The organism is Ancylobacter tetraedralis, from assembly GCF_014195655.1.
Lineage (GTDB): Bacteria > Pseudomonadota > Alphaproteobacteria > Rhizobiales > Xanthobacteraceae > Ancylobacter > Ancylobacter tetraedralis.
In genome coordinates this window covers 898,592-954,376 of sequence record NZ_JACICD010000001.1, presented here as the reverse complement: position 1 = coordinate 954,376, position 55,785 = coordinate 898,592, and the positions used below count along the sequence as shown (strand labels likewise).

The 55,785-nt window shown below is 67.0% G+C and carries 55 protein-coding genes (1 of these 55 running past the window's edge); 26 read left to right on the top strand and 29 right to left on the bottom strand.

The genetic code is table 11. From position 1 onward, the window contains the following. Positions 1-66: 66 nt before the first annotated feature. Together purM and purN are read left to right on the top strand one after the other, a co-directional pair. Positions 67-1,149 carry a phosphoribosylformylglycinamidine cyclo-ligase gene (purM, locus tag FHS55_RS04405; RefSeq protein ID WP_425485772.1) on the top strand — a complete coding sequence of 361 codons (1,083 nt, stop codon included), beginning with the start codon at positions 67-69 and terminating at the stop codon, positions 1,147-1,149. Positions 1,150-1,161: 12 nt separating this feature from the next. After that, entirely contained in the window at positions 1,162-1,815 is a 654-nt protein-coding gene (gene purN / locus FHS55_RS04400; RefSeq protein WP_183188408.1) for a phosphoribosylglycinamide formyltransferase, read from the top strand. 2 nt (positions 1,816-1,817) lie between these two features. Here the strand turns inward: purN and FHS55_RS04395 are convergent, their stop codons facing one another. The 5 genes from FHS55_RS04395 to ndk form a co-directional block, all read right to left on the bottom strand. Continuing rightward, the gene (locus FHS55_RS04395; RefSeq protein ID WP_183188407.1) at positions 1,818-2,645 is read right to left on the bottom strand and encodes a transglutaminase-like domain-containing protein; all 828 of its coding nucleotides are present in this window, start codon (positions 2,643-2,645) and stop codon (positions 1,818-1,820) included. A gap of 121 nt (positions 2,646-2,766) precedes the next feature. Then, positions 2,767-4,902 (bottom strand): molybdopterin-containing oxidoreductase family protein, encoded by a 2,136-nt coding sequence (locus tag FHS55_RS04390; protein WP_183188406.1) that lies wholly within the window; start codon positions 4,900-4,902, stop codon positions 2,767-2,769. Between the two features lie 69 nt (positions 4,903-4,971). After that, entirely contained in the window at positions 4,972-5,721 is a 750-nt protein-coding gene (locus FHS55_RS04385) for a TerC family protein (protein WP_183188650.1), read from the bottom strand. A gap of 286 nt (positions 5,722-6,007) precedes the next feature. After that, entirely contained in the window at positions 6,008-6,703 is a 696-nt protein-coding gene (locus FHS55_RS04380) for a TerC family protein (protein WP_183188405.1), read from the bottom strand. A gap of 392 nt (positions 6,704-7,095) precedes the next feature. Beyond that, a complete protein-coding gene (gene ndk, locus FHS55_RS04375) occupies positions 7,096-7,518 on the bottom strand; it encodes a nucleoside-diphosphate kinase (RefSeq protein WP_183188404.1) in 423 nt (140 codons plus the stop codon). Between the two features lie 240 nt (positions 7,519-7,758). On the opposite strand from ndk, the gene FHS55_RS04370 reads away from it, so the two are divergent. Together FHS55_RS04370 and FHS55_RS04365 are read left to right on the top strand one after the other, a co-directional pair. Next, a complete protein-coding gene (locus FHS55_RS04370) occupies positions 7,759-7,974 on the top strand; it encodes a hypothetical protein (protein ID WP_183188403.1) in 216 nt (71 codons plus the stop codon). A gap of 236 nt (positions 7,975-8,210) precedes the next feature. Further along, positions 8,211-8,429, top strand: coding sequence for a hypothetical protein (locus FHS55_RS04365; protein ID WP_183188402.1), 219 nt, complete (start codon positions 8,211-8,213; stop codon positions 8,427-8,429). 452 nt (positions 8,430-8,881) lie between these two features. Here FHS55_RS04365 and aqpZ read toward each other — a convergent pair whose 3' ends face one another. Then, the gene (aqpZ, locus tag FHS55_RS04360; RefSeq protein WP_183188401.1) at positions 8,882-9,574 is read right to left on the bottom strand and encodes an aquaporin Z; all 693 of its coding nucleotides are present in this window, start codon (positions 9,572-9,574) and stop codon (positions 8,882-8,884) included. Between the two features lie 233 nt (positions 9,575-9,807). Here aqpZ and FHS55_RS04355 point away from each other — a divergent pair, with 233 nt between their 5' ends. After that, positions 9,808-10,353, top strand: a complete 546-nt coding sequence (locus tag FHS55_RS04355) for a DinB family protein (protein WP_183188400.1) — start codon at positions 9,808-9,810, stop codon at positions 10,351-10,353. Positions 10,354-10,374: 21 nt separating this feature from the next. Here FHS55_RS04355 and FHS55_RS04350 read toward each other — a convergent pair whose 3' ends face one another. Then, positions 10,375-11,193 (bottom strand): cyclase family protein, encoded by an 819-nt coding sequence (locus FHS55_RS04350; RefSeq protein ID WP_183188399.1) that lies wholly within the window; start codon positions 11,191-11,193, stop codon positions 10,375-10,377. A 250-nt stretch (positions 11,194-11,443) separates the two neighbouring features. Here FHS55_RS04350 and FHS55_RS04345 point away from each other — a divergent pair, with 250 nt between their 5' ends. Next, the gene (locus FHS55_RS04345; RefSeq protein ID WP_183188398.1) at positions 11,444-13,315 is read left to right on the top strand and encodes an ABC-F family ATP-binding cassette domain-containing protein; all 1,872 of its coding nucleotides are present in this window, start codon (positions 11,444-11,446) and stop codon (positions 13,313-13,315) included. Between the two features lie 649 nt (positions 13,316-13,964). Here FHS55_RS04345 and FHS55_RS04340 read toward each other — a convergent pair. From FHS55_RS04340 to FHS55_RS04330, 3 genes are all read right to left on the bottom strand, one after another. Then, positions 13,965-15,218, bottom strand: coding sequence for a porin (locus FHS55_RS04340; RefSeq protein ID WP_183188397.1), 1,254 nt, complete (start codon positions 15,216-15,218; stop codon positions 13,965-13,967). A 302-nt stretch (positions 15,219-15,520) separates the two neighbouring features. Next, positions 15,521-15,967, bottom strand: coding sequence for a DNA polymerase III subunit chi (locus FHS55_RS04335; protein ID WP_183188649.1), 447 nt, complete (start codon positions 15,965-15,967; stop codon positions 15,521-15,523). Positions 15,968-15,990: 23 nt separating this feature from the next. Continuing rightward, positions 15,991-17,496 carry a leucyl aminopeptidase gene (locus tag FHS55_RS04330; protein ID WP_183188396.1) on the bottom strand — a complete coding sequence of 502 codons (1,506 nt, stop codon included), beginning with the start codon at positions 17,494-17,496 and terminating at the stop codon, positions 15,991-15,993. 232 nt (positions 17,497-17,728) lie between these two features. Between FHS55_RS04330 and lptF the strand changes: the two genes are divergently transcribed. The 6 genes from lptF (at position 17,729) to rsmA (ending at position 25,638) form a co-directional block, all read left to right on the top strand. Beyond that, on the top strand, positions 17,729-18,886 hold the full coding sequence (gene lptF, locus FHS55_RS04325) for an LPS export ABC transporter permease LptF (protein WP_183188395.1): 1,158 nt from the start codon (positions 17,729-17,731) through the stop codon (positions 18,884-18,886). A gap of 40 nt (positions 18,887-18,926) precedes the next feature. Beyond that, positions 18,927-20,012, top strand: a complete 1,086-nt coding sequence (gene lptG, locus FHS55_RS04320; protein WP_183188394.1) for an LPS export ABC transporter permease LptG — start codon at positions 18,927-18,929, stop codon at positions 20,010-20,012. Beyond that, the gene (locus FHS55_RS04315; RefSeq protein ID WP_183188393.1) at positions 20,009-22,474 is read left to right on the top strand and encodes an LPS-assembly protein LptD; all 2,466 of its coding nucleotides are present in this window, start codon (positions 20,009-20,011) and stop codon (positions 22,472-22,474) included. The genes lptG and FHS55_RS04315 overlap by 4 nt, the downstream gene beginning before the upstream one ends. A gap of 99 nt (positions 22,475-22,573) precedes the next feature. Next, complete coding sequence (locus tag FHS55_RS04310; protein WP_246339807.1) at positions 22,574-23,614, top strand: SurA N-terminal domain-containing protein; 1,041 nt, start codon at positions 22,574-22,576, stop codon at positions 23,612-23,614. A gap of 46 nt (positions 23,615-23,660) precedes the next feature. After that, on the top strand, positions 23,661-24,749 hold the full coding sequence (pdxA, locus tag FHS55_RS04305; protein ID WP_183188392.1) for a 4-hydroxythreonine-4-phosphate dehydrogenase PdxA: 1,089 nt from the start codon (positions 23,661-23,663) through the stop codon (positions 24,747-24,749). Between the two features lie 10 nt (positions 24,750-24,759). After that, positions 24,760-25,638 carry a 16S rRNA (adenine(1518)-N(6)/adenine(1519)-N(6))-dimethyltransferase RsmA gene (rsmA, locus tag FHS55_RS04300; protein WP_183188391.1) on the top strand — a complete coding sequence of 293 codons (879 nt, stop codon included), beginning with the start codon at positions 24,760-24,762 and terminating at the stop codon, positions 25,636-25,638. 108 nt (positions 25,639-25,746) lie between these two features. On the opposite strand, the gene gmk is transcribed toward rsmA, so the two are convergent. From gmk to fabD, 7 genes are all read right to left on the bottom strand, one after another. After that, positions 25,747-26,400, bottom strand: coding sequence for a guanylate kinase (gene gmk, locus FHS55_RS04295; RefSeq protein ID WP_183188390.1), 654 nt, complete (start codon positions 26,398-26,400; stop codon positions 25,747-25,749). 5 nt (positions 26,401-26,405) lie between these two features. Beyond that, entirely contained in the window at positions 26,406-27,293 is an 888-nt protein-coding gene (locus FHS55_RS04290; protein ID WP_183188389.1) for a YicC/YloC family endoribonuclease, read from the bottom strand. Positions 27,294-27,391: 98 nt separating this feature from the next. After that, complete coding sequence (mltG, locus tag FHS55_RS04285) at positions 27,392-28,603, bottom strand: endolytic transglycosylase MltG (protein WP_246339806.1); 1,212 nt, start codon at positions 28,601-28,603, stop codon at positions 27,392-27,394. A 112-nt stretch (positions 28,604-28,715) separates the two neighbouring features. Beyond that, entirely contained in the window at positions 28,716-29,978 is a 1,263-nt protein-coding gene (gene fabF / locus FHS55_RS04280; RefSeq protein WP_183188388.1) for a beta-ketoacyl-ACP synthase II, read from the bottom strand. Positions 29,979-30,051: 73 nt separating this feature from the next. Further along, positions 30,052-30,288: an acyl carrier protein gene (locus tag FHS55_RS04275; RefSeq protein ID WP_183188387.1), complete on the bottom strand. Its 237-nt coding sequence runs from the start codon at positions 30,286-30,288 to the stop codon at positions 30,052-30,054. 261 nt (positions 30,289-30,549) lie between these two features. Next, complete coding sequence (fabG, locus tag FHS55_RS04270) at positions 30,550-31,287, bottom strand: 3-oxoacyl-[acyl-carrier-protein] reductase (protein ID WP_183188386.1); 738 nt, start codon at positions 31,285-31,287, stop codon at positions 30,550-30,552. A 25-nt stretch (positions 31,288-31,312) separates the two neighbouring features. After that, positions 31,313-32,272: an ACP S-malonyltransferase gene (fabD, locus tag FHS55_RS04265; protein WP_183188385.1), complete on the bottom strand. Its 960-nt coding sequence runs from the start codon at positions 32,270-32,272 to the stop codon at positions 31,313-31,315. Between the two features lie 505 nt (positions 32,273-32,777). Here fabD and rpsF point away from each other — a divergent pair. The 7 genes from rpsF (at position 32,778) to alr (ending at position 39,514) form a co-directional block, all read left to right on the top strand. Next, positions 32,778-33,272 carry a 30S ribosomal protein S6 gene (gene rpsF, locus FHS55_RS04260; RefSeq protein WP_183188384.1) on the top strand — a complete coding sequence of 165 codons (495 nt, stop codon included), beginning with the start codon at positions 32,778-32,780 and terminating at the stop codon, positions 33,270-33,272. Further along, the gene (gene rpsR / locus FHS55_RS04255) at positions 33,272-33,541 is read left to right on the top strand and encodes a 30S ribosomal protein S18 (RefSeq protein WP_183188383.1); all 270 of its coding nucleotides are present in this window, start codon (positions 33,272-33,274) and stop codon (positions 33,539-33,541) included. The genes rpsF and rpsR overlap by 1 nt, the downstream gene beginning before the upstream one ends. Before the next feature lie 176 nt (positions 33,542-33,717). After that, entirely contained in the window at positions 33,718-34,665 is a 948-nt protein-coding gene (locus tag FHS55_RS04250; protein WP_183188382.1) for a DUF2232 domain-containing protein, read from the top strand. Between the two features lie 51 nt (positions 34,666-34,716). Beyond that, positions 34,717-35,283, top strand: coding sequence for a 50S ribosomal protein L9 (rplI, locus tag FHS55_RS04245; protein WP_183188381.1), 567 nt, complete (start codon positions 34,717-34,719; stop codon positions 35,281-35,283). A 199-nt stretch (positions 35,284-35,482) separates the two neighbouring features. Further along, positions 35,483-36,742, top strand: coding sequence for a cyclopropane fatty acid synthase (locus FHS55_RS04240; protein WP_183188380.1), 1,260 nt, complete (start codon positions 35,483-35,485; stop codon positions 36,740-36,742). Positions 36,743-36,903: 161 nt separating this feature from the next. Further along, a complete protein-coding gene (locus FHS55_RS04235) occupies positions 36,904-38,388 on the top strand; it encodes a replicative DNA helicase (RefSeq protein ID WP_183188379.1) in 1,485 nt (494 codons plus the stop codon). A 7-nt stretch (positions 38,389-38,395) separates the two neighbouring features. Continuing rightward, the gene (gene alr / locus FHS55_RS04230) at positions 38,396-39,514 is read left to right on the top strand and encodes an alanine racemase (protein ID WP_183188378.1); all 1,119 of its coding nucleotides are present in this window, start codon (positions 38,396-38,398) and stop codon (positions 39,512-39,514) included. Between the two features lie 83 nt (positions 39,515-39,597). On the opposite strand, the gene FHS55_RS04225 is transcribed toward alr, so the two are convergent. Next, positions 39,598-39,996: a hypothetical protein gene (locus tag FHS55_RS04225; protein ID WP_183188377.1), complete on the bottom strand. Its 399-nt coding sequence runs from the start codon at positions 39,994-39,996 to the stop codon at positions 39,598-39,600. Positions 39,997-40,164: 168 nt separating this feature from the next. Between FHS55_RS04225 and radA the strand changes: the two genes are divergently transcribed. The 5 genes from radA (at position 40,165) to FHS55_RS04200 (ending at position 45,282) form a co-directional block, all read left to right on the top strand. Then, positions 40,165-41,619 carry a DNA repair protein RadA gene (radA, locus tag FHS55_RS04220; protein WP_183188376.1) on the top strand — a complete coding sequence of 485 codons (1,455 nt, stop codon included), beginning with the start codon at positions 40,165-40,167 and terminating at the stop codon, positions 41,617-41,619. 145 nt (positions 41,620-41,764) lie between these two features. Continuing rightward, positions 41,765-42,349: a CvpA family protein gene (locus FHS55_RS04215; RefSeq protein ID WP_306888992.1), complete on the top strand. Its 585-nt coding sequence runs from the start codon at positions 41,765-41,767 to the stop codon at positions 42,347-42,349. A gap of 101 nt (positions 42,350-42,450) precedes the next feature. Beyond that, positions 42,451-43,950: an amidophosphoribosyltransferase gene (purF, locus tag FHS55_RS04210; RefSeq protein WP_425485771.1), complete on the top strand. Its 1,500-nt coding sequence runs from the start codon at positions 42,451-42,453 to the stop codon at positions 43,948-43,950. An 18-nt stretch (positions 43,951-43,968) separates the two neighbouring features. After that, the gene (locus tag FHS55_RS04205) at positions 43,969-44,385 is read left to right on the top strand and encodes a VOC family protein (RefSeq protein ID WP_183188374.1); all 417 of its coding nucleotides are present in this window, start codon (positions 43,969-43,971) and stop codon (positions 44,383-44,385) included. Positions 44,386-44,511: 126 nt separating this feature from the next. Further along, the gene (locus FHS55_RS04200) at positions 44,512-45,282 is read left to right on the top strand and encodes an SDR family NAD(P)-dependent oxidoreductase (RefSeq protein ID WP_183188373.1); all 771 of its coding nucleotides are present in this window, start codon (positions 44,512-44,514) and stop codon (positions 45,280-45,282) included. Here the strand turns inward: FHS55_RS04200 and FHS55_RS04195 are convergent. The 6 genes from FHS55_RS04195 to FHS55_RS04170 form a co-directional block, all read right to left on the bottom strand. Beyond that, on the bottom strand, positions 45,257-46,192 hold the full coding sequence (locus tag FHS55_RS04195) for a DMT family transporter (protein WP_183188372.1): 936 nt from the start codon (positions 46,190-46,192) through the stop codon (positions 45,257-45,259). The genes FHS55_RS04200 and FHS55_RS04195 overlap by 26 nt on opposite strands. Before the next feature lie 105 nt (positions 46,193-46,297). Continuing rightward, on the bottom strand, positions 46,298-47,641 hold the full coding sequence (der, locus tag FHS55_RS04190; protein WP_183188371.1) for a ribosome biogenesis GTPase Der: 1,344 nt from the start codon (positions 47,639-47,641) through the stop codon (positions 46,298-46,300). Between the two features lie 22 nt (positions 47,642-47,663). Further along, on the bottom strand, positions 47,664-47,987 hold the full coding sequence (locus tag FHS55_RS04185; protein ID WP_246339804.1) for a hypothetical protein: 324 nt from the start codon (positions 47,985-47,987) through the stop codon (positions 47,664-47,666). An 11-nt stretch (positions 47,988-47,998) separates the two neighbouring features. Continuing rightward, a complete protein-coding gene (locus FHS55_RS04180; RefSeq protein ID WP_246339803.1) occupies positions 47,999-48,748 on the bottom strand; it encodes a tetratricopeptide repeat protein in 750 nt (249 codons plus the stop codon). Positions 48,749-48,972: 224 nt separating this feature from the next. Next, positions 48,973-49,794 carry a 3-methyl-2-oxobutanoate hydroxymethyltransferase gene (panB, locus tag FHS55_RS04175; protein WP_183188370.1) on the bottom strand — a complete coding sequence of 274 codons (822 nt, stop codon included), beginning with the start codon at positions 49,792-49,794 and terminating at the stop codon, positions 48,973-48,975. Between the two features lie 36 nt (positions 49,795-49,830). Beyond that, on the bottom strand, positions 49,831-50,400 hold the full coding sequence (locus FHS55_RS04170; RefSeq protein ID WP_183188369.1) for an NnrU family protein: 570 nt from the start codon (positions 50,398-50,400) through the stop codon (positions 49,831-49,833). A 217-nt stretch (positions 50,401-50,617) separates the two neighbouring features. Here FHS55_RS04170 and FHS55_RS04165 point away from each other — a divergent pair, with 217 nt between their 5' ends. Further along, positions 50,618-51,049: a L,D-transpeptidase gene (locus tag FHS55_RS04165; protein ID WP_183188368.1), complete on the top strand. Its 432-nt coding sequence runs from the start codon at positions 50,618-50,620 to the stop codon at positions 51,047-51,049. 47 nt (positions 51,050-51,096) lie between these two features. On the opposite strand, the gene FHS55_RS04160 is transcribed toward FHS55_RS04165, so the two are convergent. The 5 genes from FHS55_RS04160 to FHS55_RS04140 form a co-directional block, all read right to left on the bottom strand. Then, positions 51,097-52,704 carry a peptide chain release factor 3 gene (locus FHS55_RS04160; protein WP_183188367.1) on the bottom strand — a complete coding sequence of 536 codons (1,608 nt, stop codon included), beginning with the start codon at positions 52,702-52,704 and terminating at the stop codon, positions 51,097-51,099. 68 nt (positions 52,705-52,772) lie between these two features. Then, the gene (locus tag FHS55_RS04155; protein WP_183188366.1) at positions 52,773-53,120 is read right to left on the bottom strand and encodes an ArsC family reductase; all 348 of its coding nucleotides are present in this window, start codon (positions 53,118-53,120) and stop codon (positions 52,773-52,775) included. Beyond that, positions 53,117-53,929 carry an FAD binding domain-containing protein gene (locus FHS55_RS04150; protein ID WP_183188365.1) on the bottom strand — a complete coding sequence of 271 codons (813 nt, stop codon included), beginning with the start codon at positions 53,927-53,929 and terminating at the stop codon, positions 53,117-53,119. Before FHS55_RS04150 ends, FHS55_RS04155 begins: the two co-directional genes overlap by 4 nt. A 13-nt stretch (positions 53,930-53,942) precedes the next feature. Beyond that, a complete protein-coding gene (locus FHS55_RS04145) occupies positions 53,943-54,434 on the bottom strand; it encodes a (2Fe-2S)-binding protein (RefSeq protein ID WP_183188364.1) in 492 nt (163 codons plus the stop codon). A gap of 47 nt (positions 54,435-54,481) precedes the next feature. Next, entirely contained in the window at positions 54,482-54,952 is a 471-nt protein-coding gene (locus FHS55_RS04140; protein ID WP_183188363.1) for an SRPBCC family protein, read from the bottom strand. Positions 54,953-55,261: 309 nt separating this feature from the next. Here FHS55_RS04140 and FHS55_RS04135 point away from each other — a divergent pair, with 309 nt between their 5' ends. Then, positions 55,262-55,785: the beginning of a pyridoxal-phosphate dependent enzyme gene (locus tag FHS55_RS04135; protein WP_183188362.1), read on the top strand. The gene runs 970 nt beyond the window's last position; only the first 524 of its 1,494 coding nucleotides appear in the window; it begins with the start codon at positions 55,262-55,264; its stop codon lies beyond the right edge, outside the window.

Below are 55,785 nucleotides of genomic sequence, written 5' to 3'. Positions count from 1 at the left end.
CCCACCCCGCTTCGGCTTGCGGGGGCGCCCATTAGCGGTTAATCCGCGAGCATTGTTCGAGGATGCATGATGACCGGGACGGAAAAAGGCCTCAGCTATCGCGACGCGGGTGTCGACATCGACGCCGGCAACCGGCTGGTCGATCTCATCAAGCCGCTGGTCAAGGCGACCCGCCGGCCCGGCGCGGACGCGGATATTGGCGGTTTCGGCGGGGTGTTCGACCCCAGGGCCGCCGGCTTCAAGGATCCGCTCATCGTCGCCACCACGGACGGCGTCGGCACCAAGCTGAAAATCGCCATCGAAACCGGCCGGCACGAGACCATCGGCATCGACCTTGTCGCCATGTGCGTCAACGACCTCGTGGTGCAGGGCGCCGAGCCGCTGTTCTTCCTCGATTATTTCGCCACCGGCAAGCTGGCCCCCGAGGTCGGCGCGACCATCGTCGCCGGCATCGCCCGGGGCTGCAAGGAATCGGGCTGCGCGCTGATCGGCGGCGAGACGGCCGAGATGCCTGGCATGTATGCGGAGGGCGATTACGACCTCGCCGGCTTCTCGGTCGGCGCGGTGGAGCGCGGCGAACTGCTGCCCTCGCCGAATGTGCGCCCGGGCGACGTTCTGCTCGGCCTCGCCTCCTCCGGCGTCCATTCCAATGGCTATTCGCTGGTGCGCCGCATCGTCGAGGTCTCCGGCCTCGGCTGGGACGCCCCCGCCCCCTTCGCCCGCGGCCATGCGCTGGGCGAAGCTCTGCTCACGCCCACCCGGCTCTATGTGAAATCGGCGCTGGCGGTGATCCGCGCGACGGGCAAGGTGAAGGCGCTCGCCCATATTACCGGCGGCGGCCTCACCGAGAACCTGCCGCGCGTGCTGCCCAAGCACACGATCGGCCGCATCGACCTCGATGGGCTGCCCGTGCCGCCGGTGTTCCGCTGGCTGGCGCAGGTCGGCAAGGTGGCGCCGGACGAGATGCTGCGCGCCTTCAACTGCGGCATCGGCATGGTGGTGGTCGTGGCCGCGGAAGATGCCGAGACGGTGGCCGATGCCTTCGCCGAAGCGGGCGAGGAAGTGGTGCATCTGGGCGCCATCGAGCCGGGCGAAGGCCAGGCCCATGTCGTCTATGACGGCACGCTCGGCCTCGACACCCCGCTCTGAGGGCCTGACAGCATGACACGGCCGCGCGTCGCCATTCTCATCTCCGGTCGCGGCTCCAACATGATGTCGCTGATCGAGGCGGCGGCCGCGCCGGATTTCCCGGCGGAGATCGCCGTGGTGATCTCCAACCGCCCCGACGCCCACGGCCTTGCCCGCGCGCAGGCGGCCAACATCCCCACGCGCATGATCGATCACAAGGCCCATGCCGACCGCGCGGGCTTCGACGCGGCGCTCCACGCCGTGCTGGTGGAGGAGCAGGTCGACCTCGTCTGCCTTGCCGGCTTCATGCGGCTGCTCATGGCCGATTTCACGCAGAAATGGTACGGCCGGATGATCAACATTCACCCGGCGCTGCTGCCGAGCTTCAAGGGCCTGCACACGCATGAGCGGGCCCTCGCGGAAGGCGTGCGCATCCACGGCTGCACCGTGCATTTCGTGACGCCGGAAATGGATGTCGGCCCCATCCTCATGCAGGCCGCCGTGCCGGTGCTCGACGCCGACACGCCCGACACGCTGGGTGCCCGCGTGCTGGCGCAGGAGCATGTGATCTATCCCGCCGCGCTGCGCCTTGTGGTGGAGCGCCGCGCCACGCTGCGCGAGGGCCGGGTGGTGATCGACGAATTCATGCTGGCGCCCCCCGCGCTGGTGGTGCCGCCCGCCGGCTGATTTCAGGCGATGCCCACCGCGCGCACGGTGGGCTCTTCCTCCTCCACCTCGTCGAGCGGGGCGATCGATACCGCCATAGAGGTCATCTCGGCATTGCCGTAGATCGTCGCGAAAGCCGCGTCCGCCGCGTCGCGGCCCACGCCGATGCGCACCAGCCCCTGCAGCGCGGCCTTGCGGGTGGGATCGAACAGATACCAGGCGCCATCGAGATAGCATTCGAAGACAGCGTGGAAATCGGGCGGATCGAGCTGCCACGCATAGGCGCTGGCAAAGCGCGAGGGAATGGCCAGCGCCCGGCAGAAGGCGATTCCCAGATGCGCGAAGTCGCGGCAGACGCCGGCGCGCTGCACCATCGTGTCATAGGCCGAGGTCTCGGAGGTCGAGCTGCCGCTGAGATAATCGACGTGATCGTGGATCCAGTTGCAGATCGCGGTCACGCGCTGGTGGCCGGGCGGCAGGGCGCCGAACTCGCGATAGGCGAAGCGCGCCAGCCGGTCGGACTGGCAGTAGCGGCTGGGGTTCAGGAAGGGCACGACATCGAGCGGCAACTGCGCCACCGGCGTCTCGCCGACGCTGGAAGGATCGGCATCGTGCATGGCGAGTTCGACTTCGGCGTCATAGGCCACCTCGAACGTGCCGGGCTCGACCACCACGCGCACCAGCCGCGTGCCGCCCTCGAGTTCATAGCGGTCCACCGCGACGGCGGGGGTGAGGTCGAGCGTCTCGGAGAGGATCTTCTGGTTGCGCAGAGCCGCCGCCTCGATGTTGAGGATGAAGACGGTGGTCTCGCGCACCTCATAGGCGAGCCGGGCGGCGACGGAGAATTTCATGGCAAGGGGATCCGGTTGATGGGCGGCGTCGCCGATATGACGCGCCGGCCGCCGATCGGTTCCCTCCGATACCGCAGGGGCGCGCGCTTTCGCGCGAACGCCGGCCGAAAGGGGATGCCGCTCAGCCCTGCCGCGCGATGCGCACCCGGTTGTCATGCAGCGCCGCGCCGCCGAACGGCGCCACCGGATCGGCCCCGGTGAGGCTGTTAATGCCGCGCCCGCCCGCATGCGCGCGGTTCGGCCAGATCGATTCCGCGACGACCACGCCCCGGCGCATCCCGTCGAACAGCCGGGCATGCAACAGCACCGCCCCGCGCGGGCTCTCCACGCGCAGGAGATCGTCGGCGACGATGCCGAGCGCGGCCGCATCCTCCGGGTGGATCATCAGTTCCGGCCGCTTCTCGCGCTTTGTGGAACTGGGCGTCTCGGTGAAGCTGGAATTAAGGAAGGAACGCGCCGGCGACGTCACCAGCCGGAAGGGGAAGTCGTCAGTCGCCTCCTCGATCACGTCCCAATGATCCGGCCACTCCGGCATCGGGGGATGGGCGCCAGGCGGGTGGGCGGAGGGCGGGTGGGCGGAGGGCGGGTGGGCGGAGGGCTTGTCGGGGCGGGAGAACGGCACGCTGGCCCAGTCCGGCTTCAGGTGGAACCGGCCATCGGGCCAGTTGAAGCCCTTGAGGTAATGCGCGGTCTCGAAATCGGGCTGCACGTCGAGGAAGCGCGCGGCCTCCAGTTCGTCCACCGTGCCGCGCCCGGTCGCCTGCAGGGTCCAGTCGACGATCGCGCGCGATGACTTGTGAAAGCCCGCATGCTCGGCGCCGAGCCGCGCGGCCAGCGCGCACACCACGTCATGGTTCGAGCGGCATTCACCCGGCGGCTCCACCAGCTTCGGGCCGAGGATCACATATTGATTGCCGCCGCCCTGGTAGAGGTCATCATGCTCGGTGAACATGGTCGCCGGCAGCACGATGTCGGCCATGCGCGCGGTCTCGGTCATGAACTGCTCGTGCACGGCGACGAACAGGTCCTCCCGCGCGAAGCCGGCCCGCACCTTTTCCTGATCGGGCGCCACCGACACCGGATTGGTGCTCTGGATCAGCATGGCGGTGACCGGCGGCCCGCCGAGCAGCGCGTCGGCATCGCCGGTGAGGATGTCGCCGATGCGCGACTGGTCGAGCCGGCGGGTGGCGATGCCGGGAATGTCCAGCCCCTCGATCATCTGCTTGTTCCAGCGGAAAATCGCGCCATTGGTGTGGAAGGCGCCCCCGCCCTCGTGCTGCCAGAGGCCGGCGACAGTGGCGATCGAACTCACCGCGTGCATGTTCACCGCGCCGTTGCGCGAGCGGGTGAAGCCGTAGCCGGCGCGGATGAAGGTCTTCGGCGTGCGGCCGATGGCGTCGGCGAAGGCCTCGATTTCCGCCGCCGGTAGTCCGGTGATCGCCGCCGCCCATTCCGGCGTGCGCGTGGCCAGATGCACCTCCAGCCCGGCCGGATCGTCGGCATAGCGGGCGAGATAGGCGCGATCGGCGAGATCGTCGCGGAACAGAACATGCATGATGGCGCAGGCCAGCGCGCCATCCGTGCCGGGGCGAATCAGCACGGGGATATCGGCCAGTTCCATGGTGGGCGAGCGATAGACGTCGATGACCGCGATCTTCGCGCCGCGTTCCTTGCGGGCGCGGATGGCGTGGGTCATCACGTTGACCTGCGTGGCCACCGGATTGGTGCCCCAGATCACCACGAGATCGGCCTTGCCGATTTCGCGCGGGTCCGGCCCGGCGAGCTTGCCGGTGCCGGCCATGAAGCCGCCCCAGGCCGGGTTGACGCAGATCGAGGAGAAGAAGCGCGAATAGCCCTTGGCGTGGGTCAGCCGGTTGATGCCGTCGCGCATCACCAGCCCCATCGTGCCGGCATAGTAATAGGGCCACACGCTCTCGGCGCCATGGCGGCTCTCGGCCTCCCTGAAGCGCCCGGCGATCTCGTCCAGCGCCTCGTCCCAGGAAATGGGGGCGAAAGCGCCCTCGCCCTTCGGGCCGATGCGGCGCAGCGGCTGGGTCAGCCGGTCCGGATGATTGGCCCGCTCGCCATAGCGCGCCACCTTGGCGCAGATGACGCCGGCCGTGTAGCTGTTGCCGCTCGATCCGCGCACCCGGCCGATGCGCCCGCCGGAGATGTCGATCTCCAGCGCGCAGGTCGAGGGGCAATCATGCGGGCAGGCGGAATAGCCGGTGCCGGTCGGGGAAATGTGCTGATTCATGAAAAAGGCGCTCCGCCAGCATTCTAGCGGAGCGCCCCTTCATTTGACAGTCGTCGGCGCGTCGAGCGCTCAGTGCGAACCGACCGTGGCGGTCGAGCGGCGGCTCTTCACGATCCAGCCGAACCCGACCACGAACACCGCACCCAGCACCGCCATGAGGTAGTGCGGCAGCGAGGCCGGCTTCAGCCCGATCGGATCGTTGGGATCCTCGACCTTTTCGACCATTCCCGGCGCGAAGCCCTGCAGCGTCTCCAGCACCACCTTGTCGCCCACCAGCATCTCGCCGGCGATCCAGCCGAGCAGCGCCGCGCCGAACCAGATGAGGATCGGGAAGCGCGAGATCAGCTTCAGGATCAGCTGCGAGCCGAAGATGATCAGCGGAATGGTCAGCAGCAGGCCGAAGATGAACAGCTCGGCATGGCCGCGCGCCGCGGCGGCAATGGCCACCACATTGTCGAGGCTCATCACCGCATCGGCGATGGCGATGGTGCGAACGGCCTTCCACAGGCTGTCCGCGCCCTCGATGTGATGCGCCTCGCCACCCTCGTCCAGCACCAGCTTGACGGCGATCCAGAACAGCAGCAGCGCGCCGACCACCTTCAGCAGCGGCACGCCCAGCAGATAGGAGACCGCCAGCGCGAAGACGATGCGCAGGCATACCGCCGCGCCGGCGCCGAGCAGGATGCCCCATTTACGCTGCTTCTCCGGCAACGAACGGCAGGCAAGGGCGATGACGACGGCATTGTCGCCGGAGAGCAGCAGATCGATCCAGATGATCTGCAGCAGCGCCACCCAGAAAATCGGGCTGGTGAAATCCATCATGTCCTCTCAGATCGTCAAAATGACAGCAGCGCAGGGGTGCTTTCGCGCGAGGCGGGCACAGGCCGGCACGAAAACGCACATGAACATCAGGCGAGCGCCCGGCGGGCGAGCGGGGACGCGGGACAGGATACGGCACACGCCGTCCCGCCTCCCCGCGCGCGCGGGTGGAGGCATTTTTCTGGAATACTTTATAATGTACTCCAGATGAGTGCCGCCAAACTGAAAGCGCCCGCGCCTCCATGAGGTCGCGGGCGCCGACAGGCGAGGGAAACGCCTCACGCGATCAGGCGTGCGGGTGGGCCGGGCGCCGCAGCCGCGTCATCGTCCAGCCGATGAGCAGCACCAGCGCCGCACCGGCGGCCGCTGCCACATATTCCAGACTGTGCACCGAGGCCTCGCCGAGAAACTCGACCACCTTGATGTCCGACAGGAACATTTCGCCGGCCACCCAGCCGAGCAGGCCCGCGCCGGCCCAGACCAGGAAGGGGAAGCGCGAGAGCAGGTTCATGATGAGGGCCGCGCCGGCAATGATCATCGGGATGGAGATGACCAGGCCGATGATGATCAGCACCCAGTTGCCGTCCGCCACCGCCGCGATGGCGACGACGTTGTCGAGGCTCATGACGAGATCGGCCACCGCAATGGTGCCGACGGCACGCCACAGGCTGTCATGGGCGGTGACGCCGCCCTCCTCGCCTTCCGCCTCGGGGACGACGAGGTCGACGGCGATATACATGAGCGCAAGCGCCCCGATGACCCGCAGCCACGGCAGGCCCAGCAGCACGGCGATGATGGCCGTGAATACGATGCGCATGCCGACGGCGACAGCGGCGCCCAGCACCATGCCGGTGCGGCGCATACGGTCGGGCAGCGAGCGGCAGGCCATGGCGATCACCACGGCATTGTCGCCCGACAGCAGGACGTTGATCCAAATGATTTTCAGCAGCGCTAGCCAGAATAGCGGCTCAAGGTAGCTCATCGGCTTGATTTTCCCTCACCCCGCCCGCGCGTGCGGGCGAGCTCCAGATATGGCTCGTTCGGCGTTGGCGCGCCGTGAAACGGTGAGGCAAGAGGAGGTGGCTCCGGCGGGCCCACTCCCGGGCGCTCTTGGCGCGCCATAACGGCATCCCCGCTGCGGGCCACTTCTCCGTGGCCGGACCCCCGCAGCGCCCAAGGCAACAACATACATAATAATCCATGAGGTGGCCAACCCCATGGCTCGCATTTTGTTGAATTGACCGTGCTGCGCTGCGTAAGCTTACGCCGCTGCGCAAAAACAGAACACCCCACCTGGCTACCCAGATGGGGTGTGAACTCAACGGAAGCCTCGCCGCAAGACTGCGGCGGCGGCGTGCCGAAGCCCTTCGGCGATCAGCCGACGATCTCGTTGCCCGCGAAGAACTGGGCAATCTCGATCTGCGCGTTCTCGAGGCTGTCCGAGCCATGCGCCGAGTTTTCGCCGACCGACAGGGCGAAATCCTTGCGGATGGTGCCTTCGGCCGCATTGGCCGGGTTGGTGGCGCCCATCACTTCACGATGCTTGGCGACAGCGTTCTCGCCCTCGAGCACCTGCACGACGATCGGGCCGGAGATCATGAACTCGACCAACTCGCCGAAGAAGGGGCGCTCCTTGTGCACGGCGTAGAAGGTCTCGGCCTGGCCGCGGGTCAGCTGGATGCGCTTCTGAGCGACGATCCGCAGGCCGGCCTTCTCGATGTAGCTGTTGATGGCGCCCGTCAGGTTGCGCTGGGTCGCGTCGGGCTTGAGGATCGAAAAGGTACGCTCGAGCGCCATGGCGTTCGTTCCTTGAAGTTGAGAGGGGGCGAATTCGCTGCGGCTTATAACGGGGGCGCCCCATCACGACAAGATGAAGCCCGCCAGGTTTTCCCCGCCCGCGGGCGGGCGCGACCCGATCACGTCAGCGTGCTCCTGCGCAAGGAGCGTTCGAACCACACTTGTGGCGGAACCGCGGCAGGCGCATCTGGTTGATGGCAAGGGGCCGTGACGCTCGGCCGGGCCGCAACGGGGTGGAACATGTCCAAGCTGATTTTTCCGGCCGTCGCAGCCACGTTCGTTCTGGCGGGGGCCATGTTGTCTGCGCAGTTCGCGCTGTCCGACACCGTCGCTGTCGCGGCGGGCGCGAATGCTGCGATGCCACAAGGTTACCGTACCTGCTTCATGGAGCGGCGTCTGGTGTCGACTGGCCAGCCGCGGATCGAGATGGCCCGCCGCTGCGTATTCGATGAATAGCTATCTTCACGACTTCATGAGTGGCGCTTGGAACTTTATCAGCACTACATACGTTAAGACCACGTTAACGGATCGCATGAGGCTCCCACGGATGCAGGAACGCGTTTTGGAACGTTCTGCAAGGTTGTCCCGACAGCGGGATGACAGGTGGCGTCGTGTATCCAGAGTAGAGAATGGAATGATGACGGTCTAACTGTCCGGTGACTTTTCACCGGAAGGTGGAAAGGGGATCGGATATGTCGAAGACAATCGCTCTCAGCATGATCGCCGCCTTGATGGCTTTCGGCGCATTGTTCGGCGGCGCGGCCTCGGCGACGGGTTACTTCAAGAGCCAGCAGACGGTGGCGACCGTGGAAATTCCGGCCGAGCCGGTCGCGGGCGATTGCGTGATGCAGGCGCGGTGGATGAGCGATGCGGGCCGCATGGTCCGGGTCGAGCGCCCGGTCTGCTACTGAGTACCGCCGGCTACTCCCGGCGATGGACTTCGATGAAACTCCGTCGGTTTCACCCGCCCTGCCGATTCGGGCCGCCGAAATCGAAGGCTGCGTGACGTCAGGACTTTATCGCTTTCAGGTTTCTATCGCTTTCAGGACTTAGGCTCGCGGCATCCCCACTCCCCCAAGCCCCACGCGAGCCCATAGCGCCCCGGCTCCCTCCCCAGGAGCCGGGGCCTTTTTTTGCCCGCTCCGCTGGTTGCCGGGTCTTCCGGCAGAGGCGGCATGAACGACCCGCCGGCTGGCGCGAGATGAATGGCAGCCAACGAGCCGTTCAGCCGGGATTGCGGCGGCATGAGCGAAGCTGCCTTCGCTCCGGTTTTTCCGGGACACCTGAACCGGCCCGTTCCCGCCGACCCGGCGCCGCGTTCGGCATCCCCGGCCCCGCCACGTCGCGGGGCCGGGGCCTTGGCTCAGTCTTCCAGCACCTTGGCGCGGAACAGCAGGCCGGCGACCAGCGCGCCGATCGGCGGCACCACCACGAACAGCCACAACTGTTCCAGCGCCTTGCCCCCGACAAACACGGCCGGGCCGATGCTGCGCGCCGGGTTGACCGACACGCCGGTCGCCGGAATGAACACGATGTGGATCAGCACCAGGGTGAGACCGATAGCGAGCCCGGCGACGGGCGTGGTTCCCGCCCTGCCGGTCGCCCCGAGGATCACCACCAGGAACACGAACGTGCCGACCAGTTCGGCGATGATGGCGGTGCTGATGCCGAAATTGCGGCCATAGCCCTCCCCCCACCCGTTCTGCCCGAGGCCGGAGGCGGCGACATCATATCCGCCGATCTTGCCGGACATGATGAGGTAGAGCAGGGCCGCCCCGGCGATGCCGCCGATCACCTGCGCGACGATGTAGCCAAGCAGATCGCCGGCCGGCAGCCGCCCGGCCGCCCAGACGCCGATGCTCACGGCCGGATTGATGTGGCATCCCGAAATCGGCCCGATGCCATAGGCCATGGCCGTCACCGAGAGCCCAAAGGCAAAAGCCACAGCGAGAAACCAGACGGGAGACGCTTCGGCAAAGCCGGTGACAACCACCGAGCCGCAGCCGAACAGCACCAGCACGGCGGTGCCCAAACATTCCGCGACGTACTTCTTCATAGCCAACCCCAACGCGGACGCGTCTCGACGCATCCATTGCGCCAAAGCGCCGCAGGTGGAGGACATACCCACAACCCGACGCCGTCAAGCACAGTCATGGGTTGTGCAATGCAGCAAGGCCGGGCGCCATCGATCGGCCCGCGTGGTGTCGCTCATCACCCTTGTGAATTGGCGGGCGCGCAGCGTGCGGCGCATGATAGCCATACATCAGACAGACCGCCGGAGCCGCGCTCATGCCTCCTACCCCTACCGCCGCGGACCTCTTCGTCGCGCGCTATCGCCAGATGGCCGGCTATAATGGCTGGGCCAACCGGCGCCTCTATGGCGCCGCCGCCGGCCTCGCGGAAGACCAATACCGTGCCGAGCGCGGCGCCTTCTTCGGCTCCGTTCACGGCACGCTCAATCATCTTCTGGTGACGGACCGGATCTGGATGCGCCGCCTCACCGGCGCGGGCGAGGCGCCTTCCCGGCTCGACACGATCCTGTTCGAGACACTCGCCGCGCTGACCCCGGCGCGCGAGGCCGAGGATACCCGTCTTCTGGCGTTCATCATGGGGCTCGGCGAGGCCGATCTGGTGGCGCCGCTCGCCTATGCCAACACGGCCGGGCAATTATTCGAGCAGCCGCTCGCCACCGTGCTGGACCACCTGTTCAACCACCAGACCCACCATCGCGGGCAGGTCCATTGCCTGATCAGCGGCTTTCTCGGCAAGGGCGCGGCGCCATCGCTCGACCTCATCCAGTATCAGCGGGAAACGGGCCTCGCCGCCGCGGCGTGAGGCCTCGCCCCTGCATCGCGTTCAGACCAGCGCCAGAACGCGGCTGGGTCCGCCCGAGGCGCCCTTGATTTTCGGCCCGCCCACGACCAGCGTCGCGCCCTTCGGCGGCAGCGTGCCAAGATTGGCGGCCGCTTCCACGCCCCAGCGTCCGGAGCCGAGCCACTTGTAGTGGAAGCCGAAATCCTTCGAGGCGCCGTGGTCGAGCGAGAGCGTGTCCACCACCACGCCGGATACGCCCTTCTCGGCCAGCACGGCCGAAACATCGGGATGGAAGCCGGGGAAGTGCATCGTGCCGGCGGCGTCGGCGTTGCGGAACATGTCGGTGCCGAGATGTTTCTCCCAACCCGAATAGAGCGCCACCGCCGCACCGGGCGGCACGGCGCCATTCACCGCCTCGTAGGCGACGATATCGGCGGCTGTCACCTGATAATCGGGATTGCCGCCTGCCTTGGCCGAGACATCGATGACCACGAGCGGCACGACCAGGTTCTCGATCGCCAGCGCGTCCGCGCTCGGCCCGTCCTTGCTGAAGTGGAAGGGCGTGTCGAGATGGGTGCCGGTATGCTCGTTCACCACCCATTCGTTGAGGTTGAAGCCATCCTTGTCGAAGGTGAAGAGCTTGCGCACCTCCAGCTGCGGCTTGCCGAAGAAGGTCGGGAAGGCCGGGTCCAGCACATGGGTGAGGTCGACCACCCGGGTGAAACTCACCGGCGCCGCGAAGGCGCCTCCCACGGGCGCAGCCGAGAAGGCGGCCAGCGCCGCCGCTCCCGCGGCCCCCTTGAAAAGCCCACGCCGCGAGAGGCGCTGGGCAACCGCTTCCTGACATCCGGGCACGCACATGACTTCCACCTCTCCGTTGCGCCGATTCTATAGTCTACTCACATAGTGTATTATCTCGCACGCGTGTAAAGCCGTCTCTACCCCAAGGTAATGCACAGGCCGCTTCCGCCGCCAGTGGTGACCCGGCGCCCGGTTCCTCGGCCTGGACCATGGCCGCAACCGATCGATGGGGAGCGGATCGAGCCACATGTGCCCGCCGGAGGCGTGATCACTCTTGCCGGCTCGGCGCATGCGCGGCAGAAGACGACGCATGATCACTTTCGACGACATCTCGCTACGCGTCGCCGGGCGGCTTCTCATCGAGCATGCCTCGGTCTTCATTCCCGAGGGTGGCCGGGTTGGCCTCGTCGGCCGCAACGGCACCGGCAAGACCACGCTTTTCCGCGCCATTACCGGCGACCTCGCGCTGGAGGGCGGCGATATCCGCATGCCGGGCAACGCGCGCATCGGCCAGGTGGCACAGGAGGCTCCCGCCGGGCCGGAGCGGCTGATCGACGTGGTGCTGGCCGCGGACGTGGAGCGCGCCTCCCTGCTGCGCGAGCGCGAGAGCGCGGAGGATCCCGGGCGGATCGCCGATATCGAACTGCGGCTGGTCGATATCGACGCGCATTCCGCGCCGGCGCGAGCCGCCCGCATCCTCGCCGGGCTTGGTTTCGACGAGACCGCTCAGCAGCGGCCCTGCGCCGAATTTTCCGGCGGCTGGCGCATGCGCGTGGCCCTCGCCGCCGTGCTGTTCTCGGCGCCCGACCTTTTGCTGCTGGACGAGCCGACCAATTATCTCGACCTCGAAGGCACGCTTTGGTTGCAGGATTATCTCGCCCATTATCCCCGCACCGTGCTGATCGTCAGCCATGACCGCGAGCTGCTGAACCAGTCCGTCTCGTTCATCCTGCATCTCGACCAGCGCAAGCTGACGCTGTGGCGCGGCGGCTATGATTCCTTCGAGCGGCAGCGCACGGAGAAGCTGGCGCTCGACCAGAAGGCGCGCGCCAAGCAGGATGCCAAGCGCAAGCATATGGAATCCTTCGTACAGCGCTTCCGCGCGAAAGCGACCAAGGCACGGCAGGCGCAGTCGCGGCTGAAGGCGCTGGCGCGCATGGCGCCGATCGCGGAAGTGGTCGGCGAGGCGGCGGCCGCCATCTCCATCCGCCATCCCGAGCGGCTGCTCTCCCCGCCCATCCTAACCCTCGACGGGGTGTCCGCCGGCTATGACGGGCGTACGGTGCTGCGCAATCTGACGTTGCGCATCGACCACGACGATCGCATCGCCCTGCTCGGCCCGAACGGCAATGGCAAGTCAACCTTCGCCAAGCTGATCTCCGACCGGCTGGCCCCGCTCGGCGGGCAGGTGGTGCGGGCGCCCGGCCTGGAAATCGCCTATCTCGCCCAGCACCAGCTGGACGAGCTGGTGGCCGAGGACACGGTCTATGACCATGTGCGCCGGCTGATGCCCGACGCGCCGGAAGCCCGGGTGCGCTCGCGCGCCGCCGAAATGGGGTTCTCCGGCGAGCCGGCCAATACGCGCATCGCCAGCCTGTCGGGCGGCGAGAAGGCCCGGCTGCTGCTCGGCCTTGCCGCCTTTCGCGGCCCGCATCTGCTGATTCTCGACGAGCCGACCAACCATCTCGACATCGCCGCGCGTCAGGCGCTGGTCGAGGCGCTCAATGATTTTCCCGGTGCGGTGATTCTCATCAGTCATGACCGCTCGCTGCTCGACGCCGCCGCCGAACGGCTGTGGCTGGTAGGCGATGGCACGGTGCGGCCCTATGAGGGCGATCTCGACGAGTATCAGCAACTGGTGCTGCGGCGCGGGTCGGAAAAGTCGCGCGGCGACAAGACGGCTTCCGATACGCGCTCGCGCGATGGAGCCCCGAAACGACCGGCGCTCGGGCCCTTGCGCAAGCAGATCAAGGAAGCCGAAAGCGCCATGGCCAAGATGGAGCGCCAACTGGCCGAACTGGACGCCAAGCTCGCAGCCCCCGGCCTCTATGAGAAGGACCCGCGCGAGGCGGCGCGGCTCTCCTCCACCCGTGCGGAACTTGCCGTCAAGCTGGCGAGCGAAGAGGAGCGCTGGATCGCGCTTTCGGGCGACGTCGAGCGGATCGAGGCGGGCGGCACCTGATGCTTCGCGGCGAGCGTCGCAAAGCATCGGCTCCGCATAATGCACAAAACGGGGCGATGGAGATTGCCACGGAACGGCGCTTCGCCGGACGTGGTCGGCATCCGCGAAAGCGCGGACTGGATACGGCCTTCGAAACTCGCCCCTCGAAGCCACGTCGCTCCGCCTGTCCCGGCGGACGCCGCGATGCAAACCTGCACTCAGCAACTTCGATCGGACGTTTCCGTACCCGTCCTGACAGGCGTGGTCTGGTCTGGCCGCCGCGATTGAGCGCGTGGCGCGGGAGCGAAAGCCGGCCGGAGGCGGCGCGGCCACGGCCAACCTCGGAGCCTCCCCTCCCCCCAAATTAAGCGTATCGCGCTTGCGAGCGGACAGGGCTTGCGAGCGGAAAGAGCTTGCGCGCGGAAAGAGCCTGCGGCGCATCGGGCACCGGATGCGGTCGCGTTCCGCGATATCGGTCCCTCATCCATGACTGACGAAGAGGGGCGACGCATCACCGGCATGGCCGATGGGGTCGACCGCGCCAATGGGCGCGTCGTTGCCTCGGGCGGATGGATGGTGTCCGTCAAAAGCACCAACGCAATAAGTCTGAACGCAAAAAGAAACCCCGGCACAAGGCCGGGGTTTCCATTCAGCCCAATCTCGGATGAGATCAGAAGGTGCGGCGAACCGAGAGCAGCACCTGGTTGAAGTTCGACGAACCGGTGAGGTTGCCGAAAGCGTCGGTGACGGGGGCGTTGTAGTCCGTCGCGCCGTAGGTGTACTGGGCCACGAACAGGAGGTTCTTGACCGGCGTCCAGTTCAGGCTGGCACCAGCAGTCCACATGTTCAGGCCGGGAGTGCCGTAAGCAGCCGTGTTGGCAGCCGGGACATCCGCTTCGCCGTAGTTACCGAACACCACGCCGAAGACCTGGGGCGTGAAGTAGTGGGTCAGTTCGGCAGCGATCGTCCAAACGTCAGACGACTCGAGCTCGTTGGTGACCGGGTTGTAGTAGAGGTCCTGGATCGAATAGATCGAGGAGTAGTTGCCGTTGATACCGGTGTAGCCGGTAGCACCGCTGCCGTAGGCGCCTTCGATGTACAGCGTGTCGCCCTCGCCGAGCATCGGCAGGTTGAACTTCACGCCACCGAGGACGGCCCAACCAACCGAGTCAGCGGTCGTGATGCCCTGGTTGTTGTAGTAGCTGTCGTCCAGCTGACGGACCGCGCCCGAAATCTGGAAGCCGCCCCACTCGCCTTCGTAGTTGATGTTACCGATCAGGGCCGGGATGTCCGGCTGAGCGGTGTTGCCGAGGCTGTCGCCGTTCGAGCGGTTCGAATCGTCTTCCACCGAGATCGTGGCGGTGAAGCCGTTGCCGAAGTCCGCGGTATAGGCAGCCGCGGTGACGTTCGTGTCGGCCGTCAGGTAGACCGAGTCGAAGCCCCACACGTTGTTGTCGGCGTAGTAGTCGAAGAACGACTGAACCTTACCGAAGGTGAACCCAGCGAACTGGATGTAACCCTTGTCGAGGTTCAGCGAGGTCGAGTCGCCGCCGTCGCCGTAAACGTTACCGAGGCCGTCGCCGTAGGTGGCGCGCAGGTCGATGAACGAACGCAGGGTGCCGTATTCGGTCTGCGTGCGGGCGTCGAGGCGGATAGCGCCACGAGCGCGGAAGTACGTCGACTGGAAGTCGCCGCTCGGCAGGTAGTCGTAATCCTGCCAGTAGTAGTCGGCCTGCACGAAGCCGCCGACCTTCAGGCAGGTATCGGTGCCGGGAATGTAGTAGAAGCCCGCGCCGTAGGTGGAGCAGATCTTCACATATTCCGCAGCCTTCGCCTTCACAGGCAGATCGGCCGCCGCAGCAGTCCCGACCATGGCAAGCCCAGCGACCGAGCCGAGCAGCACATTCTTGATGACCGTCTTCACTTCATTCTCCCCCAAATTGGACCAATGTTGGGTTTTCGCTTGTCAGGACCCACCGCAACCGCGGCATCCGCAGACGATATTGTTGGAAAGCCCTGGCCCGTGCAAAGCCAAAGTGGCCCAGAAGCGGCCCCTCGGGGCATTCGGCAGGGGAGTGTTGCCATGTAGACACAATTTTCACACACTCCGCCAGCGCCCTGACGCCCTGACCACCATGCGGAAAACACATGGTGAATCAATGCTTAACGAAATGTCACGCGATGTCCGGAGGGCGGCGGGCCGGCGCTTTTGCGGCGCGGGCGTGATCAGCGCTGCTGCCAGCGCCCGTCTGGGGACTGCTGCCAATATGCGACCGCATGGCCGCCACTTTTGGCCACGCGCCATTGCGCGCGAGCCCGATCCAGTTCGTCGGGATCGGCGCCGTCGAACAGGTGAATCACCCGGATATAGCCGGCAAACCCTTCAAGGACGGCACCTTCCACGAGAAAGCGCACGGCCGCGGCGTTCGGATTCGAATCGGAAGTGGTGAGGAGAATCGGCTGACGGGCCGGATCCGGCTGGCGATCCGTACCGTGCGGCAGGAAGGACGCTTCGTCGAAGCTCCACAGAAGCTGGTCCAACGCATCCACCCGCTCGGGCGAGGCGGCCTGCACCACGCAGCGCCAGCCGCGCTCGAGGCATTTCTCCAGCAACTGCGGAAGGGCGGCCTCCATGGGCCGCCCCTGCAGATGATAGAAGAACACCTCGGTCAAACCGGCCACGGCCTGCGCGCCCGTCAGGATTCGTAGTGATCGGCAACCAGCTGATCGAGCAGCCGCACGCCCCAGCCTGCGCCCCAGCTGCGGTTGAACTCGGTCGACGGCGAATTCATCGCGGTGCCGGCAATGTCGAGATGCGCCCACGGCACATCCGCGACGAAGCGCTTGAGGAACTGCGCCGCGGTGATCGAGCCGCCGAATCGGCCGCCGGTGTTCTTCATGTCGGCGAACTTCGAATCGATCATCTTGTCGTAATCGGGCGAGAGCGGCATGCGCCACACCTTCTCCCCGGTCGCCTGCCCGGCGGAGGCAAGGCGCTCGGCCAGCGTGTCGTCATTGGAGAACAGGCCGGCATGTTCGGTGCCCAGCGCCACCATTATGGCGCCGGTCAGCGTCGCGAGGTCGATCATGAAGCGCGGCTTGAAGCGCTCCTTGGCGTACCAGAGCACATCGCCCAGCACGAGCCGGCCCTCGGCATCGGTGTTGATGATCTCGATCGTCTGCCCCGACATGGAGGTGACGATGTCGCCCGGCCGCTGGGCGTTGCCGTCGGGCATGTTCTCGACCAGGCCGATGAGCCCGACCGCGTTGACCTTGGCCTTGCGGCTGGCCAGCGCATGCATGAGGCCGACCACGCAGGCCGCGCCGCCCATGTCGCCCTTCATGTCCTCCATCCCGGCGGCCTGCTTGATCGAGATGCCGCCGGTGTCGAACACCACACCCTTGCCGATGAAGGCGACGGGCGCCTCGTCTTCCTTGCCGCCGCGCCAGCGCATGACGACGACGCGGCTCTCCTGCGCGGAGCCCTGCCCGACGCCGAGCAGAGCGCCCATGCCGAGCTTGCGCAGTTCCTTCTCGCCCAGCACCTCGACCTCGACGTCAACCTTGGCGAGATCGCCGGTCCGCCTGGCGAACTCGGTCGGGGTGAGCACGTTGGCCGGCTCGTTGACCAGATCGCGGGCGATGACCACGCCCTCGCCGATCCCCTCGCGCTTCCGGAAAGCACGCTTCGCGCCGGCGTCGTCCTCTATATAAAGAGTGACCTTCAGTTTGGACGCGCTGTCGTCCGGCTTCTTCTTGGTCTTGTAACGATCAAAGGAATAGGCCCGCAGGCGCACGCCCAGCGCGAACTCGGCTGCGGCCTCCGGGGGAACCTCCCCGCCCGGAAGAGCGAAAACGATGCCCGCCTCCTTGGCGGAGCCTGGCAGCTTGCCGGCGGCGGTACCGCCCAGCTTCAGCCAGTCGAATGTCTTCAGTTCGGCCGGCTTGCCTACGCCCAGCACGATGAGTCGCGAGGCGCCGAGCCCGGTCGGAGCGATCAGTTCGAGCGAGGTGCCGGACTTTCCGTCGAAACGGTCCGCCTGCGCCGCCCGCGCGAACAGGTCGCCGGCCGGCGCGAGCAGCGCCTCGACCGCGGGCGCCAGGGCGGGCGCGCCATCGGCCCCCTCGGCGGCGAGAAGGACGGTAACGCCCTCCAGCGCGGCGGGGAGCTTGGCGAAACTGAACTTCACGGTATCGGGCATGGGGCACCTTGGCTGGCGTCGTCCGCACGGGACGTCATTCTGCGCGGGAGACGTTCTGGACCATCATCTTTAGCCCAATGCGGGCACGCCGACGAGGCCCGGCGGCGCAGATGGTGAACTCCCCGCCCGATCGCCCGATTTGCACGGAAGCCCGAGGCCAATTATTCATCTGGCGACGATGGTCACGCCGGGGCGGCGGACATGTCGCAAGGCAGCAGAGGACCGCCGCTCGATGACCCGACTGGACCGCTACGTGTTCCGCACGGCCTTCATCGCCTTCCTTGGAACCCTTCTCGTGCTTGCCGGCATGATCTGGGTGACGCAGGCGCTGCGCGAACTCGACATCATGACGACGCAGGGCCAGACCATCCTGGCCTTCGTCTTCATCACCAGCCTCGCCCTGCCCGCGTTGATTCTCGGCCTCGCGCCCTCGGCGCTGTTCATGGCTGTCGCGCATACGCTCTTCCGGATGAACAGCGATTCGGAAATCGTGGTGGCGAGTTCCGCCGGCATCTCGACCTGGCGCTTCCTGCGGCCGCTCGTCATTCTCGCGCTGCTGGTGGCCGCCGGCTGTGCGGCGCTCTCGCTGGAGCTGGTGCCGGCGGCGCTGCGGCAGTTCCGCTATGAGATCAGCCGCGTGCGGGCGGATTTCGTCGGCTTCATCGCCCAGCCCGGCCGCTTCACCAATCTAGCGCCGGGCATGGTCTTCAACGTGCGCGAACGGAACGCCAACGGCGTGCTGGGCGGCATCTTCATCAACGACGCGCGCAATCCCGACCAGGTGAGCACTTATCTCGCTGAGCGCGGGCAGGTGCTGGACACTCCCGAAGGCACGTTCCTCGTGCTGGAGAACGGAGCGATCCACCGCCGCTCCACCGGCAAGCCGGACACCAATGTGGTGGAGTTCCAGCGCTACGCCTTCGACCTGTCGCCCTTCACCTCGAACAGCGACAACACGATCTACCGGGCGCCGGAGCGCTCGTTCCGCGAGTTGCTCAGTCCGGACCCGAACGACCTCGCCTACAAGCTGGATCCCGGACGCTTCACCGAGGAGATCCACCGGCGGCTGTCGCTGCCTCTCTATGTGCTGGCGTTCTTCGCCATCGCGGTGGCCGCGCTGGCCGAGCCGCGAACGACCCGCGAGGGACGCGGGCTCGCCCTCGCGGCCACGGCACCCTTCGTGATCGTGCTACAGGTCGTGAGCTTCGGGCTGATCAACCAGGTGCGCAACAATGCCGGCCTGGTGCCGTTCGTCTATCTCGTGCCGGTCGTGTTCATCCTCGGCGCGGCGCTTTCGCTCAGCGCGCGGTTCAGGCCGCGCATGCCGCGGGCGGTCGGTCGCTATATCGACAAGATGGCGCAGCGCGTCGTGCGGGCCACGGTGAACTAATGGCAGCCCTCAACGCGCGCTCCAGCCGGGAGGTCCTGTCGTGATAGGCCGCACCCTCGCCATCTATTTCGGCCGGCGCTTCCTCACATCCGTGCTCGGGATCTTCGTCGGCTGCGCTTTCCTGATCATGCTGATCGACTTCCTCGAACTCTCGCGCCGCGTGGGCGAGCGCGACGTCGATTCCGCGACTCTGCTGCTGCTGGTGCTCTATCGCGTGCCGTATTTCACCGAGCAGTTGCTGCCCTTCGCGGTGCTGTTCGGTGCCATCGGCACGTTCCTCACGCTGTCGCGCCGGCTGGAACTGGTGGTGGCGCGCTCCGCCGGCGTCTCGGCGTGGCAATTCATCGCGCCGGCCTGCTTCCTCGCGCTGCTGCTCGGCGTGTTGTCCACAACTGTCTACAATCCGCTTTCCGCGGAGTTCAAGGAGCGCGCGAGCCGCATCGAGGCGGAAATTTTCAACCGCCAGACCGGCCTTTTCGCCTCGACCACCGGCGGCTACTGGATTCGCCAGCAAAGCATCGATGGCGAGGCGATAATCCAGGCCGCGGCACAGAGCGACCGCGGCCGCCAGCTCTCCGGCGTTAACGTTTTCTTGTTTGGTGAGGATGGCAAGCTGCTGGAGCGCATCGAGGCGCGAACGGCTACTCTCGAGGAAGGTGCCTGGCGTCTCAGCGACGCGCGGGTCTTAACTCCGGAAATAGGACTACAGGCGTACGATACCTACATGGTCGCAACGAACCTCACCCCGAATCAGATCCAGGACCGGCTGCAGGCGCAGACGGTGTCTTTCTGGGATCTTCCGGCCGCCATCGATGCGGCGACCCGGATCGGCTTCGGGGCTGATCGCTATCGGCTGCAGTACCAGAGCCTGCTGGCCCGCCCCATGCTGCTGCTGGCGATGGTGTTGATCGCCGCCTCGGTCAGCCTGCGGGTATTCCGCTTCGGCGGCATCGGACAGACGATTCTCGGTGGCGTGGTCGCCGGGTTTCTGCTTTATGTTTTCACCAAGCTCGCCGAGGATCTCGGGGAGGTCGGGGCAGTTCACCCCGTCATGGCAGCGTGGTTTCCAGCAGTCGTTGGAGCATTGATGGGTGTTCTCATCCTGCTTCACCGGGAGGACGGATGAAGGTCGGCGGCGTCGTGGCCGGCCAAGCGGGCCGGATGGTGGAGCGGCACAAGCGCCGTTTGGGCATCTCCGCTTGTTGGCTGTTCTTTACGGTAGTTTCAGCTGCGCTGGGAACGTTGATTCCGGCGGGGGAAGCTCTTGCTCAGGGTGGCACCGGTGCGGCGGGCGAGTTGCTCGCCCAGCGCGAGGTCAACCCGGATGCGAAGATGCTCGTGACCGCGGATGAGCTGGTCTACGACTACAATCGCAACGAGGTCATCGCGAACGGCAACGTCCAGATCTATTTCGACGGCGCCGTGCTCGAGGCCAAGCGCGTGGTCTATGACCGCGCCAACAGCCGGTTGCGCGCGGAAGGCGGCGTCCGGCTGAAGGACAAGGACGGCAAGGTCATCGCCGCGGACAATCTCGACCTGTCCCAGCAGTTCACGGACGGCTTCGTGAACTCGCTGCGCATCGACACGCCCGACAACATGCATTTCACCGCCGCCCGCGCCGACCGGTCGGGCGGGGACACGACCGTGCTCACCAGCGGCGCCTATACGCCCTGCGAACCTTGCAAGACCGATCCAACGAAGCCCCCCATGTGGGAAATCCGGGCCGAGCGGATCATTCACAAGGAGAAGGAGCAGACGATCTATTTCGAGAGCGCCCGGCTTGAATTCCTGGGCGTGCCGGTGGCCTGGGTACCCTACATGTCGGCGCCCGACCCCACGGTGAAGCGCAAGTCCGGCTTCCTCATCCCGAAATTCGTCAGCTCCAGCCAGATCGGCACCGGTGCGTCCGTGCCTTATTTCTGGAACATCGCGCCCAACATGGACGTGACGTTCTCGCCGCTGTTCCTGAGCAAGCAGGGTGTGATGCTGGATGGCGAATTCCGCCAGCGGCTCGACACCGGCATGTATACGATCCGCGGCGCCTGGATCGACCAGCAGGACAAGGATGCCTTCGAGGGCCAGACCGGCTATCGCGACCAGCGCGGCATGGTCGAGTCGCATGGCCGCTTCAACATCAACCAGCAGTGGTACTGGGGCTGGGACGGCTGGGTGAGTTCGGACCAGACCTTCCTGCAGAACTACAAGCTGGTGAACGACGGTTCAAAGACCGTCACCTCGCAGCTCTATCTCGTGGGCCAGGGCGACCGCAGCTATTTCGACGCCCGCGTGCAGTATTTCACGGGCCTGACCTCCTACGACATCCAGGACCAGCAGCCGGTCGTGGCCCCGGTGATCGACTACAGCAAGACGCTGGGCGAGTCGGTGATGGGCGGCGAGTTCAGCTACGACTTCAACCTGACCAGCCTCAGCCGCAACCAGATCGACCTGCGTGCCACTTCCGAGGCGATGGCCGTGTCCTACGGCTCGGACGGCCCCTCCAATGGCTGCAACACCGCGCTGCTCAGCGCCGATCCGGCGGTGTCGCGGGCGCAATGCCTCATGCGCGGCATGCAGGGCGATTACACGCGACTTTCGGGTGTGGCGAACTGGCGCAAGACCTTGATCGACGATCTGGGCCAGTCCTGGACGCCGTTCCTGAACGTCCAGCTCGACGTCGCCGCGGTCAATGCGCAGCCGGTCGATTATCCGTGGCTGCAGTCGGACAGCGAGCAACTGTATCGCGCCATGCCGGCCATGGGTCTCGAATACCGCTACCCCTTCCTCTCGGTCGAGAAATGGGGCACGCAGACCATCGAGCCGATCGCCCAGATCATCGTGCGACCGAATGAGACGGATATCGGCAAGTTCCCCAACGAGGACGCCCAGAGCCTGGTCTTCGACGACACGAACCTGTTCGAGATCAACAAATATTCTGGCTATGACCGCGTCGAGGGCGGCACTCGCGCCAATGTCGGCATCCAGTACACCGCCAACATCCAGGGCGCCGGTCAGATCAATGCGCTGTTCGGCCAGTCGTACCAGCTGGCGGGACAGAATTCCTACGCCTATCTCGACATGGCCAATACCGGGGCGGAATCCGGGCTGGAGGACACAGCTTCGGATTATGTCGCCCGCCTCTATTACGCGCCGACCAGCGATTTCGCGCTGATCAACCGCTTCCGCTTCGACAAGGACGATTGGGAAGTCGAGCGCTACGAGCTCGAGGGTCGCGCGTCCTGGAAGCAGCTCAGCCTGTCGGCGACCTATGGCCTCTACGCCGCCCAGCCGCTGCTCGGCTATTACGAGGCGCGCGAGGGCGTGCTGGGAACCGGCGAATACAAGATCAACGACAAATGGAAGCTGATGGCGGGTGCCCGCTACAATATCCAGCTTGAGGAGATCGATTATTCGCTGATCGGCGTCTCCTATGCCGACGACTGCTTCGGTATCGCGCTGAGCTACCGCTCGGACTACACCGAAAGCACCAATCGCCAGCGGGTCGACACCGTGCTGGTGACGATCACCCTGCGCACGCTCGGTTCTGCGGGCTTCTCGTCCGAAGTTGGTTCGGGAACGAGTTCGGACTAAAACCCGCGTGAGCTGGCGACGCGGATGCCCTCCGCGTCGCATTGGTGCCACAAGCGCTCATCAGAAGTGCGGGTTGGACGGGTTCGCCGCGAGTTGTCGATGGTCTCCGGATCGGTCGGCACCGAGGGCGAGAGGAGGATGATGCGCGACATGCTGAAGATCGCCTGCCAGCGGGGCATATCCGGGCCCCGCTCTGAACGTCGTTCGGGCACCCTCGCCCGCGTGGTCGCACCTCTGCTGCTGGCCGGGGCGCTTGCCCTTCCCGTGGCGCTGTCCCCCTCGCCCGCCGCCGCGCAGCAGATCCTGGTGATGGTGCAAGGCCAGCCGATCACCAATTTCGACGTGTCCCAGCGCATCAAGCTCGACCAACTGACCGAGCGCCGCTCGCCCAGCCAGAAGCAGGCCCTGGACGAACTGATCGACGAACGGCTGAAGATCTTCACCGCCCAGCGATACGGCATCACGGCGGATGATGACGAGATCAACAAGATGTTCACGCAGATGGCGTCGCGCGGTGGCCGCACGGCCGACCAGCTGACCCAGGCCCTCGCCCAGTCCGGCATCACCGCCACCGCGATGAAGCAGAAGATGCGCGCGGACTATGTGTGGAACTCCTACGTGCGCGGGCGCTTCTCCTCCGCCACCACGGTGCGCGATTCCGACATTTTCGCCGAGTTGCAGACCAAGGGCGAGGATATCACCCAGGCCCAGCGCACCACCGAATTCACCATTCGCCAGATCGTGCTGGTGGTCTCGCGCACCGCGCCCGATTCCGTCCGTGGCCAGCGTCTTGCCGAGGCGAATGAACTGCGCCGCAAGTTCACCGATTGCGACACCGGCGTCGGCGTTGCGCGTGGCATGCGCGAAGTGGTGGTCCGCGAGCCGGTGGTCCGCACCTCGGCGGACATGAGCGCTCCCGTGCGCAAGGTGATGAGCGACACGCCGGTCGGCCAGACCACGCCCCCGGAAGTCACGCGCGCGGGCATCGAGATGGTGGCCATCTGCAATCGACGCGAAGTGGTGGGCGAGAGCGCGCAGAAGAAAGAAGTTCGCTCGCAACTGCAGGACAAGCAGTTCGATTCGCTGTCCAAACGCCTGCTGGAAGAAGCCCGCAAATCCGCGATGATCCAGTATCGCTGATCGGCTGTCTGCCTGCGCCCGTCGCCTCCGACCGCGTGAGACATCGATGCCCCTTCACTCCGCGCCTCCGTCTGCCGCCCTCGCCCTGTCGCTGGGCGAGCCGGCGGGCATCGGCCCGGATATCGCGCTGCGGGCATGGGTAGGCCGCCACACGCTGCACCTGCCCGCCTTCTTCGTCACCGGCGATGCCGATGTGCTGCGCCGGCGGGCCGCGCGGCTGGGCCTTCGGGTGCCGGTGCGGCCGTGCGCGCCGGAAGAGGCAGTACGGTGCTTCGCCGAGGCACTGCCCGTCGTCGCCGCCGGTCCCTCCGCCACGGCCGAGCCCGGCCTGCCGGATGCAACCAGCGGGCCGGCCGCCCTCGCCGCCATCGATGCCGCCGTGCGCCTTGTGCAGGCCGGGCGAGCGGCGGCAATCGTCACCAATCCCATCGCCAAGTCGGTTCTCTATGCCGACGGATTCACCTTTCCCGGCCATACCGAATATCTGGCGCATCTCGCCGGCAGCCCGGCACGGCAACCGGTGATGATGATCTGGTCGCCGGAACTCGCGGTGATCCCGGCGACCATCCACATTCCGGTGGCCGAGATCGCCCGCCACTTCACTCGCGAGCTGCTGGTCGACACCGGTCGCATCGCCGCGCGCGACCTCACGGAGCGTTTCGGCCTGGCCCGTCCGCGCCTCGCCTTTTGCGGCCTCAATCCCCATGCCGGCGAACAGGGCACGATCGGGCGCGAGGATGAGGAAATCACCCGCCCGGCCGTCGAGGCGTTGCAGCGCGAGGGCATCGACGCGCGCGGGCCGTTCCCGGCCGATACGCTGTTCCACGCCCGGGCGCGCGAGGGCTATGACGTCGTCATCGGCGCCTATCACGACCAGGTGCTGGCGCCGGTGAAGATGCTCGCCTTCGAGCGCGCCGTGAATGTCACGCTCGGCCTGCCCTTCGTGCGCACCTCGCCCGACCACGGCACCGCCTTCGACATTGCCGGCACCGGCCAGGCCGATCCCTCCAGCCTGATCGAGGCGCTGCGCCTCGCCCGGAAGCTGGCCGACGCCGATGCACGGCGCCAAGCCACGCACAATCCCGCACGCGCGGAGGCCGAGCCACGGCGCGCCGCCGCCGCGCGCCGCGCATGAGGGCCCGCCAATGAGCGCCGTCGACGAACTTCCGCCGCTGCGCGAGGTCATCCGCACGCACGGCCTCTCGGCTCTCAAGTCGCTGGGCCAGAATTTCCTGCTCGACCTCAACCTCACCTCGAAGATCGCCCGCACGGCCGGCCGGCTCGACGGAGTGACGGTGGTGGAGGTCGGGCCCGGCCCCGGAGGGCTCACCCGCGCGATTCTCGCTCTGGGCCCGGAAAAGGTCGTCGCCATCGAGCGCGACGCGCGCTGCATCAGCGCGCTGGGCGAGGTCGCGGCGCATTATCCCGGAAGGCTGGAGGTTATCGAGGGCGACGCGCTGGAGGCGGATTACCGTGCGCTGGTGCCGGCGGGAAGGCGCGCCGCGATCATCGCCAACCTGCCGTATAATATCGCGACGCCGCTGCTGATCGGCTGGCTGTCGTCGGACCCGTGGCCGCCCTGGTATGAGAGCCTGACGCTGATGTTCCAGCGCGAGGTGGCCGAGCGCATCGTCGCCGCGCCGGGCACCAATCATTATGGCCGGCTCGCCATCCTCACGGGATGGCGGGCGAGCGCGCGCATCGCCTTCGACGTGCCCGCCTCCGCCTTCGTGCCGCCGCCCAAGGTCACCTCCTCGGTCGTGCATATCGTGCCGCACGCCGCGCCCCTGCCCTGCGACCTGAAGATGCTGGAGAAGGTGACCGAGGCCGCCTTCGGCCAGCGGCGCAAGATGCTGCGCCAGAGCCTCAAGAGCCTCGGCGTCGACACGCTGGCATTGCTCGAAGCGACCGGAATCGCCCCGACCGAGCGCGCCGAGCAGGTGCCGGTGGAGGGCTTCGTCGCGCTGGCGAACACCTGGGCCGAGATGAGGGCGACGGCGCGCCGCGACGGACCGGCATCCTGAATGGACGAGCCCCTTACGGTGCCGTGCCGGGACCGTATGACGTGAAGGGCATCGGGGCGCGATCCCGGCTCAGCGGCTCCGCCGCCGGCCAGGATGACGGGGGCGGCATCAGTCCGTCAGCGTCGCGAGTTCCTCGTCGAGCCGCGCGATGACTGGAGCCAGCCCGACCTGACGTTCGCGTCGCAGCCGTTCCGCCAACAATATGTTGCGCAGATTGGCGAAGGTGCTGTTCAGGTCCTCGTTGACCAGCACGTAATTGTAATCCTGCCAGTGGGCGATCTCGGTGCGGGCGTTCTTCAGCCGCTTCTCGATCACGCCCGACGCATCCTCGGCCCGCCGCTCCAGCCGCGTCTTCAACTCCGTGGCGGACGGCGGCAGGATGAACACGCCCACGATGTCCTCGCGCATCTTGGCGTAGAGCTGCTCTGCACCCTGATAGTCGATGTCGAACAGCACGTCGCGGCCCGACGCCAGCGCGTTCTCCACCGGCTCGCGCGGCGTGCCGTAGAAGTTCCCGTGCACCTCGGCATGCTCCAGCAGGTCGCCGGCATCCCGCATGCGCTCGAAACGATCCCGCGAGTGGAAGTGATAATGCACCCCCTCCACCTCGCTCGGCCGCCGGCCGCGGGTCGTCACCGAGACCGAGAGGTAGATGTCGGGATTCTGCTCCAGCAGCAGGCGCGCCAGCGTCGATTTTCCTGCCCCCGAGGGCGAGGAGAGAATGAGCATAAGGCCCCGGCGGGCGACGTGGGAGTGCTTCATGCGCCTCACTCGATGTTCTGGACCTGCTCGCGGAACTGCTCCACCAGCCCCTTGAGCTCAAGGCCGATGGCGGTCAGCGACACGTCGTTCGCCTTCGAGCAGAGCGTGTTGGTCTCGCGGTTGAATTCCTGCGCCAGGAAATCGAGCTTGCGCCCGACAGCGCCACCCTCGCCCAGCATGGCACGCGCGGCCGCGACATGGGCGACGAGACGGTCGAGTTCCTCGCGCACGTCGACCTTGGCGGCGATGAGAAGCGCCTCCTGGTGCAGCCGGTCGGAATCGAAATTCACGGCTGTCTCGGTCAGCACGCGGATCTGCTCGGCGAGCTTGGCGCGGATCGCCTCGGGCTGGCGGGTGGGGTTGGCCTCCGCCCGCGCGGTGAGGGCGGCGATGCCATCCAACCGCTCGTTCAGCACCAGCGCCAGCGCGGCGCCCTCCTGGGCGCGCATGGTGACGAGGTTGGCCATCGCGGTCTCGAAGCCGGCGATGATCGCAGCCTCGACGACACGCCGCTCCGCCTCGCTGTCCTCGGCCTCGGTGATCTCGATCACGCCCTTGATGTTGAGGAGGCTTTCCAGATGTACCGGCGGCGCGCCGAGACCGGCGGCGACCTTGCTGACCGAGGCGGCAACCGCCCGCAGCATGTCCTCGTTGACACGCACGCTCACGGCCGAATCGGTGCGGGTCATGGAAAGGGTGGCGTTGACATTGCCGCGGGCGAGCGCCCGTCCGGCCACCTGCTTGAGGCCGATCTCCAGCCCCTCCCATCCGCCGGGAAGGCGCAGGCGTATGTCGAGCCCCTTGCCGTTGACCGACTTGAGTTCCCAGGCCCAGTTCCACGCGCCGGCGCTTCCCTGGGTGCGGGCAAAGCCCGTCATGCTGGCAAGCGCCATGCTCTCTCCCCTGCCGCAATGCGCGCGGCGGGCGGAACATAACGAGCGGGCGCGCGCGCCTCAAGCGGAACGGGCGTTCCGACGAGAGGTTCGTCCGCTCAGTCGACCGACGGGGCTACCCCGGTCGTCCCCGAGGTGCCGGCGGGCTGGCGCGAGGGGTCGATCTTCTGGTCGCGCTCTACCTGCCGCCAGCGGGCGACGTTCTTGTTGTGCTGGTCCAGCGATTCGGCGAAGGCATGGCCGCCCGTGCCGTCCGCCACGAAATAGAGGTCGCGCGTCTTGGCCGGATTGGCCGTGGCTTCCAGCGAGGCCTTGCCGGGATTGCCGATCGGCCCCGGCGGCAGGGCAGGAATCGTATAGGTATTGAACGGAGTCGGCGTGGTGATGTCGGTGCGGGTGATCGGGCGGTCGAGCCGGCCCTTGCCGCGTACCAGACCATAGATGATGGTCGGATCCGACTGCAGCCTCATCTTCTTGTTCAGGCGGTTGACGAACACCGCCGCCACCTGCGGGCGCTCCTCGGGAACGCCCGTCTCCTTCTCGACGATGGAAGCGAGGATGACCAGTTCGTCCGGCGACTTGAGCGGCAGGCTGGGATCGCGCTTGGCCCAGACCTCCTTCAGCGTCACATCCTGCGTGCGTGCCATGCGGCGCAGCAGGTCCTCGCGCGTGGTGCCGCGCGTGACCTTGTAGGTATCCGGCATCAGGCTGCCCTCGCGCGGCACCTGCCGGATGCCGCCGGCCAGTTCGCCCACCGCCAGCAGGCGCTCGACGATCTGGTCGCTGGTCAGCCCTTCCGGAATGGTCACGTTATATTCGATCACCTTGCCGGACACGATGGTGTCCAGCACCTGACGGATCGAGGCGTTCTGGGCGAATTCGTACTCGCCCGCCTTCAGCTTGCCGGAGGAGCGGGTGCCGACCGCCGCGCCGACAAACACCCATTTATCCGTGATGACGCCGCGCTTCACCAGAAGGTCGGCAATATCGATTACTCCGGAATCACCGGGAATGACGATGGCCGTATCCTGGGCGAGCGGGCCGGGCGACTGGAACCGCTTGAGGCCGAACCACAGCGCGCCGCCACCGACGATGATGCCGACGATGAGCAGGGTGAAGATCATGCTGCCGGCGACGACAAGGGGATGATTGGCCCAGCGGGAAGGCTTGGGCACCCGCTTCGGCTTTCCCTTCCAGACCGGGGGCGGCGGAGGGGGCGCGTGAGCCGACATGGCCTCGCCCGGAGCGGGCGGAGCGTTGGATGGGCCGGGCGACGCGAGCGCGCGCTCCTCAGGTGTCTGATCGGTCATCTGGGTCTCGCCTGGCGTCCGCCGGCAGTGCGACGCACAGGCAGACTATCCGCAAATATGGCGAAAGCGGGAATTGGTACGATAGGGAAACCGCACCTGTTCCCGCGAACGCTCAGTTCGCATAACGCTTGAAGACCAGCGACGCATTGGTGCCGCCGAAGCCGAAGGAGTTCGACAGCGCATAATCGATGGACCGCTCGCGCGGTGTGTGCGGCACGAGGTCGATCGGCGTCTCGACCGAAGGATTGTCGAGGTTGAGGGTGGCCGGTGCGATCTGGTCGCGGATGGCCAGAAGCGAGAAGATCGCCTCCACCGCCCCGGCCGCGCCGAGCAGATGCCCGATCGCCGACTTGGTCGAGGACATCGACACGGTCGCCGCCGAATTGCCGAGCAACCGCTCCACCGCGCCGAGCTCGATGCCGTCGGCCATGGTCGAGGTGCCGTGCGCGTTGATGTAGTCGACCTCCGAAGGGGTGATGCCCGCCCGCTTCAGCGCCGCCTGCATGCTGCGGAAAGCGCCATCGCCATCCTCGGACGGCGCGGTAATGTGGTAGGCGTCGCCCGACAGGCCGTAGCCGACGATCTCGCCATAAATCCTGGCACCGCGCGCCAGCGCGTGCTCGAGTTCCTCGACCACGACCACGCCGGCGCCCTCGCCCATGACGAAACCGTCGCGGTCCCTGTCATAGGGGCGCGAGGCCTTCTCGGGCGTGTCGTTGAAACCGGTCGAGAGCGCGCGGCAGGCGGCAAAGCCGGCCAGCGCCAGACGATTGATCGGCGATTCGGTTCCGCCCGCCACCATCACGTCGGCATCGCCGAGCGCGACGAGCCGCGAGGCATCGCCAATGGCGTGAGCGCCCGTCGAGCAGGCCGTGACGACGGCATGATTCGGCCCCTTGAGACCGTGCTCGATCGAGACATAACCGCCGGCGAGATTGATCAGGCGGCCGGGAATGAAGAAAGGGGACACGCGGCGCGGGCCACGCTCCTGCAGAACGATGCTGGTTTCGGCGATGCCCTGCAGGCCGCCAATGCCCGAACCGATCATGACGCCGGTGGCGCACTGGTCCTCATAGGTCGAGGGATGCCAATCCGCGTCATTGAGCGCCTGGGTGGCGGCGGCCATCGCATAGACGATGAACTCGTCGACCTTGCGCTGCTCCTTCGGCTCCATCCACTGGTCGGGATTGAAGGTGCCTTCGGTGCCATCCCCGCGTGGGATCTGGCAGGCGATCTTGGCGGGCAGGTCCGACACGTCGAAATTCGCGACGCGGCGTGCACCGCTTGCCCCGGCCAGAAGCCGCTTCCAGGTAACGTCGACGCCGCATCCAAGCGGCGTCACCATGCCGAGGCCGGTAACGACGACGCGCCTCATCCGATATCTCCGGATACACTCAAAACGTAAGCTGCCGCGATGGACACAGCCATCGCAGCAGCCGAACGCCGCCTCAGGCCGCGTTCTTTTCCAGGAACTTGATCGCGTCGCCGACCGTCAGGATGGTCTCGGCGGCATCGTCCGGGATTTCGCAGTTGAAAGCCTCTTCAAAGGCCATGACCAGCTCGACCGTGTCGAGGCTGTCAGCGCCGAGATCGTCGATGAAGCTGGCACCTTCGGTGACCTTCTCGGGCTCCACGCCCAGGTGCTCGGTCACGATCTTCTTCACGCGCTCGGCAATGTCGCTCATCGGTTCACCCTCGTCCGAATGTTCGGAGGTTGCTACGTTGTTCAATCTGCCTAGCCGCGCGCAAGCGCGGTCTGGCGGCTTAATTTACTGCTCCGAGTACAGGAACTTTCCGGACGTTTCTGCATCACTTGAGCAGCGTCCGTAACCTGCGAGCCGAGCCGGTCGTTAGCATACTTCAATCGGCAAGACCAGCGCCCCTGGGACGCGTGCGGAATCGTCGACTCGCATGTCTTTCCTAGCGGATCAAGAAGATCCTGCCTATCAGATCATGGCCATCCCGCCATTTACATGCAGCGTCTGGCCAGTGACATAGCCGGCCTCGTCCGAAGCGAGGTAGACGGCCGCGGTCGCGATGTCTTCCGGCGTGCCGAGGCGCCCGGCGGGGACGGCGGAGAGAATCGTCGTGCGAATCTTCTCGTTCAGCACGTCGGTCATCGGGGTGGCGATGAAGCCGGGCGCGATGCAGTTCACGGTCACGCCGCGCGCCGCCACTTCCTTGGCCAGCGACTTCGACATGCCGATCATGCCCGCCTTGGCGGCGGCATAATTGCCCTGCCCGGCATTGCCGGTCACGCCGATGATCGAGGTGATGCCGATGATGCGGCCGGTGCGCCGGCGCATCATGGAGCGGGCGGCCGCCCGCGCGAGGCGAAAGCCGGAGGTGAGATTCACGGCGATCACCGTATCCCACATCTCGTCGGTGATGCGCACGAACAGCCCGTCGCGGGTAATGCCGGCATTGTTCACCAGAATATCCAGCACGCCCATCGCCTCTTCGGCCTGGGGAACCAGTTGCTCGACCTGCTCCATGTTGGAGAGGTCGGCGGGCAGCACATGGGTGCGCTCGCCAAGGTCGCCAGCCAGGGTCTCCAACACCTCGCGGCGCGTGCCCGAGAGCGCGACGGTGGCGCCCCGGGCGTGCAGCGCCCGGGCGATGGCACCGCCAATTCCGCCGGTGGCGCCAGTCACGAGAGCGGTCTTGCCAGTCAGATCGAACACGGGCTTCTCCTGAGTTCCGGTAGCGTCAAGCCGTCGGCGTCGCGGCGAAGGCGGCAACCTCTTCGGGCGTCCCGACATTGATGGAGGCGACCTGCCGGGCGATGCGCTTGGTGAGGCCGGAAAGCACCTTGCCGGTGCCCACCTCGACCAGCCGGGTCACGCCCTCGCCCGCCATGAAGGCCACCGATTCGCGCCAGCGCACCGTGCTCGTCACCTGCTTCACCAGCAGCGCGCGGATCTCCTCGGGATCCGTCACCGGGGCGGCGGTCACGTTGGCGATGAGCTTCACCTTGGGCGCATGCACGGCGACCCTGGACAGCGCCTCGCGCATCGCATCCGCCGCCGGGGCGATCAGGCTGCAATGGAAGGGTGCCGAAACCGTGAGCAGGATCGCGCGGGAAGCGCCTTCGCGCTTGGCAATCTCACAGGCGCGCTCCACCGCCGCCGCGTGGCCGGAAACGACGACCTGACCGGGCGCGTTGTCATTGGCGACATCGCAGACCTCGCCGAACTCGCCCCCTTGGGCCGCCTCGCTCGCGACGGCGGCCACCTTGTCGAAATCGAGGCCGAGGATAGCGGCCATGGCGCCGGTCCCGACCGGCGTCGCCGCCTGCATGGCCGTGCCGCGCAGGCGCAGCAGGCGGGCGGTGTCGGCAATCGAGAGGCTGCCCGCCGCCGCCAGCGCGGAATATTCGCCCAGCGAATGGCCGGCGACAAAGGCGGCGTCGCGCGCCAGATCCAGTCCGGCCTCGCTTTCCAGCACCCGCAGCGCCGCCAGCGAGGCGGCCATGAGAGCGGGCTGGGTGTTGGCGGTGAGCGTCAGCGTCTCGATCGGCCCGTCCCACATGATGGCCGAGAGCTTTTCCCCCAGCGCCGCATCGACTTCCTCGAACACGTCGCGGGCAACGGCGAAATTGTCGGCGAGCCCACGGCCCATGCCGACCGCCTGACTGCCCTGACCGGGAAAAACAAAGGCGCTGCTCATGACCTGACGCAATCCGCTCGTTAAGAATTGGCGGCCGGCAGTGACACCGGCCCGCGCCCGGTGTCAAGCAGCATGCGGGCCAAGTGCCCACGGGCAACGCGCGGGGGGCGGCCGGGAACGCAACCGCCTTGAGTTCGGGACCCGCCTTGGGTTCCGCGCCTTGAGTTCCGCGCCTTGAATTCGAGGTATGTGGGGAGTCTGTGTGGCGCGTCGGAGGATGCGGCGTCGCCGGCTCGACGCCCGCCGGATGCGGGCCGGATGCGGGGATGCGAGAGACCTTGATTTTCCGGCCATTCCTCGTATAAGCGCGCCACTGTCAGTCCCGGCCGGGGGCTGAACGGACGGCTACGCTTTGGCTTTTGCCAGCGGCGTGGCAGGCGATCCATGGATTTCCGCCGTCCCGTGTCCCCGCCTTCGAGATTGTTCGAGCCTTTCCGGGGCTCGAAGGGCTCGGCGCCGGGGAGGCGGTCCGCAATCGTGCGGAAACAATGGAAAGGTACGAGACATGGCTCTTTATGAGCACGTGTTCCTCGCGCGCCAGGATTTGACGGCGCAGCAGGTCGAGGAACTCACCGCCCGGTTCAAGGGCGTGATCGAGGCGAATGGCGGTTCGGTCACCAAGGCCGAGTATTGGGGTGTGAAGACCCTCACCTATCGCATTCGCAAGAATCGCAAGGCGCACTTCTCGCTCCTCAACATCGACGCCCCCGCCCCGGCCGTGGCCGAGCTCGAGCGTCAGCAGCGGATCGACGAGGACGTTCTGCGCGTTCTCACCATCCGCGTCGAGGAACTTGAGGAAGGCCAGTCGGTCATGCTGCAGAAGCGCGACCGTGACGACCGTGGCGACCGTGGCTTCGGCGATCGCGGCTTCGGCGGCGACCGCGGCTTCGGCGGCGGCGGACGCAGCTTCGGCGGCGACCGTGGGGATCGCGGCGACCGTGGCGATCGTGGCCCGCGCCGTGATCGTGAAGAGGCTCCGGCCAACGTGGAGACTGAGTGATGGCTTTCGGTGGCACCGGCGGTCCTTCCGCCAATACGACGGGCGCCCGTCGTCCCTTCTTCCGTCGTCGCAAGACCTGCCCGTTCTCCGGCGCCAATGCGCCGAAGATCGACTACAAGGACGTGCGGCTGCTGCAGCGCTACATTTCCGAGCGCGGCAAGATCGTGCCCTCGCGCATCACGGCGGTCTCCGCCAAGAAGCAGCGCGAACTGGCCCAGGCCATCAAGCGCTCGCGCTTCCTCGGCCTGCTGCCCTTCGTGATCCGCTGATCGCGTGACGCTCCCCATCCCGGCCCTGGCCGGGATGGTTCGGCAAGCGCCCCGGCCGCGTGCCGGGGACGCTCTCGAACGACACATATTCCGACAGGCCACGGGACTCCTCCCGGGGTCTTCGCTGGGGCGGGCTTGGATCCGTCCCTAACCGCGTGGAGCGGGACAGCTCGTCGATGATACAGCTCTGGATCATAGCCCTTGGCGCCGGTGCGGCGTCCGCCCTTCTGGTTGCGTCCGTCGCGACCGGTAGCGCTCTGGCTGTGCCGCTGTTCTATCTTGCCCCGCTTCCCGTGCTTATCGTCGGCCTCGGCTGGTCGCAGCTGGCGGCGCTGATCGCCGCCTCGGCCGCGGCCGTGGCGATCGGCCTGTTTCTCGGCGTCGAGCTGCTCTTCGCCTATGTGGCCGGCGTCGGCCTGCCGGCCTATGTGCTTGCCTATCTCGTGCTGATGGCGCGGCAGGAGCGGCCGGACGGGCCGCTGGAATGGTTTCCGGTCGGGCGCATCGTGCTGGCCGCCGCCATTCTCGGCTGCCTCGCGGTGGCCGCCCTCATCCCGCTCGTTGCCGGCTCCTTCGCCGATTATCAGGAAGCCCTGCGTTCGCTGTTCGAGGCGATGTTCGCCGAGAACCCGGCTGCTGCCAGCGACGACACCCAGCGCCTGATCGACCTGCTGATCACGGTGATGCCGCCGGCGGCGGCGGTCGTCACCATGTTGACGCAGGTCGGCAATCTCTGGCTGGCCGCGCATGTGGCACGCGTGTCCGGCCGGCTCGTGCGTCCCTGGCCGGATCTGGCGGCCATCACCGTGCCGCGCGGCGCCGTCGCCCTCGTCGCGGGCGCCATCCTTGGCGGAATGCTCGCGGATGGCTTCATCGGCCTGATCTGCGAGCTGCTGGGCGCCACCCTGCTGATGGCCTTCGCCTTCATCGGCCTCGCGGTCATCCACTGGGTCACGCGCGGCGCTGCGGGCCGGACGCTGGTGATCGCCACCGTGTGGATCGCCGCCCTGACGCTCGGCTGGCCGTTCGCGGTTCTGGCGGTTCTGGGCATGGTCGAGACGCTGTTCGGCATCCGCGCCCGCTTCCCGCGCCGCAACCGGCCTTCCGCCGCCAATGACGGCTGAACTTTTTTCGAATCGAACGAACCTAATCAACGAACGAATGGAGAAATAAAAATGGAAGTCATTCTGCTTCAGCGCGTGGCCAAGCTCGGCCAGATCGGTGAGATCGTCCGCGTCAAGGACGGGTTCGCCCGCAACTTCCTGCTGCCCTCCGGCAAGGCGCTGCGCGCCACCAAGGACAACAAGACGCGCTTCGACTCGATGAAGTCGCAGCTTGAAGCCCGCAACCTCGAGCTGAAGGCCGAGGCCACCAAGGTCGGCGAGAAGCTCGCCGGTACCGAGGTGGTTCTGGTGCGCCAGGCCGGCGAAACCGGCCAGCTCTACGGCTCGGTGTCCACCCGCGACATCGCCGAAGCGCTGACCGCGGCCGGCTTCACCGTCTCGCGCAGCCAGGTCGTGCTCAATCAGCCGATCAAGACGATCGGCCTGCATGACGTTCCGGTGTCGCTGCATCCCGAGGTTGAGGTGATCGTTCACGCCAACGTGGCCCGCAGCCCCGACGAGGCCGTTCGCCAGTCGCGTGGCGAGGACCTCTCCGTGCGGCGTGATGAAGAAGACGAGGAAGCCTTCGAAGACGTCGCGGACGAGACCGAAGCTTCCGACGAGACCGAGGAAGGCTGATAGCCTGACCTTACGGCATATCTGCTGCGACAAGGCCCGGTCGGTAACGACCGGGCCTTTTTGCGTGCGATTTCACTGGAAGGAATATTGCGACACCGCCAATGTTGTGATGCAATGATTTGCAACAGCTCATACATGCCCAGGCATTGGGCAGGCGCCTTCCATCCAGTGGGAGGTTCCGGCAGTATGGAATTGGCCGATGGAATGGTTGCTCGCAAAGGTCATTGCGCGGGTCGTCACCCGTGGTTCGCTCACCATCACCTTCGCTTCAGGACGACGCGTCACTTTCGGTGACGGCACGGGAACGCCACTGGCCTTCCGCTTCACCTCCCCGGCGTGGCAACGCCACATCGTGTTCGATCCCGAGCTGAAATTCGGCGAGGCCTATATGAATGGCGGCCTCGTGATCGAGCGGGGCGACATAGCCGAGATACTCGCCGTGATGATGGCGCAGGTCGGCCTCCAGGTGCCGAGTGCCAGCGCCAGGCTGATGATGAAGCTCCGCTTCCTGTTCCGGCGCCTCGCCCAGTTCAACCCGCCCGGCAAGGCGAAGGACAACGTCGCCCACCACTATGATCTCGACGGGCGGCTCTATTCGCTGTTCCTCGATGCCGACCGGCAATATTCCTGCGCCTATTTCGAGCATCCCGGCCAATCGCTCGACGACGCGCAGCTCGCCAAGAAGCGGCATATCGCGGCCAAGCTGCAGTTCAACCGGGCCGATCTGACCGCGCTGGACATTGGCTGCGGCTGGGGCGGCATGGGGCTCTATCTCGCCGAGAATGCAGGCGCCCGCGTCACCGGCGTCACCCTGTCGGAGGAGCAGCTGGGCGTCGCCCGCGCGCGGGCGGAGGAGAAGGGGCTCAGCGAGCGCGCCGATTTCCGCCTGCAGGATTATCGCGACGCGCCGGGCCCGTTCGACCGCATCGTCTCGGTCGGCATGTTCGAACATGTCGGCATCGGCCATTACGACGAATATTTCACCAAGGTGGCGCAGCTGCTGGCGGATGACGGCGTGGCGCTGATCCATTCCATCGGCCGCTCGGAAGGGCCGGGCATCACCAATCCCTGGATCGCCAAGTACATCTTCCCCGGCGGCTACATTCCCGCGCTGTCCGAGGTGCTGCCGGCCATCGAGCGGGCGGGCCTGTTCGTCACCGATATCGAGATCCTGCGCCTGCACTATGCCGAGACGCTTAAGGCGTGGCGCGAGCGCTTCCTCGCCCATCGCGAGGAGGTGGAGCGGCTCTATGATGCGCGCTTCGTGCGGATGTTCGAATTCTACCTCGCCGCGTCGGAAATGGCGTTCCGCCACCAGGGAATGATGGTCTTCCAGGTGCAGCTCGCCAAACGCGAGGGCGTGGTGCCGCTGACCCGGACCTATATTCCACAGGCCGAGGCGGCGCTGATGCGGATGGAGAAGAACAACCGGCCGGGCCTGCGACTCGCCGGCGAGTGAAGGCTTGCGCGGCAAGGCCGAGGGTGAGCCGGGAGGCGTCAAGCACGATTGTGCTTTCCACAGCTCCTCCACAGGACAAAATACGCAGTGCGCGAATCGCACGGACTCGGCCGACGACGTGGCGTTAGCTGTTTCCCCATACACGCGCACCCGGGACAGCCATGCTCGATTCTCCCCTCCGCACTGTGGCGGAGTCCGAAACGACGTACCGCACCGCTCCTCACAACATCGAGGCGGAGCAGGCGCTGCTGGGCGCGATCCTGGTCAATAACGAAGCGTTCTACCGGGTTTCCGACTTCCTCGAGCCGCGCCATTTCTTCGAGCCGATCCACGTCGCCATCTATGAGACGACGGCGGCGCTGATCCGCGCCGGCAAGGTGGCGACCCCGATCACGCTGAAGACCTTCCTGCCGACCGAATTCGACGTCGCCGGGCTGACGCCGGCGCAATATCTCGCCCGCCTCGCCGCCGAGGCGACGACGATCATCAATGCCGAGGATTACGGGCGCACCATCTACGACATGTCGGTGCGTCGCGACCTGATCCAGATCGGCGAGGAGATCGTCAACGAGGCCTATGAGGCGGCGATCGACGCCACCCCGCAGAGCCAGATCGAAGATGCCGAGAAGCGGCTCTACGAACTGGCCGAGACCGGCCGCTACGATGGCGGCTTCATGCGCTTCAACGATGCGCTGAAGGAAGCGGTCGACATGGCCAGCCGCGCCTTCCAGCGCGATGGCCACCTGTCGGGCACCGCCTCCGGCCTCGACGATCTCGACCAGATGATGGGCGGGCTGCAGCCGTCCGACCTCATCATCCTGGCCGGCCGCCCGGCGATGGGAAAAACCTCGCTCGCCACCAACATCGCCTTCAACGTCGCCGCCGCGTACCGGTCGGAGACGCTGCCCGATGGCTCGATACGTGCGGTGGACGGCGGGGTGGTCGGTTTCTTCTCGCTGGAAATGTCGGCCGAGCAGCTTGCCACGCGTATTCTTGCCGAACAGGCCGAGATCGCTTCCTACAAGATCCGCCGCGGCGACATCTCCGAGCACGAGTTCGACAAGCTCGCCAGCTGCGCCCAGATGATGCAGACTATCCCGCTCTATATCGACGACACCGGCGGCATCTCCATCGCCCAGCTGCGCGCCCGGGCCCGCCGGCTGAAGCGCCAGCGCGGGCTGGACTTCATGGTGGTGGACTATCTGCAGCTGCTGACCGGCTCCTCCAAGAGCTCCTCGCAGGGCCGCGTGCAGGAAATCACCGAGATCACCACCGGCCTCAAGGCGCTGGCCAAGGAACTCGGCGTGCCGATCATGGCGCTCTCGCAGCTCTCGCGTCAGGTCGAATCCCGCGACGACAAGCGTCCGCAATTGTCCGATCTTCGCGAATCCGGCTCGATCGAGCAGGATGCCGACGTGGTGATGTTCGTGTTCCGCGAGGAATATTACCTCAAGAGCAAGGAACCGAAGGAAGGCACCGAGGAATGGTTCAAGTGGGACCAGGACATGAAGGCAGCTCAGGGCCTCGCGGAGGTGATCATCGGCAAGCAGCGCCACGGCCCCACCGGCACGGTGAAGGTCGCCTTCGAAGCCCAGTACACGCGCTTCTCGACGCTGGCCTCGGGCGACCGGCTGCCCGAGCATTGAGCGGGCCATGGTGATGGACGCTTCGGTGCCGCCCGACGAAGCCGGCGGCCTCCTCACCATCGACCTCGCGGCCCTGCGCGCCAATTACCAGGAAATCGCCCGCCGCGTCGGCCCGGCCGAGACGGCCGGCGTGGTGAAGGGCGACGGCTACGGCCTCGGCCTCGCCCCGGTCGCGTCAGCCCTGTGGGACGCGGGCGCGCGCAGCTTCTTCGTCGCGCTGCCGGGCGAGGCCCGCACCCTGCGCGAGACGCTGCCGGAAGCCACGATCTACGTGCTCAACGGCCTGTTCGAGGGATCGCCGCCCCTCTATCGCGCGCTGCGGCTGCATCCGGTGCTGGGCAGCGAGGCCGAAATCGCCCGCTGGAACGGATTCTGCGTGGAAATCGGCCAGTCCCTGCCCGCTGCCGTGCATGTTGACACCGGCATGAACCGGCTCGGCCTCTCCGCCACCGAGGCGGTGAGCCTCGCCGAGATGCGCCATGAACTGCATTTTCCCATCGCGCTGATCATGAGCCACCTCGCCAGCGCCGACGAGCCGCACCATCCGCTCACCGCGCGGCAACTGGAAGATTTCCGCGCCATTGCCGGCCTGTTTCCGGACGTGAAGGCCTCGCTGGCCAATTCCGCCGGCGTCATGAGCGGCCCCGCCTATCATTTCGACCTCGTGCGGCCGGGCATCGCCGTCTATGGGGGGCGTCCGCGCGCGGATATGGCTCCGCTGAGCCCGGTGGTGCGGCTCGAACTGCGCATCGTGCAGATACGCCATGTTCATGCCGGGGAGACGGTGGGATATGGCGGCGCGCATACCGCGCTGCGTCCGAGCCGGGTAGCGATACTATCCGCCGGCTATGCGGACGGCATTCCCCGCCGCGCCGGCGCCTCGGACCTGCGCCCCGGCGCGGAAGCCGTGATTGCCGGCCAGCGATGCCCGCTGATCGGGCGCATCTCGATGGACCTGCTGGCGGTCGACGTGACGGATGTGCCGGACGATGCCATCGCGGCCGGCGACTGGGCGGTGCTGCTCGGCGATGGGCTCGGCCTGGACGACCTTGCCCGCCATTCGCAAACCATCGATTACGAGATATTGACCTCGCTCGGCCGCCGCTACCGTCGCCTCTGGACGTGAGCGAATGTGGCTGGCGTCTCGCGGGTGACACGCCCCGCGCCGGGGCCAATGCTGCGTCGCGGAAGAAACCGGTGGGATCGGGTCTATCGCAGCTTCTGAACGTAATGCACGCGCATGGCGGTATCTCTGGGACGGGAGCGACGCAGCTTTGAGCGTAAAGCGGCAGCGACCTCGGCACCATTTTCCAGCCAGTCGGGAGCGACCAGTGCCCGGCCCCCCTCGAATTCCACTTCGAGCCTCAATACTTCTCCGGCACGCTCGCCGTTAGCCTTGCGCGCGCCCAGGCTCTGCACCTTTTCCCACGGAATGGTGCGACCAGACCAAAGACAAAGACCTTCATTATCGATCTTCTTCACGAATGATCGACGCCACAGCCACAGCAACAGGCTTCCTATTCCAAGCGTTGCTGGAATAAGAATGAGAAACGCTATTCCAAATCGACTGTTCAGACGTGCAACAACAGGAACCATGGCGAGCACCATCCGATATCCGCGTACCTCTTGATAAGCGGCGTAGTTCAATATTGGTAGGACTTTTTTTGTTAGGCATAAATTATGCCAACTTAATTTAGCACCATTCCGATGGATTCCACACGGGGGTGATCATACGCCCCATCACGCTTAGAGAATGGTCTCCCAGGGATAAACGACATGGCCAAACGCACCGCTTCCTTCATCTGCCAGGCCTGCGGGGCGGTGCATTCGCGCTGGCAGGGGCGCTGCGATTCCTGCGGCGGCTGGAACACCATTGTCGAGGAGGCGACGGCCGACGCCGTTCCCGCAACGCAGCGTGGCGGGCGCAAGGGGCGACTGATCGCGCTGGAGAGCCTCGCCGGCACCTCGCAGGACGCCCCGCGCACCCGTGTCGGCATCGCCGAGTTCGATCGCGTGGCCGGCGGCGGGCTGGTGCCGGGCTCGGTACTGCTGATCGGCGGCGATCCCGGCATCGGCAAGTCGACCCTGCTGATCCAGGCGTCGGCCGCACTCGCGGAGGCCGGCCATCGCGTCATCTATGTCTCGGGCGAGGAAGCGGTGGCGCAGGTGCGCCTGCGCGCGGAGCGGCTCGGCCTGTCCGGGGCGTCGGTCGAACTTGCCGCCGAGACCAATGTCGAGGACATCGTCGCTACCCTCGCGGAGGGCAAGCGGCCCGCGCTGGTGGTGATCGATTCGATCCAGACCATGTGGAGCGACACGGTGGAATCGGCTCCCGGCACGGTCACGCAGGTGCGCTCCTCGGCGCAGATCCTCATTCGCTACGCCAAGCGCGCCGGCGCCGCGGTCATCCTGGTCGGCCATGTCACCAAGGATGGCCAGATCGCCGGCCCGCGCGTGGTCGAGCACATGGTGGACGCGGTGCTGTCCTTCGAGGGCGACGGCGCGCATCATTTCCGCATCCTGCGCGCACAGAAGAACCGCTTCGGGCCGACCGACGAGATCGGCGTGTTCGAGATGACCAGCCTCGGCCTCGGCGAGGTGGCGAACCCCTCCGCGCTGTTCCTCTCCAATCGCGATGTCGGCGCGCCCGGCACCGCTGTCTATGCCGGCATGGAGGGCACGCGGCCGGTTTTGGTGGAAATCCAGGCGCTGGTGGTGCCCACCAGCCTTGGCACGCCGCGCCGCGCCGTGGTGGGCTGGGATCCCTCGCGCCTGTCCATGGTGCTGGCCGTGCTGGAGGCGCGCTGCGGCATCAAGCTGGGGGCGCATGACGTTCATCTTAACGTCGCCGGCGGTTTCCGCATTTCCGAGCCGGCGGCCGACCTCGCGGTCGCCGCCGCGCTCATCTCCTCGCTGTCGGGGGCGGTGCTGCCGCCCGACAGCGTCTATTTCGGCGAGGTCAGCCTCACCGGCGCGGTGCGGCCGGTGCCGCATGCGCCAGCGCGGCTGAAGGAGGCCGCCAAGCTCGGCTTCAACCGCGCCGTCGCGCCCGCCGGCAAGAATGCGGCAAGCAAGAATGCGGCGAGCACGAATACTGGGGCCAAGGGCGGCGCCGGTGACGCGGCGGAGCACCCGCTCGCGGTCGAATCCGTCACCTCGCTTGGCGATATCGTGGCCGGCATCGCCTCCAAGGCGCCCCGGCGGGGGGCCCGCGAGCGGCAGGAGAGCTAGTTGCCCCCCGCGAGTTGCGCGCGGGTCGGTCAAGAGGGATGACGGCTTGCCCGGGCCGCGCTATACGTCGCTCAGCGATTGCCGGGCGTCTTGAGCCTGCGGATTCGCCGTTCTTCCCTTGCAAATCCGCCACGGTCACGGTGCGATAGTCTTGACGCTGCTCGACATCATTCTCATCGCCGTGATGGTGATCTCCGGCCTGCTCGCCATGGTGCGCGGGCTTGTGCGCGAAGTGTTCGCCATCGCGTCCTGGGTCATCGCCGCCGGCGTGACGCTGTACGCCTATCCGCTGGTCCTGCCCTTCGCAAAGCAGTACATCGCCAACGACACATTCGCCATGGCGGCAAGCGTCGGCGGCGTCTTCCTGCTCACGCTGCTGATCGTCTCGATCATCACCGTCCGCATCTCGGACATGGTGCTCGACAGCCGCATCGGCGCGCTCGACCGCACGCTCGGCTTCCTGTTCGGGCTGGCACGCGGATTCCTGATAATGGTGGTCGCCTTCCTGTTCTTCAACTGGCTGGTCCAGAACGAACAGGGGCAGCCCAACTGGATTCGCGACGCCCGCTCCAAGGTGGTCTTGCAAAGTGCGGGTGACTGGCTCATCTCCGTGTTGCCGGAAGATCCCGAGAAGCTGATCCGCGATATTCGCAGCTCGAAGGATGCCGAACCGACGGAGCCGCCACCCGAGCCGTTCAACCCGGCGCCGGCGTCTCCAGCGAAGCCATAATTTCACCGCGCCTGCGGGACATTTCGTCCCGTCAGCGCGCGTTGCAAGTCAGCTTGGGAAGCGGCGCAGCCTTGAACTGCGTAGAGCGGAGCGATGGTCACATGACCAATTTTGCCGTTGATGGCGGGATGCCGAAATCGGTCGAAGCGAACGATTTCTACGATGACTATGGGGACACGCTGCGCGAGGAGTGCGGCGTGTTCGGCATTTACGGGCACCCCGATGCCGCCGCCATCACCGCGCTCGGCCTCCACGCCCTGCAGCATCGCGGCCAGGAAGCGGCGGGCATAACCACTTATGATGGCCAGCGTTTTCACTCCGAGCGTCGTCTCGGCCTGGTGTCCGATGCCTTCTCCGACGGCGAGGCGATCAAGCGTCTGCCGGGCCGCATCGCCGTTGGCCATGTGCGCTATTCGACCACCGGCGAGACCATCCTGCGCAACGTGCAGCCGCTCTTCGCCGAACTGGATGGCGGCGGCTTCGCCATCGCCCATAACGGCAACCTCACCAATGGCTTGACGCTGCGCCGCCAGATCATCCGCGACGGCGCCATCTGCCAGTCCACCTCCGATACCGAGGTGATGCTGCACCTCGTCGCCCGCTCCAAGCGCCCGCGCTTCACCGAGCGCTTCATCGACGCGCTGCGGGTCATCGAGGGCGCCTACGCCTTCGTGGGCCTCACCAACAAGAAGCTGGTGGGCGCCCGCGACCCGCTCGGCATCCGCCCGCTGGTGCTCGGCGAACTCGACGGCCACCCGATCCTCACCTCCGAGACCTGCGCGCTGGACATAATCGGTGCGCGCCACGTGCGGGACATCGATCCCGGCGAGGTGATCGTGTTCTCCTCCGACAAGGTGGAGACGCTGCGTCCCTTCGGCACCGTCCGTCCGCGTCCCTGCATCTTCGAGTACATCTATTTCGCCCGGCCGGATTCGGTCGTCGGCGGGCGCTCGGTTTATGATGTGCGCAAGAAGATGGGCTTCCAGCTGGCCGCCGAGGCGCCGGCCGATGCCGACCTCGTGGTGCCGGTGCCCGATTCGGGCGTACCGGCGGCCATCGGCTATTCGCAGGCCTCGGGCCTGCCCTATGAGCTCGGCATCATCCGCAACCATTATGTCGGGCGCACCTTCATCCAGCCGACCCAGTCGGTGCGCGACCAGGGCGTGCGCATGAAGCACTCCGCCAACCGCGCGGTGGTCGAGGGCAAGCGCATCGTGCTGATCGACGACAGTCTTGTTCGTGGAACAACGTCTGTCAAAATCGTGCGCATGATGCGCGAGGCCGGTGCCCGCGAGGTGCATTTCCGCATTTCCTCGCCGCCGATCACCCATCCCGACTATTACGGCATCGACACGCCGGACCGCGACAAGCTGCTCGCCGCGACGCACGACCTCGAAGGTATGCGCCGTTATATCGGTGCGGACAGCCTCGCCTTCCTCTCCATCGACGGCATCTACAAGTCGATGGGCTTCGAGGGGCGCGATCCCGTGCATCCGCAGTTCACCGATCACTGCTTCACCGGCGAGTACCCGACGCCGCTCACCGACCGTTCGAGCGAGGTGGCGCCGCGCCAGCTCTCGCTGCTGGCCGAAGCCAGCTGAGGCGACGCGGGGAACGCCATGGTCGAGCTCGAGGAATGGCATCGCGGGCGGCTGATCGACCATCTCCAGCTGGTCGTCGCCGATTACGAGGGCTGCCTGCGCTTCTACAAGGCGGTGCTTGAGGTCATTGGCGTGCCGCTGGTCGAGGGCGAGGGCTACTTCTTCGCCGATGAACTGTATGTGACGCCCGGCGAGCCGACCACCGGCCGCACGCACCTTGCCTTCCAGGCGGCGGATGAAGCCATGGTCCAGCGCTTCCACGCGGTCGGCCTCGCCCATGGCGGGCACGACAATGGCGCGCCGGGCGAGCGGGACTACCATCCCGGCTATTACGCCGCCTTCGTGCTGGATCCCGCCGGCAATAATATCGAGGCCGTCTATCACGGCCCCGCCACGCGCTCCGCGCCCTCCGTGGTGATGACCGACCCCTCCTAGCGGGCGGACCGTGCTCGGCCTGTGCACAGGCGGGGCCATTGTCGGCGGGGGAGAGCCTTCCCGCGCGCTGCGGGTTTCCTCGCGCAGCGAATGGCTCTAGGTTTCGGCAAAATTCGGAGGATCCCCATGACCGACCTCGCCGCGCCGGAGCCGTCCGCGCGCCCGCTCGCCGGACGCATCGCCCTCGTCACCGGCGCCACGCGCGGCATCGGGCAGGCCACCGCGCTCGCCCTTGCCGAGGCTGGCGCGCATATCATCGCCCTTGGCCGAACCTCCGGCGCGCTGGAGGAACTGGACGACGCCATCGTGGCGGCCGGCTCCACCGCCACGCTGGTGCCGATGGACATCAAGGACTTCCCCGCCATCGACCGCCTGGGCGGCGCGCTCTATGAGCGTTTCGGCAAGCTCGACATCTTCATCGGCAATGCCGGTGTGCTCGGACCCATGACGCCGCTGGCGCAAGTGGAGCCGAAGGAGTGGGACGACGCGCTCGCCGTCAACCTCACCGCCAACTGGCGGCTGGTGCGCTCGCTCGATCCGCTGCTGCGCCTCTCCACCGCCGGCCGCGCCGTGCTGGTCTCCTCCGGAGCCGCGCACAAGGCCCGCGCCTTCTGGGGCACCTACGCCATCAGCAAGGCGGCGGTGGAAATGCTGGCGCGCACCTGGGCGAACGAGGTGGCCAACATCTCCAACCTGCGGGTGAATCTCATCAATCCCGGCCCGACGCGGACCCGCATGCGCGCCAAGGCGTTCCCGAGCGAGGATCCGCAGACGCTGCCGGCCCCCGAGGACATCGCCACGGCCATCCTCGCCCTGTGCCTGCCCAGCTTCGAGGAGACCGGCAAGCTCTACGATTTCCCGACGGGCAGCCTCAGGGCGTTCCCGGTTCCGGCATGATCCGGCGGCGGGAGAAGATCGCCACCGCCACCACGACGCCGACGAGCTGAAGCGCCGTGCCTACCGCTTCCGGGGCGGTCGGCAGGCGCCGCTCGAAGGCGAGGCCATAGACGAGGCCGAACACCGTCTCCGCCACGATGAGCTGCGCGGAGAGCGCCATGGGCAGGCGCTCGGAGGCCACCACCCAGCCGAAGGTCCCCAGCCAGGACACGACCACGCCCAGCGCCACCACCCAGATGAAGAAGCGCTGCGTCGCCGCGCTGTTGAAATCCACCAGGGCCGGCGCGCCGGAGAGCAGCGGCAGCAGCAGCAGCGCCAGCACCCCGCAGCCCAGCCCCTGGATACCCGTCCAGCGCAGCGCGTCCGGCGCATCCGCCCCGCGCATCACCATTGCATTGACGAGGCCATAGGCGACCCAGAACAGCAGCGCCACCACCGACAGGCCGACGCCGGCGAGAACGGCGCTGGCCTCATTCGCATGCGCCTCCTGCAGGCTCGCCACATTGACCACGCCGAGCCCCGCCACGATGAGCGCCAGCGGCCAGGCAAGGCGCCGCCAGGGCAGCGAACGTTCGTGGAAATTGGCGACGATGGCGAGCAGCACCGGCGCGGTCCCGGCGATCAGCGGCGGCAGCACGGGGCCGGCGAGCAGCACGGCATAGGAGATGGAGAGGAAATAGCCGAACGTGCCGAAGGCCCCGAGCAGCAGCCCCGTGCCCAGCATGCGGGGCGACAGACCCGTGGGACGGAAGCGCGGAATGACCATCAGCGCCACACTCACCAGCCCGAAGATCAGGTAGCGCAGCACCGAGAGATCAAAGGCGGAAAAGGGCAGGATGGCGCGCGGCGCAATGAAGGTGAGCCCCCACAGGGCCCCGGTCATGAGGCCCGCAAGAAGGCCGATCAGCATGGCGAAAACCGATGAAGGCAGCCGCGCCGAGGGGCGCGTCGCCGGATGCGGGATGAGCGAGGTGCGTCACTTGTGCGTGGCGCGGAGTGAAGCCCGCTCCAGGAGCTACTCCTTCTCCGCGTAAGGGTTGTCCTTCTCGCGCAGGGTCAGGCGAATCGGCACGCCGGGCAGGTCGAAGCTGGTGCGCAGGTTGTTCACGAGATAGCGCACATAGCTCTCCGGCACCGCGTCGGCGCGCGAGCAGAACAGCACGAAGCTCGGCGGGCGGGCCTTGGGCTGGGTGATGTAGCGCAGCTTGATGCGTCGGCCCGACACCGCCGGTGGCGGATGCTGGTCGGTGGTCTCGCCCAGCCAGCGGTTGAGCGGGTTGGTCGCCACACGCCGGTTCCACACCTCATGCGCCTGCGCGATGGCCCGCACCAGCCGGTCCAGCCCCTCGCCGGTGAGGCCGGAGACCAGCACCACCGGCGCGCCCTTGACCTGCGGCAGCGAATGGTCGGCTTCCTCGCGCATGCGGGTGACGAAGCCGGGCTGGTCCTTCACGAGGTCGGCCTTGGAGATCGCCAGCACCACCGCCCGCCCCTCGCGCTCGACGAGGTCGGCGATGCGCAGGTCCTGTTCCTCGAAGGGATGGGTGGCGTCCATCAGAACCACCACCACTTCGGCGAAGCGCGCGGCGCGCAGGCCGTCGGCGACGGAGAGCTTCTCCAGCTTGTCGTCGATGCGGGCGCGCTTGCGCATGCCCGCCGTGTCGAACACGCGCAGCTCGACACCATGCCGCTCGACATCGACGGCGATGGAATCGCGCGTGATGCCGGCCTCGGGCCCGGTGAGCAGCCGGTCCTCGCCGAGCAGGGAGTTGATCAAAGTCGACTTGCCAGCATTGGGGCGGCCGAGCACGGCGACGCGGATGCGCCGTCCGCCCTCATTGTCGAGGTCCATCTCGTCCCCGTCGTCGGGGACCACCTCGGCCAGCGCCCGCACCAGGTCGCCCATGCCGTCGCCATGCTCGGCGGAGAGTTCCACGGGATCGCCGAGGCCGAGCGCATAGGCATCCAGCGTGCCACCCTCGGAGCCGCGCGCCTCGGCCTTGTTGGCGACGAGAATGGTGTGCTTGCCGGAGCGCCGGGCCAGATGGGCGAAGATCTGGTCGCTCGGCGTCACGCCGGCCTTGGCGTCGATGAGGAACAGCAGCACGTCGGCGTCGCCGATCGCCGCCTCGGTCTGTGCCCGCATGCGGCCTTCGAGCGATTCGACCTTCGCCTCTTCCAGACCTGCCGTGTCGATGACGCGGAAGGACAGATGGCCGAGCCGGCCTTCGCCCTCGCGCCGGTCGCGCGTCACGCCCGGCCTGTCATCGACCAGCGCGAGCCGCTTGCCGACGAGGCGGTTGAACAGCGTCGACTTGCCGACATTGGGCCGGCCCACGATGGCGACGGTGAAGGTCATGGTGAATGTGCTCTCGCGCCGCTCACTGCGGCGTCAGCGGCGCGGGGGTCCGCGACGAGGAGGAAGCGGCAGCCGGGGCCGCGGCGGGCTCGGCCGGCGTCTCGTATTTGGCGGAATTGGCCGGCTGCGGCGGGGCGGCGTTGTAGTCGACGCCGGGCACGCCTTCGGGGAAGACGGACTGGCGCGCGCCCGGCAGCTTCTTTTCCTTCTCGGCGAAGGGGTTCATCTTGTCGAGCGTCTCGCAACCCGCTGTCGCGAAGACAAGCGCGAGAACCGGCGCCAGAATCAGGGCGCGGCGCAGTGCGCTCATGCGCCGGGAACGCGTGTGGGGCGCGACAGGGTTCATCTCGACCTCCCTCACTGGACCGCCGGAGCGGCAGCCGGCGCCGCGGGCGTGGAAACCGCAGGGGCGGCGGGCGTCTCGGCCGGCTTGGCATCCGCAGGCTTGGCATCCGCGGGCGGCAGTTGTCCGCTGGCGAGGGTGCGCATCAGTTCGGCGACACGCCGCAGCCCGGGAGGGGTCTGGGCGTCATTCAGCGCGGATGCGAAAGTCTCGGTCGCCGCCTTGAAATCACCGGCCTTGTACTGGGCAAGGCCGAGGATCTCGCGCGCCGAATGGCGGAACGCGCCCTCGGGCGTGTCGAGCGGCTTGATGCGCTGTTCCACATCGGCGAGCGGGGCGGTATCGACCAGCAGCAGCCCGGCGCGGATCTGCGCCACATCCTGCATCAGCCGGCCGATCGAGGCATCGGCGGCGAGCGCATCATAGGCCGCCACGGCCGCCTTCGGATCGGTGGCCCCGAGTTCGGCGGCCGAGCGGAAGCGCGCCAGCATGCGATAGCCCGCCGGGCCATCCTTGGCGATGGCCGCAAAAGCGGCCTCCGCCTCGGCAGGCTTGCCCTGTGTGGCGAGTTGCAGCGCGGCCTCGAAGCGCGCGCCGGCCGCCTGATCCTGCCTCAGCTTCCACCATTCATAGCCACGCCAGGCGGCGACGCCGATGACGATGAGCACGGCGAGGCCGACGACATAGAGGCCGTAGCGGCTCCAGAGGCGGCTGAACCGCTCCCGACGCAGGTCCTCGTCGATCTCGTGGAAGATGTCAGCCATTGCGGATCCGTGGGCAAGGAATCGGGACGAATGTTCCGGTCCGCCAGCACGCGGTCGCATGCGGCGGTATCGGAAAGGCGCGTAAACTAGCGATGCGGCTTCAACAAGGCAAATCGGCGGGACGACAGGGCGCGCGCGCCGCCATCCCGCCCCACGCAGAGGCCGAGGCGTGGAGGGGCGCTCCCGACCTCATGTCAGGGGTGATGCGGGAGGATGCGAGCGCCTCACCCCTTCTTCGGCGCGTAGACGTGCTCGGGGCCGGGGAAGGCGCGCGCGCGCACTTCGCTGGCATAGGATTCCACCGCCGCGCCGATGGCCGGCCCGATATCGGCGAACTTCTTCACGAAGCGCGGCACGCGGTCGGACAGGCCGAGCATGTCCTCCAGCACGAGGATCTGGCCGTCGCAGGCCGATGAGCCGCCAATGCCGATGGTGGGCGGGGCGACCTCCTGCGTGATCTGGCGGGCCAGCGGCTCGCTGATCGCCTCCAGCACGATGGAGAAGGCGCCCGCCTCGGCGATGGCGCGGGCATCGTCGAGGATGAGCGCGGCGCTCGCCTCGTCGCGGCCCAGCGCCTTGAAGGAGCCGAGCGTGTTGATCGCCTGCGGGGTCAGCCCGACATGGCCCATGACCGGCACGCCGCGATCAGCGAGGAAGCGCACGGTCTCGGCCATGCGCCGCCCGCCTTCCAGCTTCACCGCGCCGGCCCCCGTCTCCTTCAGCACGCGCGAGGCGGTGGCGAAGGCCTGCTGCGGCGAGCCCTCATAGGAGCCGAACGGCAGGTCCACCACCACCAGCGCGCGCGAGGAGCCGCGCATCACCGCCTGCCCCTGCAGGATCATCATCTCCACGGTGACGGGAACCGTGGTCTCCATGCCGTGCATCACCATGCCGAGCGAATCGCCCACCAGCATGAAGTCGACATGCGGGTCGATGAGGCGCGCGGTATGGGCGTGATAGGCCGTGAGCGAGACGATCGGCTCGCCGCCCTTCCTGGCGCGGATGTCGGGCGCAGTGAGGCGGCGGGCAGCGGACTGGACGGACATGATGGACGGCTTCCTCTTGTTTTCGCTGGGCTTTTATCAGCCCATCACCGGCACACCCACGATGTAGGGGTGGAACCAGAAGGCAAGGACGGCATAAAGCACGAGCCCGGCCAGCACGGCAACGATATCCCCGACCCAGCCCTTCGGCGCGACCGGCAGCGGCGAGCCGCGCCGCTTCACCGAAATACGGTCGAACACCGCCCAGCCGAGAATCACCACGGCCAGCGTCATGGTCGCCGCATCGCCATTGGCGATGAGATGCGCCAGCGCCCAGATTTTCACCGCCACCAGCATCGGATGCTTGAGCCAGGCGCGGATATGGCTCGGCACGAGATAGCCGCCGAGCGCGATAGAGGCGAGCAGCATCAGGGTCAGCGCGATATGGCGCATGGCCACCGGCGGGTTCCACAGCTGCGCGGGCCCGGCGGCGCGCCAGTCGCCATAGCCATAGGCGATCATCAGCACCGCGGCGATCGACACGATCGAATACACGGCGCGATAGGGGATCATTCCCAGTTGCGCCACCGCCGCCGCGCGGGCCTCGCGCCTTGTGGTGAAGACATGCGTGACGAGAAACAGCACGAGGCCGGCCAGCATCAGGATCATCGGTCGCTCCCTTGGAGGATTCGGCGCGACGCTAGAGCCTTTCCAATCACGATGCCATCATCCACCGCGCGCCCCGCCCCTGTCACAGGGTCGCCCCCTCGCCGCGCGAATAAACCATGAGAGGCACACCCGCTCCCCTTCACCTCCCGCGCGTGGCAGAATGCGAGACGGATCCGGCGGGCGGGGGCCGCAGGCGGAGTTCGGGGAGACGCGGGGCATGAGACAGCTTTTCGCCACGCTTGCGGGTCTTGCGCTGTTCGCGCTCGCGGCGCCCGATATCGCGCGGGCCCAGGCGGTGGTGGCGCATATCGACCTGTCGACGCAGAGCATGGAAGTGTGGGTGGAGGGCTGGCGCGAACACAGCTGGCCGATTTCCACCGCCCGCAAGGGCTACCGCACCCCGGCCGGCACCTATCGCCCGCAGCGCATGTACAAGCGCTACTTCTCGCGCAAATACGACAACGCGCCGATGCCCTACGCCATCTTCTTCGATGGCGGCTACGCGATCCACGGGACCACGGACCTGCGGCGGCTGGGGCGCCCCGCCTCGCATGGTTGCGTGCGGCTCGCCCCGGCCAATGCGCGTACGCTGTTCGGCCTAGTCAGCGACTATGGATCCGACAACACGAAGATCATCATCACCCGCTGAACCGCCGGCAAGGGCGGCCCCCCGGGCAACGCGGAAATGGCCCGGCCTCACGCGGCCTTCTTCACATCCTTGATGTCGGTGAAGACGATGCCGGGCCAGCGGTCGCCGGTATAGCCGATCATGAAGGCCGAGGGGCTGAGGAAGACCAGATCGCCGTCGAGATCCTCGGCCGTGGACAGCCGGTTGCCGGCGGCGAATTCCTCGACCCGCTTGGGATCGGCCGAGGATACCCAGCGCGCCAGCTGGAACTCGCTCATGTCGAAGCCGACATCGAGCCCGTATTCCGCCTCCAGTCGGTTCTTCAGCACGTCGAGCTGCAATGGCCCGACCACGCCGACGAGCGCCGGCGAGCCGTCGGTCGGGCGGAACACCTGCACGACGCCCTCTTCCGCCATTTCCTGCAGCGCCTGCTTCAGCTTCTTGGCCTTCATGGCGTCGGAGAGCTTCACGCGGCGCAGGATCTCGGGGGCGAAGCTCGGCACGCCGACGAAGTTCAGCTCCTCGCCCTCGGTCAGCGTGTCGCCGATGCGCAGATTGCCGTGGTTGGGAATGCCCACCACATCGCCGGCATAGGCTTCTTCCGCCAGCTGGCGGTCCTGCGCGAAGAAGAATTGCGGGGTGGCGAGGCTCATCGGCTTGCCGGTGCGAACCAGCTTGGCCTTCATGCCACGCGTCAGCTTGCCCGAGCACAGCCGCGCGAAGGCGATGCGGTCGCGGTGGTTCGGGTCCATATTCGCCTGGATCTTGAAGACGAAGGCCGTCATGCGCGGCTCCTCGGCTTCCACCCGGCGCTTGTCGGCGTCCTGCGCGCGCGGCGGCGGGGCATATTTGCCGAGCCCTTCCAGCAGGTCGCCGACGCCGAAATTGCGCAAGGCCGAGCCGAAATAGACCGGCGTCAGGTGGCCTTCGAGGAAGGAATCAAGCTCAAACGGGTTGCACACCTCGCGCACCAGCCCGAGTTCCTCGGTCAGCGCAGCCTCGTCCAGCGTCACGTTGAGGCTCGCGATCTCGCCCATGCTCATCTGCCGCAGCGGGCCGGTCTTGCCCTCGTCGCCATCCAGCAGCCGCATGCCGCCTGACGCAACATCCATCGTGCCGACGAAGTCTCGCCCGCGGCCGACCGGCCAGGTCATCGGCGTGGTGTCGAGCGCCAGGGTCTTCTCGATCTCGTCAAGGATCTCGAACGGGTCGCGGCTCTCGCGGTCCATCTTGTTGATGAAGGTGATGATCGGGATGTCGCGCAGCCGGCAGACTTCCAGGAGCTTGCGGGTGCGCGCCTCGATGCCCTTAGCGGCGTCGATCACCATCACCGCCGCGTCGACGGCGGTCAGCGTGCGGTAGGTATCTTCCGAGAAGTCCTCGTGGCCCGGCGTGTCCAAGAGGTTGAACACGTGGTCCTCGAACTCGAAGGTCATGACCGAGGTCGCGACCGAAATGCCGCGCTCGCGCTCGATCGCCATCCAGTCCGAGCGCGTGGAGCGGCGATCCTTCTTGGCGCGCACCTGGCCGGCGAGCTGGATCGCGCCGCCGAACAGCAGCAGCTTTTCGGTCAGCGTGGTCTTGCCCGCGTCCGGATGCGAGATGATCGCGAAGGTGCGCCGGCGCGCGACTTCGAGCGCGATGGGCGACGCGGCGGAATTGGAGAGAGCGTTCATGGGCCGGATGTGGCAGGGATGCCGCCCGGGATCAAGGGGTGGCTTCCGTCACCGCGTCTCGACAGTCTTCAGCCGAACTGTTTCGCGTAGGATTCCGGCTTGAAGCCGACCAGCAGCACGCCCTCGATATCGAGCACCGGGCGCTTGATCAGCGAGGGCTGCGCCGCCATCAGCGCCAGCGCTTTCGTCTCATCGATATTCGCCTTGTCGGCCTCGTCGAGCTTGCGGAAGGTCGTGCCGGCCCGGTTCAGCAGCACCTCCCAGCCGACCTTGCCGGCCCAGTCCGCGAGATGCGCGCCATCGATGCCGGACGCCTTGTAGTCATGGAACGCGTAGGCGACGCCGTGCGTGTCCAGCCAGGCGCGCGCCTTCTTCATCGTGTCGCAGTTCTTGATGCCGTAGATGGTGACCGTCACGGGGAACCTCGCTCCAGGATTCGCGCCACCGCGCGCCGCGTCATAACGCCGGCGAGATGGGCGCGATAGGTACCCGAGCCATGGATGTCGGCGATCATGTCGTCGCCGTCGAGGGCCAGGCCCTCCAGCGCCGCAGGTCGGAAATCCGCCGCCAGCGCCTCTTCCGCCGCGCCCCAGCGGAACACGCCGTTCTGCCCGGCACCGGTGATGGCGACGCGCACCCCGCCCTCGCCCTTCCACACGAAGGCGCCAGCCATGGCGTAGCGCGAGGCCGGGTTGGCGAACTTCGCGTAGGCCGCCCATCCGCCGATGGGAAAGCGGACGGAGACGATGATCTCGTCCGGCTCCAGCGCGGTCTCGAACAGGCCGAGGAAGAAGTCGCCCGCCGCCATCACCCGCCGGTCGGTGACGATGGCGGCGCCGAGCCCGAGGCAGGCGGCGGGATAATCGGCGGAAGGGTCGTTATTGGCGATGGAGCCGCCGAGCGTGCCGCGGTTGCGCACCGCCGGATCGCCGATCCGCCCGGCCAGTTCCGCCAGCGCGGGGAGCGCCTCAACGACGAGTGGGGACGCGGACACCTGCGCGTGGCGGGTCATCGCGCCGATGGTGAGCGCCTCGCCCTCGCGCGCCATGCCGGTGAGGCCGGGAACCCGCGCCAGATCGACCAGGTCGCTCGGGCTGGCGAGGCGCTGCTTCAGCGTGGCGATCAGCGTCTGCCCGCCCGCCAGCAGCTTGGCATCCTCATTGGCCACCAGCAGCGCGTGGGCGGAGGCGAGTTCGACGGGGCGGTGATAGGTGAAGGGGAACATGATCGCTCGTTCCTCACGCGGTCGCGACGGACGAGGGGACGCCCATGGCGCGCGCCCCGGCCTGGATGGCCAGCACGATGTTGTGGTAGCCGGTGCAGCGACAGAGATTGCCCTCCAGCTCGGCGCGCACGGTCGGCTCGTCCGGCGCAGGGCCATGGCGGCTGGCGATGTCGATGCCGGCCATGATCATGCCCGGGGTGCAGAAGCCGCATTGCAGGCCGTGATGCTCACGAAACGCCGCCTGCATCGGGTGCAGGTGCTCGGTGCTGCCGACCCCCTCGATGGTGAGGATTTCCGCCCCCTCCGCCTGCACGGCGAGGACGGCGCAGGCCTTCACTGCGACCCCGTCGAGATGCACGGTACAGGCGCCGCACTGGCTGGTGTCGCAGCCGACATGGGTGCCGGTGAGTCGCAGATGATCGCGCAGCAATTCGACCAGCAGCGTGCGCTCGTCGAGGGTGAGGGTCACGGCGGCGCCGTTGACGGTGAGGGTAAGGGTCTGCATCGGCCTGCTCCCGGTCGGCTCTGCGGTTGCGCCTTGGCTGGCGCGGCTCATTCGGCGTGGGCGACGCAATCGGCCGGCGCGGGCGACACGATGCGGCTGAAGGCGCCGAAGAACTCGCCCGCCAGCTTCTTCGACGTGCTGTCGATCAGCCGCGCGCCGAGCTGGGCGATCTTGCCGCCGACATTGGCCTGCGCCTCGTAATGGAGGATGGTGGCGCCCTCCTCTTCCACCAGCCACACTTTCGCGCCGCCCTTGGCGAAGCCGGCGACGCCGCCCTGCCCCTCGCCGGCAATGTGGTAGGCGTTCGGCGGGTCGAGCGCGGACAGCGTCACGGCGCCGGCGAAGGTAGCCTTCACCGGGCCGATCTTGAGCACCACCTTCGCGACGAATTCGGTCGGCGAGGCCTGCACCAGTTCCTGGCAGCCGGGAATGCACTGGCGCAGCACATCCGCATCATTGAGCGCGCGCCACACCGCCTCTCGCGGGGCCTCGATGCGCTGGGAGCCGGTCAGGTCCATGATCCACCTTGAACGTTATCCACGTTGAAGCTTCATTCTCTCGATCGCTCTCGCGGAAGCGCTCCCCGTTCAGCAACCGCTGTGCCAAGCCCGGCCGCGCCGTCATTTGCCCCCGCCCAACGCCTCCCCGAGGCCGGGCGCGCGCGTCGCATGCCTGCATGATTGGCGCCGGCTGCATAAAATTCACGCATCAACAGCCTTCAGTTCCGTTGAGCATAAATAGGAATTTACATCATTGGTACTATGATTAGTATCATAGAAAATTACGGATGCGACGCCCCCTCGGCGCGCGAGCCTCGCAGAGTGCGCATGAACCCGTTCGAGCTTCCTTCCCAGATCGTCGACCCCGGCGTCCATGCCCGTACCGTGGCGCATCTGCGCGCCCGCGGCATCGTGCTGCCGCGCTTCTCCGAGCTTGCCGCGCCGGGCACCATCGCGCCAGCGTTGCGAGCGCAGGCCGAGGCGGCGGACAGGAACGCGCCGGACGCGCGAAACCTGTTCGGCGTGCACTGGTTCAACAAGGCGATGACGGTCGGCGGCACGAGTGTGCCGTCCTTCATCGAGCTGCCGGCCAGCGTGACCGGCGTGCCCGCGCGCATCGTGGTGCTGCAGGGCCGGCATTTTCCGATGATCCATGCCCACAAGGTGCTGGCGGCCTATGCGTGCCTGGCCCCGCGCCTCGTCACCGGCATGTTCGACCCCACCCGCCACCGCGCGGTGTGGCCCTCCACCGGCAATTACTGCCGGGGCGGCGTCGCCATTTCGCGCATCCTCGGCTGCCACGGCGTCGCCGTGCTGCCGGGCGGCATGAGCGCCGAGCGCTTCAACTGGCT

Bases quoted from the DNA above. Each gene is read 5' to 3' on its own strand.
- purN (WP_183188408.1), top strand. From the start codon at position 1,162: ATGACACGGCCGCGCGTCGCCATTCTCATCTCCGGTCGCGGCTCCAAC.
- FHS55_RS04315 (WP_183188393.1), top strand. From the start codon at position 20,009: ATGAAGGTCGGCGGCGTCGTGGCCGGCCAAGCGGGCCGGATGGTGGAG.
- FHS55_RS04195 (WP_183188372.1), bottom strand. From the start codon at position 46,192: ATGCTGATCGGCCTTCTTGCGGGCCTCATGACCGGGGCCCTGTGGGGG.
- FHS55_RS04365 (WP_183188402.1), top strand. From the start codon at position 8,211: ATGTCGAAGACAATCGCTCTCAGCATGATCGCCGCCTTGATGGCTTTC.
- FHS55_RS04310 (WP_246339807.1), top strand. From the start codon at position 22,574: ATGGTCTCCGGATCGGTCGGCACCGAGGGCGAGAGGAGGATGATGCGC.
- FHS55_RS04200 (WP_183188373.1), top strand. From the start codon at position 44,512: ATGACCGACCTCGCCGCGCCGGAGCCGTCCGCGCGCCCGCTCGCCGGA.
- FHS55_RS04165 (WP_183188368.1), top strand. From the start codon at position 50,618: ATGAGACAGCTTTTCGCCACGCTTGCGGGTCTTGCGCTGTTCGCGCTC.
- FHS55_RS04275 (WP_183188387.1), bottom strand. From the start codon at position 30,288: ATGAGCGACATTGCCGAGCGCGTGAAGAAGATCGTGACCGAGCACCTG.
- alr (WP_183188378.1), top strand. From the start codon at position 38,396: ATGGTGATGGACGCTTCGGTGCCGCCCGACGAAGCCGGCGGCCTCCTC.
- ndk (WP_183188404.1), bottom strand. From the start codon at position 7,518: ATGGCGCTCGAGCGTACCTTTTCGATCCTCAAGCCCGACGCGACCCAG.
- FHS55_RS04385 (WP_183188650.1), bottom strand. From the start codon at position 5,721: ATGGATTTCACCAGCCCGATTTTCTGGGTGGCGCTGCTGCAGATCATC.
- der (WP_183188371.1), bottom strand. From the start codon at position 47,641: ATGACCTTCACCGTCGCCATCGTGGGCCGGCCCAATGTCGGCAAGTCG.
- FHS55_RS04330 (WP_183188396.1), bottom strand. From the start codon at position 17,496: ATGCCCGATACCGTGAAGTTCAGTTTCGCCAAGCTCCCCGCCGCGCTG.
- FHS55_RS04235 (WP_183188379.1), top strand. From the start codon at position 36,904: ATGCTCGATTCTCCCCTCCGCACTGTGGCGGAGTCCGAAACGACGTAC.
- panB (WP_183188370.1), bottom strand. From the start codon at position 49,794: ATGTCCGTCCAGTCCGCTGCCCGCCGCCTCACTGCGCCCGACATCCGC.
- fabF (WP_183188388.1), bottom strand. From the start codon at position 29,978: ATGAGGCGCGTCGTCGTTACCGGCCTCGGCATGGTGACGCCGCTTGGA.
- aqpZ (WP_183188401.1), bottom strand. From the start codon at position 9,574: ATGAAGAAGTACGTCGCGGAATGTTTGGGCACCGCCGTGCTGGTGCTG.
- FHS55_RS04180 (WP_246339803.1), bottom strand. From the start codon at position 48,748: ATGGCTGACATCTTCCACGAGATCGACGAGGACCTGCGTCGGGAGCGG.
- FHS55_RS04160 (WP_183188367.1), bottom strand. From the start codon at position 52,704: ATGAACGCTCTCTCCAATTCCGCCGCGTCGCCCATCGCGCTCGAAGTC.
- FHS55_RS04145 (WP_183188364.1), bottom strand. From the start codon at position 54,434: ATGCAGACCCTTACCCTCACCGTCAACGGCGCCGCCGTGACCCTCACC.
- mltG (WP_246339806.1), bottom strand. From the start codon at position 28,603: ATGACCGATCAGACACCTGAGGAGCGCGCGCTCGCGTCGCCCGGCCCA.
- FHS55_RS04380 (WP_183188405.1), bottom strand. From the start codon at position 6,703: ATGAGCTACCTTGAGCCGCTATTCTGGCTAGCGCTGCTGAAAATCATT.
- rpsR (WP_183188383.1), top strand. From the start codon at position 33,272: ATGGCTTTCGGTGGCACCGGCGGTCCTTCCGCCAATACGACGGGCGCC.
- FHS55_RS04205 (WP_183188374.1), top strand. From the start codon at position 43,969: ATGGTCGAGCTCGAGGAATGGCATCGCGGGCGGCTGATCGACCATCTC.
- rsmA (WP_183188391.1), top strand. From the start codon at position 24,760: ATGAGCGCCGTCGACGAACTTCCGCCGCTGCGCGAGGTCATCCGCACG.
- FHS55_RS04225 (WP_183188377.1), bottom strand. From the start codon at position 39,996: ATGGTGCTCGCCATGGTTCCTGTTGTTGCACGTCTGAACAGTCGATTT.
- FHS55_RS04345 (WP_183188398.1), top strand. From the start codon at position 11,444: ATGATCACTTTCGACGACATCTCGCTACGCGTCGCCGGGCGGCTTCTC.
- FHS55_RS04240 (WP_183188380.1), top strand. From the start codon at position 35,483: ATGGAATGGTTGCTCGCAAAGGTCATTGCGCGGGTCGTCACCCGTGGT.
- FHS55_RS04390 (WP_183188406.1), bottom strand. From the start codon at position 4,902: ATGAATCAGCACATTTCCCCGACCGGCACCGGCTATTCCGCCTGCCCG.
- purM (WP_425485772.1), top strand. From the start codon at position 67: ATGATGACCGGGACGGAAAAAGGCCTCAGCTATCGCGACGCGGGTGTC.
- radA (WP_183188376.1), top strand. From the start codon at position 40,165: ATGGCCAAACGCACCGCTTCCTTCATCTGCCAGGCCTGCGGGGCGGTG.
- fabD (WP_183188385.1), bottom strand. From the start codon at position 32,272: ATGAGCAGCGCCTTTGTTTTTCCCGGTCAGGGCAGTCAGGCGGTCGGC.
- FHS55_RS04350 (WP_183188399.1), bottom strand. From the start codon at position 11,193: ATGTGCGTGCCCGGATGTCAGGAAGCGGTTGCCCAGCGCCTCTCGCGG.
- FHS55_RS04370 (WP_183188403.1), top strand. From the start codon at position 7,759: ATGTCCAAGCTGATTTTTCCGGCCGTCGCAGCCACGTTCGTTCTGGCG.
- purF (WP_425485771.1), top strand. From the start codon at position 42,451: ATGACCAATTTTGCCGTTGATGGCGGGATGCCGAAATCGGTCGAAGCG.
- pdxA (WP_183188392.1), top strand. From the start codon at position 23,661: ATGCCCCTTCACTCCGCGCCTCCGTCTGCCGCCCTCGCCCTGTCGCTG.
- FHS55_RS04395 (WP_183188407.1), bottom strand. From the start codon at position 2,645: ATGAAATTCTCCGTCGCCGCCCGGCTCGCCTATGAGGTGCGCGAGACC.
- gmk (WP_183188390.1), bottom strand. From the start codon at position 26,400: ATGAAGCACTCCCACGTCGCCCGCCGGGGCCTTATGCTCATTCTCTCC.
- FHS55_RS04355 (WP_183188400.1), top strand. From the start codon at position 9,808: ATGCCTCCTACCCCTACCGCCGCGGACCTCTTCGTCGCGCGCTATCGC.
- FHS55_RS04290 (WP_183188389.1), bottom strand. From the start codon at position 27,293: ATGGCGCTTGCCAGCATGACGGGCTTTGCCCGCACCCAGGGAAGCGCC.
- FHS55_RS04150 (WP_183188365.1), bottom strand. From the start codon at position 53,929: ATGTTCCCCTTCACCTATCACCGCCCCGTCGAACTCGCCTCCGCCCAC.
- rpsF (WP_183188384.1), top strand. From the start codon at position 32,778: ATGGCTCTTTATGAGCACGTGTTCCTCGCGCGCCAGGATTTGACGGCG.
- FHS55_RS04140 (WP_183188363.1), bottom strand. From the start codon at position 54,952: ATGGACCTGACCGGCTCCCAGCGCATCGAGGCCCCGCGAGAGGCGGTG.
- FHS55_RS04170 (WP_183188369.1), bottom strand. From the start codon at position 50,400: ATGATCCTGATGCTGGCCGGCCTCGTGCTGTTTCTCGTCACGCATGTC.
- FHS55_RS04250 (WP_183188382.1), top strand. From the start codon at position 33,718: ATGATACAGCTCTGGATCATAGCCCTTGGCGCCGGTGCGGCGTCCGCC.
- rplI (WP_183188381.1), top strand. From the start codon at position 34,717: ATGGAAGTCATTCTGCTTCAGCGCGTGGCCAAGCTCGGCCAGATCGGT.
- FHS55_RS04185 (WP_246339804.1), bottom strand. From the start codon at position 47,987: ATGAACCCTGTCGCGCCCCACACGCGTTCCCGGCGCATGAGCGCACTG.
- lptF (WP_183188395.1), top strand. From the start codon at position 17,729: ATGACCCGACTGGACCGCTACGTGTTCCGCACGGCCTTCATCGCCTTC.